The organism is Atribacterota bacterium, from assembly GCA_039638595.1.
In the GTDB taxonomy this organism is placed as follows: domain Bacteria; phylum Atribacterota; class Atribacteria; order Atribacterales; family Caldatribacteriaceae; genus Profundicultor; species Profundicultor thermophilus.
Genome location: JBDIWM010000013.1, coordinates 1 through 43,729, shown reverse-complemented (window position 1 = coordinate 43,729; position 43,729 = coordinate 1). Strand labels below are relative to the sequence as shown.

General features: G+C 47.0%; 59 protein-coding genes. All 59 read right to left on the bottom strand.

Annotated elements, in window-relative coordinates; all coding sequences use genetic code 11:
* Positions 1–284 (bottom strand): 30S ribosomal protein S4 (locus ABDK92_04860; GenBank protein MEN3185955.1); only part of this gene is annotated, 284 nt, incomplete at its 3' end.
* A gap of 15 nt (positions 285–299) precedes the next feature.
* On the bottom strand, positions 300–686 hold the full coding sequence (gene rpsK / locus ABDK92_04855; GenBank protein MEN3185954.1) for a 30S ribosomal protein S11: 387 nt from the start codon (positions 684–686) through the stop codon (positions 300–302).
* Positions 687–723: 37 nt separating this feature from the next.
* The gene (gene rpsM, locus ABDK92_04850; protein ID MEN3185953.1) at positions 724–1,092 is read right to left on the bottom strand and encodes a 30S ribosomal protein S13; all 369 of its coding nucleotides are present in this window, start codon (positions 1,090–1,092) and stop codon (positions 724–726) included.
* A gap of 10 nt (positions 1,093–1,102) precedes the next feature.
* Positions 1,103–1,216, bottom strand: a complete 114-nt coding sequence (gene rpmJ, locus ABDK92_04845; protein ID MEN3185952.1) for a 50S ribosomal protein L36 — start codon at positions 1,214–1,216, stop codon at positions 1,103–1,105.
* Between the two features lie 33 nt (positions 1,217–1,249).
* Complete coding sequence (gene infA / locus ABDK92_04840) at positions 1,250–1,468, bottom strand: translation initiation factor IF-1 (GenBank protein MEN3185951.1); 219 nt, start codon at positions 1,466–1,468, stop codon at positions 1,250–1,252.
* Positions 1,469–1,477: 9 nt separating this feature from the next.
* Positions 1,478–2,233: a type I methionyl aminopeptidase gene (map, locus tag ABDK92_04835; GenBank protein MEN3185950.1), complete on the bottom strand. Its 756-nt coding sequence runs from the start codon at positions 2,231–2,233 to the stop codon at positions 1,478–1,480.
* Positions 2,234–2,241: 8 nt separating this feature from the next.
* The gene (locus ABDK92_04830; GenBank protein ID MEN3185949.1) at positions 2,242–2,886 is read right to left on the bottom strand and encodes an adenylate kinase; all 645 of its coding nucleotides are present in this window, start codon (positions 2,884–2,886) and stop codon (positions 2,242–2,244) included.
* Between the two features lie 19 nt (positions 2,887–2,905).
* Positions 2,906–4,174, bottom strand: a complete 1,269-nt coding sequence (gene secY / locus ABDK92_04825) for a preprotein translocase subunit SecY (GenBank protein MEN3185948.1) — start codon at positions 4,172–4,174, stop codon at positions 2,906–2,908.
* Position 4,175: 1 nt separating this feature from the next.
* Positions 4,176–4,616 carry a 50S ribosomal protein L15 gene (gene rplO, locus ABDK92_04820; GenBank protein ID MEN3185947.1) on the bottom strand — a complete coding sequence of 147 codons (441 nt, stop codon included), beginning with the start codon at positions 4,614–4,616 and terminating at the stop codon, positions 4,176–4,178.
* Entirely contained in the window at positions 4,603–4,818 is a 216-nt protein-coding gene (rpmD, locus tag ABDK92_04815) for a 50S ribosomal protein L30 (protein ID MEN3185946.1), read from the bottom strand. The genes rplO and rpmD overlap by 14 nt, the downstream gene beginning before the upstream one ends.
* Positions 4,811–5,338: a 30S ribosomal protein S5 gene (gene rpsE, locus ABDK92_04810; GenBank protein ID MEN3185945.1), complete on the bottom strand. Its 528-nt coding sequence runs from the start codon at positions 5,336–5,338 to the stop codon at positions 4,811–4,813. The genes rpmD and rpsE overlap by 8 nt, the downstream gene beginning before the upstream one ends.
* A gap of 18 nt (positions 5,339–5,356) precedes the next feature.
* The gene (gene rplR / locus ABDK92_04805; GenBank protein ID MEN3185944.1) at positions 5,357–5,716 is read right to left on the bottom strand and encodes a 50S ribosomal protein L18; all 360 of its coding nucleotides are present in this window, start codon (positions 5,714–5,716) and stop codon (positions 5,357–5,359) included.
* A 15-nt stretch (positions 5,717–5,731) separates the two neighbouring features.
* Entirely contained in the window at positions 5,732–6,268 is a 537-nt protein-coding gene (gene rplF, locus ABDK92_04800) for a 50S ribosomal protein L6 (GenBank protein ID MEN3185943.1), read from the bottom strand.
* A 12-nt stretch (positions 6,269–6,280) separates the two neighbouring features.
* Positions 6,281–6,682 carry a 30S ribosomal protein S8 gene (gene rpsH / locus ABDK92_04795; protein ID MEN3185942.1) on the bottom strand — a complete coding sequence of 134 codons (402 nt, stop codon included), beginning with the start codon at positions 6,680–6,682 and terminating at the stop codon, positions 6,281–6,283.
* A 14-nt stretch (positions 6,683–6,696) separates the two neighbouring features.
* Positions 6,697–6,882, bottom strand: coding sequence for a type Z 30S ribosomal protein S14 (locus tag ABDK92_04790; GenBank protein MEN3185941.1), 186 nt, complete (start codon positions 6,880–6,882; stop codon positions 6,697–6,699).
* 12 nt (positions 6,883–6,894) lie between these two features.
* Positions 6,895–7,434: a 50S ribosomal protein L5 gene (rplE, locus tag ABDK92_04785; protein MEN3185940.1), complete on the bottom strand. Its 540-nt coding sequence runs from the start codon at positions 7,432–7,434 to the stop codon at positions 6,895–6,897.
* A 17-nt stretch (positions 7,435–7,451) separates the two neighbouring features.
* Entirely contained in the window at positions 7,452–7,796 is a 345-nt protein-coding gene (gene rplX, locus ABDK92_04780) for a 50S ribosomal protein L24 (protein ID MEN3185939.1), read from the bottom strand.
* A 15-nt stretch (positions 7,797–7,811) separates the two neighbouring features.
* Complete coding sequence (rplN, locus tag ABDK92_04775; GenBank protein MEN3185938.1) at positions 7,812–8,180, bottom strand: 50S ribosomal protein L14; 369 nt, start codon at positions 8,178–8,180, stop codon at positions 7,812–7,814.
* Positions 8,155–8,448, bottom strand: a complete 294-nt coding sequence (rpsQ, locus tag ABDK92_04770; protein MEN3185937.1) for a 30S ribosomal protein S17 — start codon at positions 8,446–8,448, stop codon at positions 8,155–8,157. The genes rplN and rpsQ overlap by 26 nt, the downstream gene beginning before the upstream one ends.
* A gap of 1 nt (position 8,449) precedes the next feature.
* Complete coding sequence (gene rpmC, locus ABDK92_04765; protein MEN3185936.1) at positions 8,450–8,662, bottom strand: 50S ribosomal protein L29; 213 nt, start codon at positions 8,660–8,662, stop codon at positions 8,450–8,452.
* A gap of 11 nt (positions 8,663–8,673) precedes the next feature.
* Positions 8,674–9,084, bottom strand: coding sequence for a 50S ribosomal protein L16 (rplP, locus tag ABDK92_04760; GenBank protein ID MEN3185935.1), 411 nt, complete (start codon positions 9,082–9,084; stop codon positions 8,674–8,676).
* Positions 9,062–9,784: a 30S ribosomal protein S3 gene (gene rpsC / locus ABDK92_04755; protein MEN3185934.1), complete on the bottom strand. Its 723-nt coding sequence runs from the start codon at positions 9,782–9,784 to the stop codon at positions 9,062–9,064. Before rpsC ends, rplP begins: the two co-directional genes overlap by 23 nt.
* Positions 9,785–10,129 (bottom strand): 50S ribosomal protein L22, encoded by a 345-nt coding sequence (rplV, locus tag ABDK92_04750; protein MEN3185933.1) that lies wholly within the window; start codon positions 10,127–10,129, stop codon positions 9,785–9,787. It abuts the gene before it with no gap.
* Positions 10,130–10,143: 14 nt separating this feature from the next.
* Positions 10,144–10,428 carry a 30S ribosomal protein S19 gene (gene rpsS, locus ABDK92_04745; protein ID MEN3185932.1) on the bottom strand — a complete coding sequence of 95 codons (285 nt, stop codon included), beginning with the start codon at positions 10,426–10,428 and terminating at the stop codon, positions 10,144–10,146.
* Positions 10,429–10,446: 18 nt separating this feature from the next.
* Positions 10,447–11,271 (bottom strand): 50S ribosomal protein L2, encoded by an 825-nt coding sequence (rplB, locus tag ABDK92_04740; protein ID MEN3185931.1) that lies wholly within the window; start codon positions 11,269–11,271, stop codon positions 10,447–10,449.
* A 20-nt stretch (positions 11,272–11,291) separates the two neighbouring features.
* Positions 11,292–11,585: a 50S ribosomal protein L23 gene (rplW, locus tag ABDK92_04735; GenBank protein ID MEN3185930.1), complete on the bottom strand. Its 294-nt coding sequence runs from the start codon at positions 11,583–11,585 to the stop codon at positions 11,292–11,294.
* The gene (gene rplD, locus ABDK92_04730; GenBank protein ID MEN3185929.1) at positions 11,569–12,204 is read right to left on the bottom strand and encodes a 50S ribosomal protein L4; all 636 of its coding nucleotides are present in this window, start codon (positions 12,202–12,204) and stop codon (positions 11,569–11,571) included. Before rplD ends, rplW begins: the two co-directional genes overlap by 17 nt.
* 11 nt (positions 12,205–12,215) lie before the next feature.
* The gene (rplC, locus tag ABDK92_04725; GenBank protein ID MEN3185928.1) at positions 12,216–12,848 is read right to left on the bottom strand and encodes a 50S ribosomal protein L3; all 633 of its coding nucleotides are present in this window, start codon (positions 12,846–12,848) and stop codon (positions 12,216–12,218) included.
* A 33-nt stretch (positions 12,849–12,881) separates the two neighbouring features.
* On the bottom strand, positions 12,882–13,187 hold the full coding sequence (gene rpsJ, locus ABDK92_04720; GenBank protein ID MEN3185927.1) for a 30S ribosomal protein S10: 306 nt from the start codon (positions 13,185–13,187) through the stop codon (positions 12,882–12,884).
* Positions 13,188–13,211: 24 nt separating this feature from the next.
* Positions 13,212–14,414: an elongation factor Tu gene (gene tuf, locus ABDK92_04715; protein ID MEN3185926.1), complete on the bottom strand. Its 1,203-nt coding sequence runs from the start codon at positions 14,412–14,414 to the stop codon at positions 13,212–13,214.
* Between the two features lie 21 nt (positions 14,415–14,435).
* Complete coding sequence (fusA, locus tag ABDK92_04710; GenBank protein MEN3185925.1) at positions 14,436–16,520, bottom strand: elongation factor G; 2,085 nt, start codon at positions 16,518–16,520, stop codon at positions 14,436–14,438.
* A gap of 36 nt (positions 16,521–16,556) precedes the next feature.
* Positions 16,557–17,030: a 30S ribosomal protein S7 gene (gene rpsG, locus ABDK92_04705; protein MEN3185924.1), complete on the bottom strand. Its 474-nt coding sequence runs from the start codon at positions 17,028–17,030 to the stop codon at positions 16,557–16,559.
* An 18-nt stretch (positions 17,031–17,048) separates the two neighbouring features.
* Positions 17,049–17,423 (bottom strand): 30S ribosomal protein S12, encoded by a 375-nt coding sequence (gene rpsL / locus ABDK92_04700; GenBank protein MEN3185923.1) that lies wholly within the window; start codon positions 17,421–17,423, stop codon positions 17,049–17,051.
* A gap of 12 nt (positions 17,424–17,435) precedes the next feature.
* Positions 17,436–17,714, bottom strand: coding sequence for a ribosomal L7Ae/L30e/S12e/Gadd45 family protein (locus tag ABDK92_04695; GenBank protein ID MEN3185922.1), 279 nt, complete (start codon positions 17,712–17,714; stop codon positions 17,436–17,438).
* An 89-nt stretch (positions 17,715–17,803) separates the two neighbouring features.
* Entirely contained in the window at positions 17,804–22,813 is a 5,010-nt protein-coding gene (rpoC, locus tag ABDK92_04690) for a DNA-directed RNA polymerase subunit beta' (GenBank protein ID MEN3185921.1), read from the bottom strand.
* Between the two features lie 21 nt (positions 22,814–22,834).
* The gene (rpoB, locus tag ABDK92_04685) at positions 22,835–26,569 is read right to left on the bottom strand and encodes a DNA-directed RNA polymerase subunit beta (protein ID MEN3185920.1); all 3,735 of its coding nucleotides are present in this window, start codon (positions 26,567–26,569) and stop codon (positions 22,835–22,837) included.
* Between the two features lie 178 nt (positions 26,570–26,747).
* Positions 26,748–27,596, bottom strand: coding sequence for an AmmeMemoRadiSam system protein B (amrB, locus tag ABDK92_04680; protein ID MEN3185919.1), 849 nt, complete (start codon positions 27,594–27,596; stop codon positions 26,748–26,750).
* Positions 27,590–28,984, bottom strand: coding sequence for an NHL repeat-containing protein (locus ABDK92_04675; protein MEN3185918.1), 1,395 nt, complete (start codon positions 28,982–28,984; stop codon positions 27,590–27,592). Before ABDK92_04675 ends, amrB begins: the two co-directional genes overlap by 7 nt.
* Entirely contained in the window at positions 28,962–29,552 is a 591-nt protein-coding gene (locus tag ABDK92_04670; protein MEN3185917.1) for a lysophospholipid acyltransferase family protein, read from the bottom strand. Before ABDK92_04670 ends, ABDK92_04675 begins: the two co-directional genes overlap by 23 nt.
* A 71-nt stretch (positions 29,553–29,623) precedes the next feature.
* Positions 29,624–30,046, bottom strand: coding sequence for an ATP synthase F1 subunit epsilon (gene atpC, locus ABDK92_04665; GenBank protein MEN3185916.1), 423 nt, complete (start codon positions 30,044–30,046; stop codon positions 29,624–29,626).
* On the bottom strand, positions 30,043–31,455 hold the full coding sequence (gene atpD / locus ABDK92_04660; protein ID MEN3185915.1) for a F0F1 ATP synthase subunit beta: 1,413 nt from the start codon (positions 31,453–31,455) through the stop codon (positions 30,043–30,045). The genes atpC and atpD overlap by 4 nt, the downstream gene beginning before the upstream one ends.
* 22 nt (positions 31,456–31,477) lie before the next feature.
* Positions 31,478–32,332, bottom strand: a complete 855-nt coding sequence (locus ABDK92_04655; protein ID MEN3185914.1) for a FoF1 ATP synthase subunit gamma — start codon at positions 32,330–32,332, stop codon at positions 31,478–31,480.
* Positions 32,333–32,336: 4 nt separating this feature from the next.
* Entirely contained in the window at positions 32,337–33,845 is a 1,509-nt protein-coding gene (locus ABDK92_04650; protein ID MEN3185913.1) for a F0F1 ATP synthase subunit alpha, read from the bottom strand.
* 2 nt (positions 33,846–33,847) lie between these two features.
* Entirely contained in the window at positions 33,848–34,081 is a 234-nt protein-coding gene (locus tag ABDK92_04645; GenBank protein MEN3185912.1) for a F0F1 ATP synthase subunit delta, read from the bottom strand.
* Positions 34,071–34,586: a F0F1 ATP synthase subunit B gene (gene atpF, locus ABDK92_04640; GenBank protein ID MEN3185911.1), complete on the bottom strand. Its 516-nt coding sequence runs from the start codon at positions 34,584–34,586 to the stop codon at positions 34,071–34,073. Before atpF ends, ABDK92_04645 begins: the two co-directional genes overlap by 11 nt.
* 14 nt (positions 34,587–34,600) lie before the next feature.
* A complete protein-coding gene (atpE, locus tag ABDK92_04635; GenBank protein ID MEN3185910.1) occupies positions 34,601–34,867 on the bottom strand; it encodes an ATP synthase F0 subunit C in 267 nt (88 codons plus the stop codon).
* Positions 34,868–34,911: 44 nt separating this feature from the next.
* Positions 34,912–35,577 carry a F0F1 ATP synthase subunit A gene (locus ABDK92_04630; GenBank protein ID MEN3185909.1) on the bottom strand — a complete coding sequence of 222 codons (666 nt, stop codon included), beginning with the start codon at positions 35,575–35,577 and terminating at the stop codon, positions 34,912–34,914.
* Complete coding sequence (locus ABDK92_04625) at positions 35,561–35,839, bottom strand: hypothetical protein (protein ID MEN3185908.1); 279 nt, start codon at positions 35,837–35,839, stop codon at positions 35,561–35,563. The genes ABDK92_04630 and ABDK92_04625 overlap by 17 nt, the downstream gene beginning before the upstream one ends.
* Positions 35,817–36,080: an AtpZ/AtpI family protein gene (locus ABDK92_04620; protein ID MEN3185907.1), complete on the bottom strand. Its 264-nt coding sequence runs from the start codon at positions 36,078–36,080 to the stop codon at positions 35,817–35,819. Before ABDK92_04620 ends, ABDK92_04625 begins: the two co-directional genes overlap by 23 nt.
* Positions 36,077–37,249 (bottom strand): UDP-N-acetylglucosamine 2-epimerase (non-hydrolyzing), encoded by a 1,173-nt coding sequence (wecB, locus tag ABDK92_04615; protein MEN3185906.1) that lies wholly within the window; start codon positions 37,247–37,249, stop codon positions 36,077–36,079. The genes ABDK92_04620 and wecB overlap by 4 nt, the downstream gene beginning before the upstream one ends.
* Positions 37,236–38,288, bottom strand: coding sequence for an MraY family glycosyltransferase (locus ABDK92_04610; protein MEN3185905.1), 1,053 nt, complete (start codon positions 38,286–38,288; stop codon positions 37,236–37,238). The genes wecB and ABDK92_04610 overlap by 14 nt, the downstream gene beginning before the upstream one ends.
* Positions 38,285–38,746: a dCMP deaminase family protein gene (locus tag ABDK92_04605; protein ID MEN3185904.1), complete on the bottom strand. Its 462-nt coding sequence runs from the start codon at positions 38,744–38,746 to the stop codon at positions 38,285–38,287. Before ABDK92_04605 ends, ABDK92_04610 begins: the two co-directional genes overlap by 4 nt.
* The gene (gene rpiB, locus ABDK92_04600) at positions 38,743–39,183 is read right to left on the bottom strand and encodes a ribose 5-phosphate isomerase B (protein MEN3185903.1); all 441 of its coding nucleotides are present in this window, start codon (positions 39,181–39,183) and stop codon (positions 38,743–38,745) included. Before rpiB ends, ABDK92_04605 begins: the two co-directional genes overlap by 4 nt.
* Positions 39,184–39,185: 2 nt before the next feature.
* Complete coding sequence (gene prmC / locus ABDK92_04595) at positions 39,186–40,064, bottom strand: peptide chain release factor N(5)-glutamine methyltransferase (GenBank protein ID MEN3185902.1); 879 nt, start codon at positions 40,062–40,064, stop codon at positions 39,186–39,188.
* 2 nt (positions 40,065–40,066) lie between these two features.
* Positions 40,067–41,137 (bottom strand): peptide chain release factor 1, encoded by a 1,071-nt coding sequence (gene prfA, locus ABDK92_04590; GenBank protein ID MEN3185901.1) that lies wholly within the window; start codon positions 41,135–41,137, stop codon positions 40,067–40,069.
* A complete protein-coding gene (locus ABDK92_04585; GenBank protein MEN3185900.1) occupies positions 41,118–41,960 on the bottom strand; it encodes a DUF1385 domain-containing protein in 843 nt (280 codons plus the stop codon). The genes prfA and ABDK92_04585 overlap by 20 nt, the downstream gene beginning before the upstream one ends.
* 46 nt (positions 41,961–42,006) lie before the next feature.
* Complete coding sequence (gene thyX, locus ABDK92_04580; protein ID MEN3185899.1) at positions 42,007–42,669, bottom strand: FAD-dependent thymidylate synthase; 663 nt, start codon at positions 42,667–42,669, stop codon at positions 42,007–42,009.
* Positions 42,670–42,742: 73 nt separating this feature from the next.
* A complete protein-coding gene (gene rpmE, locus ABDK92_04575; GenBank protein ID MEN3185898.1) occupies positions 42,743–42,949 on the bottom strand; it encodes a 50S ribosomal protein L31 in 207 nt (68 codons plus the stop codon).
* 82 nt (positions 42,950–43,031) lie between these two features.
* Positions 43,032–43,729 (bottom strand): transcription termination factor Rho (gene rho / locus ABDK92_04570; GenBank protein ID MEN3185897.1); only part of this gene is annotated, 698 nt, incomplete at its 5' end.

The following is a 43,729-nucleotide window of genomic DNA, read 5'->3' as shown; positions in this document are numbered from 1 at the left end:
AGCGACAACAGATTTTCACCAGTAACACCTGGCATTCTGGTAGCGCGCTCAAAGTAATTTTCAAACTGTTTCTCAGTAATACTGTAAATGAAACGAACTCGCTGTTTTTCTCGAAGCTGCAAGCCATAACCAGAAAGTTTACGGCGCCCACCCTTATGAATACCTGGAGCAAACGGCCTTCTTTCGAAAGCGCATTTATCCGTGTAACAACGTGGTCCCTTCAAAAAGAGTTTGACTCCCTGCCTCCGACACAAACGACATCTTGACCCAGTATATTTCGACATGACTTTTCGCCCCCTTTATACCCTTCGTTGCTTCGGCGGTCTGCAACCGTTGTGTGGAATAGGCGTGACATCTTTGATCGAATTAATAATCAACCCTGCCGCCTGAAGTGCTCGAATGGCTGTTTCTCGCCCCGGACCAGGACCTTTTACCAGAACCTCAACCTCTCGAACGCCCTGATCCATAGCCTTCTTCGCTGCCTGTTCCGCGGCAAGCTGAGCTGCAAAAGGAGTACCCTTTTTGGTTCCCTTAAATCCGGACGTACCAGCACTGGCCCACGAAAGCACGTTTCCCTGACGATCAGTGATGGAAACAAGGGTGTTATTGAAGGTTGACTTTATGTGCGCAACGCCCTCTCGCACAATCCTCTTCTCTCTTTTCTTTTTCTTCCCTGGTTTAGCCAAATTGATCAAAACCTCCTTATCCTATATTCAAAATCGCCTACTTCTTTCTCCTCACACCAACGGTCCGTCTTGGACCTTTCCGGGTTCGCGCATTGGTTCGAGTTCTCTGCCCTCTTACCGGTAATCCCCGACGATGCCTCAAGCCCCGGTAACAGCCAATGGCAATCAGACGCTTGATGTTCTGAGAAACCTGTGCCCGCAGTTCCCCCTCAACCGGGTACTTTTCCACTGCCTTCTGAACCCGGCTGATTTCATCATCAGTTAAATCCTTCACTCGAACCTCAGGGCTCACCTTCGCCTCTTCAAGGACCACCTTTGCCAAACTCTTGCCGATACCATAAATGTAAGTCAGAGCAATATCAATCCTCTTATTTGCCGGTAAATCAACACCCGCGATCCTGGCCATATCCGTCCTCCTAACCCTGTCTTTGCTTGTGTCGCGGATCAGAGCACACTACCACCACCCGACCCCTGCGACGAATTACTTTGCACTTTTCACATCTCGGTTTCACAGACGCACGAACTTTCATTCTAATACCTCCTCTTCAATAATTCAACCCCTCTTACTTGTGTCGATACACAATCCGTCCTTTGGTGGGGTCATACTTAGAAATCTGAACCACAACCGTGTCCCCCGGAAGTATCCGGATGTAATGCATGCGCATTTTACCAGAGATATGCGCCAGTATGGTTTTTCCAGTTTCCAACTCCACTCTAAACATCGCATTGGGCAACGGCTCGAGAACCGTTCCCTTTACCTCGATAATGTCCTCCTTAGGCATTCGCAAAAATCATCCCCTCTCCCACAAAGTTAAAATCTCCGGCACACCATCGGTCACCAGTACGGTATGCTCAAAATGGGCCGATAATCCACCATCTTCAGTTACAATCGTCCAGCCATCTTTCATGACCCGTACTCGATATCCTTTCTCGTTAACCATTGGTTCAATCGCCAGAACCATGCCTCTCTCTAAAAGAACGCCCTGCCCTCTTTTGCCGAAATTGGGCACCTGCGGTTCTTCATGTAAAGCTCGACCAATACCATGTCCCACAAGATCCCGTACCACCGAAAAACCGTTACGTTCAGCCACCGTCTGGATGGCGTATGAAATATCTCCAATCCGATTTCCAGGGATTGCTGCCCTAATACCAGCGTACAGTGCCTCCTTCGTTATTTCCACCAACCGGTGAGCCAGAGTATTTCCATTTCCAACTACCACACTGAACGCCGCATCAGTATAAAAACCTTCAAATTCAACCCCCAGATCAATACTTACCAGGTCCCCCTCTTTCACCACCTGCTTCCTGGGAATCCCATGCACAACCTCGTCATTGAACGAAACACAGACCGAAGCAGGGAAGCCCCGATACCCTAAAAAGGCAGGGCGAGCCCCTAATCGGCGAATTTCTTTTTCAGCGATCTGGTCTATTGAAGACGCCTGGATGCCCGGAATAATTACACTCTTAACTTTCTTTAATACTTCACCCAAAATCTGACCACTGCGTCTCAGGGCTTCGACTTCTTCTTTGGTTAAAAATTGGCCCATAAAGACACTTACCCTTTCAGGATCTCCTTAACCCGCTCATAGACATCCTCGATAGAACCATCTGCAGAAACGACCTTCAAAAGGCCTTTACGAGCGTAAAATTCCACAAGGGGTCTCGTTTGCTCTTCGTAGACCCTGAGTCGTTCCCGGATGACCTCCGGGCGGTCATCCGGTCTCTGGACTACCTTCCCCCCACAGTTATCGCAGATTTCGTCATTCCGTGGAGGCTTCGAAAGAAGATTATAGGGAGTTTGGCACTTTTCACAGACTCGGCGCGCAGAGAGACGTTTCACAATTTCATCGCTATCCATTTTGAAATAGAGGACTGCGTCAATCCGTATCCCTAACTCTTGAAGCATTTTTTCCAGTACTTCAGCTTGGGGGAGGGTCCGAGGGAAACCGTCCAGAATGAAACCACTGTCAAGTTCCCTACCCGAAAGTTTTTCCCTCACAATTCCAATGACAACTTCATCAGGGACTAACTTCCCTGCTTTTACAAATTCCTCAGCCCGTTTCCCCCATTCAGTCTGATTTTGAATAGCCAGACGAATGATATCCCCGGTGGAAAGTTGGGGAATTCCAAAATCTTTCTCAATCATTTTGGCCTGCGTTCCTTTGCCTGCTCCTGGTGGTCCTAAAAGAATGATGCGCATTGTTTCACTCCTTATCGCACTATTTTTTGAGGAATCCTTCATAATGCCTCATTAAAAGTTGCGCCTCCAACTGATTGACTGTCTCAATGGCCACACCAACCATAATGAGAATCGCCGTTCCACCAAAATAAAACGTGGTGATCCTGGTGAGATTTTCCACCGCGTTGGGAACCACTGCAATAAAGACTAAAGCCAGAGCACCCCACAAAGTAATCCGGGAAAGGCACCGGTCAATATACTCAACCGTGGGTTTCCCAGGTCTAATACCCGGCACAAAACCACCGTATTTTTTCATATTCTCAGCCAGCTCCATGGGATTAAAGGTTACCGCAGTGTAAAAATAGGTGAAGAATAAAATTAGCGCTGCGTAAAGCAAAATATAGAGAGCAGAATTTGGAGAGAGCGCGTCGGCAATTGCTTTCATGAAACTCGAACCCTGGAAAAACTGGGCCAGCGTTGCCGGGAAAAGGAGAATCGAGGAAGCGAAAATAATGGGGATAACTCCTCCCTGAATGACCCGAATGGGAATATGCGTGCTCTGCCCGCCATATACTCTCCTCCCAACCACCCTCTTCGCATACTGCACGGGAATTTTCCGCTGTGCTTCTTGAAAAGCAACCACGAAGGCAATAATGAAAACTGCAACCACCAGGGTGATGGCAAAAAGCAACACGTTGATTTCGCCCACCCGAATGAGGGAAATGGTTCGTACAAACTGGGGAAGGAGACGGGCCACAATTCCTCCAAAGATGATAAGCGAGATGCCATTCCCAATTCCAAAGTCAGATACAATTTCTCCCAACCACATCAGGAACATGCTCCCCGCGGTAAGAGTGAAGATTACCGCTATTCGGTATCCCCATCCTCCTATCGCCAACACTCCCAGATTTTCCATCCACACCGTGATTCCAAAACCCTGAACGATGGCAAGCAATATCGCACCCCACCGGGTATACTGAGCGATTTTATCCCGACCCTCTTCTCCACTTTTGGCTAACTCCTCAAGTTGCGGCACCACCGAAGTGAGAAGCTGAATAATGATGGAAGCGTTGATGTACGGCATAACCCCCAGAGCCAGTACTGAGAAATTGCTCAGAGCACCCCCAGCAAACATGTCCAGGAAACCCAGAATCCCTCCCTGAGAAAAGACATTGGACAGAGCCTTGGGGTCAATTCCTGGAACAGGAATATGAGCACCGATTCGGAACACAACCAGCATGGAGACGGTAAAAAGAATGCGCCGCTTTAAGTCTGGAACCCTGAATAACTTGAGTAGCGATTCCCACATCTCATGCCACCTCGGCTTTCCCGCCCTTTTCTTCAATCATGAGCCTTGCCTTCTCCGAAAAGGCGTCTGCTCTGACTACCAGTTTCCTCTCCAACACTCCTTTTGCCAGCACTTTCAACTTTGCCGTCTCATCTTTAACAATTCCTGCCTCTTTCAGAACCTTTTTATCAACCTGAGTACCATCAGCAAAAACATTAAAGGCCTGGAGATTCACGATTTCCCACTTTTCAGAAGGAACCCGACGAAAACCCCTTTTCGGTATCCGGCGTACTAAAGGCATCTGCCCACCCTCAAATCTGGGGTGAATCTGACCTCCCGAACGAGCTTTTTGCCCTTTGTGGCCCCGACAAGAAGTCTTACCGTGTCCAGAACCGACGCCCCGTCCTACCCTTTTGGAAGGATGAAAAGAACCCCGAGCTGGTTTCAAATCATTGATTTGCATTGACCTCATACTCCTTCCCAATCTCTTCGACTCGTAAGAGATACCCAACCTTGTGGATCATACCCCGCAGAGAGGGAGAATCCTCTTTAACCATCGTCTGATAGAGCTTCCGGAAACCAAGCGCCTTTACGGTTTTCTTATGCGACTCAGGTCTTCCAATGGGACTGCGTACAAGAGTAATCCTCAAAAGCTTTTCACTCATGCACCACGACCTCCCTCTCTCTGGCGAACATCTCCTTCACGTTCTTCCCTCTCATCAGAGCCACTTCCTCAGGATTTTTAAGATTCAGCAAGCCCTTTATGGTAGCCTGTGCCAGATTAACAGGGTTATTGCTACCCAGAGACTTCGTTAAGATGTCTTTCACTCCTGCAACCTCGAGGATGGCCCGCACAGCACCACCAGCAATAACTCCAGTCCCTGGAGCAGCCGGCTTGAGAAAAACACTGCTGGAACCAAACTGACCCATAACTTCATGGGTAATGGTAGACTTTCTCATCGGAAACCGGAAAAGAGATTTTTTAGCTTTTTCAACCGCTTTCCGAACAGCGTCGGGAACTTCTTTCGCCTTGCCGATGCCAATACCCACAATCCCGTCCCCATTTCCTACCGCAACGAGCGCTCTAAAGCGAAAACGCTTACCACCTTTTACCACCTTGCTGACCCTGCTTACAGCAATGAGGCGTTCCTTAAGTTCCAATCCTTCAGGGTTTATTTTACCCATCGTTTTACCTCCGTCCTCTCAAAATACCAGTCCTGCTTCTCTGGCACCATCAGCTAAAGCCTTGACTCGACCATGATACTCATATCCTCCCCGATCAAATACCACGGCTTTGATCCCTTTTTCCACAGCCTTTTTACCGAGGAGAACACCCACAGCCCTGGCAACCTCAGTCTTGGTCCCCGTGAGACCCTTCAACTCTAGAGCAAGAGAAGAAACCCCAAGAAGCGTATGCCCCCGATCATCATCGATAAGCTGAGCATAAATATGTCGCAGGCTTCGAAAAACACACAGGCGAGGACGTTCTGCAGTGCCTCGTATTTTCTTCCGAATCCTCCTATGTCTTCTATCTCGCAACGCTTTTCTCTCTTTCACTAACATAACAGGACTCTCCCTTCACTTCGCGGTTGCTTTTCCTTGTTTCCGTCTCACAATCTCACCAACATATTTGATACCGGTCCCCTTATATGGTTCCACCTTTCGCAGTTTACGAATATCCGCCGCGACCTGTCCTACCCGCTCTTTATCAGCACCTTTCACCTTTATGACCTGTCCTTCTACCTCAAAACTGATTCCAGCAGGTGGTTCAATTTCGACCGGATGCGTAAAACCAAGGTTAAGTAGAAGATTATTTCCCTTTTTCTGAACACGATAACCAAGACCGTTAACCTCCAGAGCCCTTTCAAAGCCCTTTGAAACTCCCTGAATCATGTTGGCAACCAGGGTTCTGGTTAGGCCGTGAAGAGATTTGTCCAGTTTATTCTCTCCCTCACGCAAAACTCTGACCATTTGCCCTTCTCTTTCAATTTTCATCCGGGGATGAAATTCTCTCTCCAGCTTTCCCAAGGGACCTTCGACCACCACCTTGGAACCAGTTATAGTTACATCCACTCCCTTGGGAATCTCTATTGGCTTTTTCCCAATCCGAGACATACGAATCCTCCTTCACCAGACAAAACAGATAATCTCGCCACCTACGCCCAGGTGTCGGGCTTCTTTCCCAGTCATGACTCCCTGCGAAGTGGAAACAATGACTGTACCCATCCCACCAAGCAAAATCGGTATTTCATTCTTTCCAGCATAAATTCTCAAACCAGGCTTACTGACTCTTCGTAAGCCATTAATCAACCGTTCCCGATTCGGGCCATACTTGAGCTCAATAACCAGGTTTTTTTTGTTTCCTTCCTGGACAATCACCTGGTAATCCTTAATATATCCTTCTTCCTTCAGGATTCTTGCCACTTCCATCTTTAGCCTGGATGCAGCCATCTTCACCACGGTTTCACGAGCTTTCAAGGCATTCCGAATTCGAGTTAACATATCAGCAATAGGATCCGTATGGGCCATTTCCATTCCCCTTCCTACCAGCTCGATTTAACCACGCCTGGTATTTCACCTCGACCTGCTAACATCCGGAAACACAGCCTGCAGATTCCAAATTTTCGCAAATATCCTCGCGGTCTCCCACATAACCGACATCGATTCCTTCGTCGTACTTCAAACCGATACGTTTTATTCAGTCTCTCGACCTTGGCCTTACGAGCCATGAGCAGTCCTCCTCATTTTCGGAAAGGTAATCCCAAACTCTCTAACAACGCTTTTGCTTCTTCATCTGTTCTTGCCGTAGTTACGAAGGTAATATTCATCCCTCGTACCCGCTCCACCTTATCATAACTGATCTCTGGAAAAATCAGCTGTTCCTCAATACCAATCGTGCAATTGCCCCTACCGTCGAAAGAACCAGCAGGAAAACCCTTAAAATCTCGAATACGAGCAATAGCAATATTCAAGAAACGATCCAGGAACTCGTACATTCTCGCTCCTCTCAGGGTAACCTTACAACCAATGGGCATTCCTTTACGTAATTTAAAATTGGAGATTGACTTCCGGGCTCTGGTAACAAGCGGTTTCTGACCAGTGATCGCAGCTAATTCCTCCACCGCCAGGTCGAGATAACGAGCATTCTGCGTTGCGTCTCCAATTCCCAGATTGATGACCACTTTTTCTAACCTTGGAACCTGCATGACATTTCGGTATCCAAAACGCTTGAGAAGTTTGGGAACAGATTCTTGCACATATTTCTCTCTGGTAACCGACACTTCCGAAGACCTCCTTGCTATACTTTATCAATAATTTCGCCACACTTCTTGCATACCCGGACTCTGAACCTGGCATCAGCCACCTTTTTTCGCCCTATCCGGGTAACCTGGCTACAACGACTACATACCAGACGCAGATTGGAAACCCTGACCGGATTTTCCTGGTCAATGATTCCCCCCTGAGGGTTTTTCTGAGTGGGGCGAGTATGTTTTTTCACCATGTTAACTCCTTCGACCACTGCTTTGCCATCCTGCAGGAGAACCGTTAAAACCTTCCCCCGCTTGCCACGATCCTTTCCGTGTATGACTTCAACCAGATCACCCTTTTTAATAGGTAACTTAAATTTCTTTTTCGTTTCCAAAATCGATCACGCTCCTTATACAACTTCAGGCGCTAAGGAAATAATTCGCATGAAATTTTTTTCCCGCAACTCCCGACCTACCGGACCGAAAATACGGGTTCCCCTGGGAACATCTTGGTTATTAACGAGCACTGCTGCATTATCATCAAATCTGACGAATGTCCCGTCAGGCCGGCCCAGCTCCTTTCGAACCCGGACTACCACCGCTCTCACCACTTCCCCTTTCTTCACCCCTGAATGGGGTTCAGCTTCTTTAACCGAAGCGATAATAATATCTCCAATTGTCGCATAACGGCGATTCGAGCCACCCATCACCCGAATGCACATGATTTTCTTTGCACCGGTATTATCGGCCACTTCAAGCATTGTTCTCGGCTGAATCAACGAACTCTCCTCCTTCCTCAACCCTCGCCCTCTCTAACACTTCCACAACCCGAAAACGCTTCGTCTTGCTCAGGGGCCTAGTCTCTTCAATGAGCACTTTATCGCCTTTTCCACAGATTTTATTCTCATCATGAGCTTTAAACTTCGCATTCCTTTTGATCTTTTTTCTGTAAAGCGGATGTTCTGTAACCCTGGTTACTTTAACCACTACAGTTTTATCCATGGCGTTACTGACCACTTCTCCAACAAACTGTTTGCGAGCGCCCATTTTACTTTACCCCCTGTTTCTGCAATCCCAGTTCCCGCTCTTTGAGGATAGTCTTAATTCGAGCAACGTCCCTCTTTACCGTACGGATCCTCTGGGGATTCGCTAATTGGCCAGTGATGGTCTGAAAACGCAAATTAAAGAGCTCAGTCCGCAAATCTTTTAATTTCTGATTTAACTCTTCATTTGTCAAATTACGCAATTCGGAAGCCCTCATTATGGTCACCTCTACTCAACACTTCTCTCGACAACTCTCGTTTTGATGGGCAATTTATGAGAAGCCAGACGCAAGGCTTCCATAGCGGTTTCCCTGTCTACACCCCCGATTTCAAAAAGGACCTTCCCCGGTCTTACTACCGCTACCCATCCTTCTACTGGACCTTTTCCTTTACCCATTCGGGATTCAGTAGGTTTCTTCGTATAGGGCTTGTCTGGAAAAACTCTCACCCAGATCCTTCCCTTTTTAATATGTCTTGAAATGGCAACTCGCGCCGCCTCAATCTGAGGATTGGTAATCCAGGCCGGCTCCAGAGCCTGCAGACCAAAGTCACCGAAATCAACCTCACACCCTCGGTGGGCAATACCCGTCATTCTCCCACGTTGCTGTTTTCTATATTTAACTCTCTTGGGTATCAGCATAGTCTACCAATTCCTCCTCGTATTTCCCTTCTTTTACTTCTCCGAAGCCCCCTTCTTCCAGAACTTCACCCGGAGAGATTACTTCACCCTTAAAAATCCAAACTTTGACACCAATTTTACCGTACGTGGTGATCGCTTCGGCAAATCCATAGTCTATATCAGCACGTAAAGTCTGTAAAGGCAAGCGACCTTCACGATACCACTCTTCACGAGCAATCTCTGCTCCTGCCAGTCTTCCAGAACAGGCTACCTTGATTCCTTTGGCTCCAGCTTTGAGTGCGCGAACAATGGCCTGTTTCATAGCTCTCCGGTAAGAAACACGTCGCTCGATCTGCAAAGCGATGTTTTCAGCAACAAGCTGTGCATCGGTTTCGGGGGATTGAACCTCTTCGACCGAAATTTGGACATTTTGGTTCCCAATCATGGCCTGCAAATCTTGTTTCAATTTTTCAACTTCGCTTCCCTTACGACCGATGACAATTCCTGGACGAGCCGTTTTGATAACCACTTTAACCTGGTTTGCTAAACGTTCCACCTCAACCCTGGAAACTCCAGAGCGATAGAGCCTTTCTTTGATGTATTGCCGAACCTTCAAATCCTCTAAAAGATGATCCTGAAACTTTTTCTCAGCATACCAGCGAGATTGCCAATCTTTAATAATACCCAAACGTAAACCGACTGGATTGACTTTCTGCCCCAATTACCTTCCCTCCCCCGCTTCGGAAACAACCACAGTGATATGAGAACTTCTTTTGCGAATCAGATACGCCCTCCCCATGGCTCTGGGCCTTATCCTCTTCATGGTAGGCCCTGGATTTACAAAAGCCTGGGATACCACCAATTTATCCACATCCAAACCCCGATTGTTTTCAGCATTCGCAATAGCAGACTGTAATACCTTATAAACCAGCCGAGCAGACTTCTTAGGAACAAACTTAAGGAGCGCAAGCGCCTCCTGAGCCTTTTTACCCCGAATGAGATCCACGGCCTGTCTGGCTTTGCGAGGTGAAATACGCAAATACTTCGCGGTTGCTCTGGCTTCCACCAAGGCACACCTCCTTATTTCAGAGCGGTAGAACGCTCAGTGGGATTTCCGTGTCCCTTAAACGTCCGGGTCGGAGCAAACTCCCCTAAACGATGTCCAACCATCTGTTCCGTGATGTAAACTGGCACATGCTTCTTTCCGTTATGCACCGCAATGGTGTGTCCAACCATTTCGGGAATAATCACGCAGGCCCGGCACCAGCTCTTGATGACTCTCTTTTCACCGCGCCTATTCATCTCGTCAATCTTCTTTCGTAATTTCGGGTCCACATAGGGACCTTTTTTAGACGACCTACCCAATGCAATGCCTCCTTCCGCTTACTTTCTCCTCTTTACAATCCACTTATCAGTATTTTTGTTTTTCCTGGTCTTGAATCCCTTGGTCAACACACCCCAAGGGCTGACCGGATGCCTTCCACCATGGGATCGCCCCTCACCACCACCATGAGGATGATCAATGGGGTTCATGGCTACACCTCTTACCGTTGGGCGTATTCCTAACCAACGGCTTCTACCAGCTTTTCCAATGGTCACGTTCTCGTGGTCGACATTCCCAACCTGTCCAACTGTAGCCATACAGTCAAGATGGATAAGACGTACTTCTCCAGACGGCATCCTTACCTGAGCGTAGTCGCCTTCTTTAGCCATAAGCTGTGCATACCCACCTGCAGATCGAACCAACTGTCCTCCTTTACCCTTTCGAAGTTCAACATTATGAATAAAGGTTCCCACCGGTATCGAACGAAGAGGGAGAGCATTCCCTGGCCGGATATCGGCATCAGGTCCGCTTATCACGGTATCTCCCACCACCAGTCCCAGGGGAGCAATGATGTACCGCTTTTCACCATCAACATATTTCAAAAGAGCAATACGGGCTGAACGATTTGGGTCGTACTCAATCCTCTCCACTTTGGCAGGAACACCAATCTTGTCTCTTTTAAAATCGATGATCCGATACTTTCTCTTGTTTCCTCCACCCTGATGACGAACCGCAATCCTTCCCTGGTTATCCCTCCCTGCTTTACTCTTGAGGGTCTCAAGCAGTGACTTCTCAGGCCCCCCTGGAGTGATTTCCTCAAAGGCATATCCACTCATATGGCGCCGACTCGGAGTAACAGGTTTATATTCTTTGATGTTTGCCATCCCGATTCTCTCCTTTATCACTACGAAATATCAAAGGCCTTAATCCGCTCACCGGGCTTCACAAAAACGATAGCCTTTTTCCAACTACTGGTTTCTCCTTCGAAACGACCCAGTCTTTTCTTTTTTCCTCCTACTCTTACGGTGTGTACCTTAAGAACCGTCACACCAAACATGTTCTGAACAGCCTTTTTAATTTCAGGTTTGGTCGCCCGAAGGTCTACTCTGAAAACGTACTTATTCTCTTTCTGAAGCCCAACCGTTTTCTCCGTCATGATTGGGTGAATAAGAACTTCATGCTCACCGTTCACCACCATACACCTCCACCAATTTCAGAAAAGCCTCTTTCTCCATAATCACCGCGTTAGACCAGAGAAGAAGATAAGTATGCACTTCATTGATCGGCTTTACGACCACAAGGGGGAGATTTGCAAACGCTCGTACCACTCCCTCTTTCTTCATCACGGTAATCAGCAAAACTTTCTTTCCCTCGGAAACGCCAAAATCCCTCAAAAAAGACACTGCTTCCTTGGTCTTGGGCATCTGAAAATCAAGATTATCAACAATGATAAGAGCTTTTTGCCCAATTTTCTCACTTAAAGCTAAAATAAAAGACTTCTTCTGTTCTCCCTTGGGAAGCGAATGATAGAAAGAACGTGGCAAAGGACCAAAAACAACTCCTCCACCTCTCCAGATTGGTGAACGGATGCTTCCATGACGTGCCCGACCCGTTCCCTTTTGACGCCAGGGTTTTTTCCCACCACCACGCACTTCACCCCGAGTTTTGGCTTTGGCAGTCCCCAGGCGTTGATTATCAAGAAAACTTTTCACCGAAAGATAAAGCAGGTGGGCATTCCTTTCCATCGGTAGAATATTCTCTCGCACGCTGACACTTCCTACCACTTTTCCACTTCTATCTTTCACTTCGAGTTCCATCTGTGTTCCTCCTACAATACTCTCTTTTTCACCAAGACCTTGCTCCCTGCTGGCCCCGGTACCGCTCCTTTAATGAGGAGAAGATCTCGTTCGGGATTTACACCTACCACTTCTAGATTCCTAACTGTCACCGTATCCCGTCCCATTCTTCCTGGAAGACCTTTGCCCTTAAACACCCTCTCGGCATCGGTACCACCAATCGAACCGGGCTCTCGATAAAACATCGAACCGTGCGTTGCTGGGCCACCTCCATACCCATATCGACGCACCACACCCTGAAAACCTTTGCCCTTTGAGACACCGGTCACGTCAACCTTATCACCAACTTGAAACCCATCGACCTTCAAGGTTTGTCCTATCTGGTATTCACCAATGTTTTCAAAGCGAAATTCAGCCAAAAATCGTAGAGGTGGTGTTCCAGCCTTTTTGAGATGCCCAAGCTGAGGTTTATTCAACTTTTTTTCTTTAACCTCTCCGTAACCCAGTTGCAAAGACTGATATCCCTCTTTTTCCTGAAGTCGTTTCTGCACCAAGTAACAGGGGCCACATTTGATCACCGTTACCGGTATTACCAGGCCATCTTGGTTGAAAATTCGCGTCATGCCAACCTTTTCGCCAATCATCCCGTATCGTACTGTTTTCATCCCTACCTCTCTCCTTCCTTCACTGAGAGCCCACTAAAGCTTAATTTCGATGTCTACACCCGCTGGCAGATCCAAATGCATTAAAGCATCCACAGTTTTGGGATTGGGATCCAGGATGTCAATCAACCTCTTATGGGTCCTCATTTCGAACTGATCTCGAGACTTTTTATCCACGTGAGGAGAACGTAAAACTGTATATCGAGAAATTTCTACTGGCAAAGGAACTGGACCCGCCACAGTCGCTCCAGTTCGCTCCACCGCCTGAACAATTCTAACCGCAGATTGATCTAAAATTCGATGATCATACCCCTTTAACTTAATTCGGATTTTTTGAGCCACCTTTCATGCCTCCTCATCTCAAACTCACTCAATAATATCCGATACCACTCCAGCCCCTACCGTTCGTCCTCCCTCACGGATAGCAAAGCGCAAACCCTTCTCCATGGCAATGGGGTAAATGAGCTTCACTTCCAAATTGGCGTTGTCTCCAGGCATGACCATTTCCACACCCTGAGGGAGCTTAATCTCTCCAGTGACATCAGTGGTTCGGAAGTAAAACTGAGGACGATATCCATTGAAGAAGGGAGTGTGTCGGCCACCTTCCTCTTTGGTGAGCACGTAGACTTCGGCTTTGAAGTGGGTATGGGGGGTGATGGTACCTGGAGCTGCCAGAACCTGCCCTCGTTCTACCTCTTTTTTGTCGATACCCCTCAAAAGCACTCCAATGTTATCACCAGCCTGAGCTTCGTCCAGGATTTTGCGGAACATCTCGATACCGGTGACCACCGTCTTTTTGATCTCATGGGAGAGACCCACGATTTCCACCGAGTCACCCAGCTTGAGGGTGCCACGTTCTACTCTTCCAGTGACCACCGTCCCTCGACCGGTGATGGAGAAAACATCTTCAATGGACATGAGAAAGGGTTTATCCAGTTCCCGCATGGGAAGAGGAATATACTGGTCCATGGCATCGAGGAGTTTCCAGATACCGCCACACCACTCACACTCTTTCTTCCCACAGCCACACTGCAAGGCTTTGAGGGCACTACCGGGGATGATGGGAATCTCGTCACCAGGGAATTCATACTTACTCAAAAGTTCCCGGACTTCCATTTCCACCAGTTCGATGAGTTCCGGGTCATCCACCATGTCCACCTTGTTGAGGAAGACGATGATATAGGGAACACCCACCTGACGGGAGAGGAGAATGTGCTCTCGGGTCTGGGGCATGGGGCCATCAGCTGCAGAGACCACCAGCACAGCTCCATCCATCTGGGCTGCACCGGTAATCATGTTCTTCACGTAGTCAGCATGCCCTGGACAGTCAATGTGGGCATAGTGGCGGTTCTCAGTTTCATACTCCACATGAGCAATGGCAATGGTGATACCCCGCTCTCTCTCTTCAGGAGCTTTATCAATCTGCTCAAAGGGGGTGTAATTCGCCATGCCATGTTTGGAAAGGGTCAAGGTAATGGCGGCAGTGAGTGTGGTTTTACCATGATCGACGTGTCCAATGGTTCCCACGTTGACGTGCGGTTTTTTCCTCTCAAACTTTTGCTTTGCCATAGGATATCCTCCTTTTCCTTCTTATCTATTCTTCTCCACTATCTCTTTCATTAGAGAAGAAGGAACTTCTTGGTAATGAGAAAACTGCATGGTATAATTTGCTCTTCCCTGGGTTAGAGAGCGTAGAGCCGTTGCATATCCAAAAAGACTGGCCAAAGGAACCCTGGCGTTGACAATTTGAATATCCCCCTTAGCTTCCATGCCCTCAACTTTGCCTCGGCGAGCGTTGAGGTCCCCAATCACATCTCCCAGGTACTCCCGAGGAACGATAACCTGAACCTTCATGATGGGTTCCAAGATCACCGGGCTTGCCTTTTCAATAGCTTCTTTCACAGCCATAGCTCCGGCAATCTTAAAAGCAATGTCAGAAGAATCCACCGGATGATACGAACCATCTATAAGGCGTACCTTTAAATTAACCACCGGAAACCCGCTGATTACCCCGTTATCCAGAGCTTCCTTTACTCCGGCCTGGACCGCGGGAACATATTCCTGGGGTATGACTCCACCAAATATTTTATTTTCAAAGATAAACCCTTCATAGGGCTCAATTTCCAGAACTACATGCCCGTATTGACCTCTTCCTCCAGTTTGACGAATGAACCTTCCTTCGCCTTTCGCTCTTGATTTGATCGTCTCTTTATATGCCACCTGAGGTTTTCCTATGTTCGCTTCAACTTTAAATTCTCGCAATAAACGGTCAACAATAATCTCAAGGTGAAGCTCACCCATGCCAGAAATGATAGTCTGGGTGGTCTCCTCATCGGTGCGTACCTTAAAGGTGGGATCTTCTTCGGAAAGTTTATTCAAAGCCATGGTTAGTTTATCCTGGTCCGCCCTGGTCTTGGGCTCAATTGCTACCGAGATAACTGGCTCCGGAAAGGATGGGATCTCGAAAAGAATTGGATGGCGCTCTTCACAGATGGTGTCACCGGTCGTTGTCTTCCGCAGACCCACAATACCACACAAATCACCTGCCTTGACTTCTTCCACATCCTCCCTCCGACTGGCATGCATAATGAGCAGACGGCTTACCCTTTCTTTTTCGCCCTTAGTGGCGTTGTACACATAACTTCCGCTCTTCAATTTTCCAGAATAAACACGTAAAAAGGAAATTTTTCCCGCGTGAGGATCCATGACGATTTTAAAAACCAGACCAGCAAAAGGCTCATCAATAAGTGGTAAACGAAGCTCTTCCTCACCACTGCGAGGATTCATTCCTTTTAAAGAAGGAAGGTCCGCAGGGGAAGGAAGATACCATACTACAGCATCAAGAAGCAGTTGAATACATTTATTTCGCAAGGCGGAACCGGCAAGAACCGGAACAAACTTCCCTTCTATGGTTGTTTTCCTGATAGCGTAACGAATTTCAGCAGGGGTGATTTCTTCTCCGCTCAAATACTTTTCAAAAATCTCTTCATCAAGCTCAGCCAATGCTTCCAAAAGTTTTTCGCGATGAGAAAAAACTTCGGATTCCATCGCTTCAGGAATATCAGTCACCCGGTACCGTAAACCTTCTTCATCGACATCATACAAATAAGCCTTTAATTCGACCAAATCAACAACTCCCAAAAAATCAGACTCTTTCCCTACCGGTACCTGAATAGGAAAGGCATTGGCATTTAGCTTTTTTCGAATGGCTTCTACCACAGCGTAAAAATCAGCCCCAACCCGGTCCAGTTTGTTGACAAAAGCAATCCGAGGTACCCGATAACGATCCGCCTGATACCATACCGTCTCCGACTGAGGTTCGACACCTCCCACACCGCAAAAGACAGCAATGGCTCCATCGAGGACTCGCAAGCTTCTTTCTACTTCTACTGTAAAGTCCACGTGGCCTGGCGTATCAATAATATTAATCCGACAATTCTTCCAGAAACAGGTTGTAACCGCCGAGCTGATGGTGATTCCCCGCTCTTGCTCCTGAGGAAGGAAATCCATCGTCGCTGTACCTTCATGAACTTCGCCCATCCGGTGAATCCTGCCGGTATAATAAAGGATGCGCTCGGTAACTGTAGTCTTACCTGCATCTATATGGGCCATAATACCGATATTTCGAATATGGGAAATTGCGTATTCCTCAAACTTCGGCTCTACTTTATTCATGTTTTTACTCACGCGTACTGGGTGACCTCCCTTTTATCAGAACCACCGATAGTGGGCAAAAGCTTTGTTCGCTTCCGCCATGCGGTGGGTATCTTCTCGCTTTTTCACCGCTCCACCTGCACCATTGGCAGCATCGATGATCTCGCTCGCTAACCTCTCCATCATGCTTTTTCCCTGTCTTGCTCGAGCATAGTTTACCAGCCACCGCAAACCAAGGCTCCTACTCCGACCAGGACGCACTTCAATTGGAACCTGATAGTTCGCTCCACCCACCCGTCTTGGTCGTACTTCCACAAGAGGCATGACGTTATTCAATGCTTGAGAAAAAACTTCCAGGGGATCTCTTCTGGTTTTTTCCCTGACAATTTCAAAAACACCGTAAACAATTTTCTCAGCAATGCTCTTTTTGCCGTCCTTCATAACTTTATTAATCAACATCGCCACATCCACACTATTGTACACTGGATCTGGATGGACTTCCCTTTCTGAAACTGGACCTTTTCTGGGCACCTTTGCGTTCTCCTCCTTTCAGGATTTGGGTCTTTTCGCACCGTACTTGGAACGACCCTGCTTCCGTTTTTCTACACCAGCAGTATCCAGGGTTCCACGAATCACGTGGTAACGAACCCCTGGCAGATCCTTTACTCTACCACCCCGAATCAGAACGATAGAGTGTTCCTGGAGATTATGACCAATACCAGGGATATAGGCGGTCACTTCCATGCCATTTGTCAACCGTACTCGAGCAACTTTCCGCAACGCTGAGTTTGGTTTTTTGGGAGTAATGGTCCATACTCGAGTACACACTCCCCGTTTCTGAGGAGAACCCTTCAGAGCTGGAGCACCGCTCTTCTTTCTGACCTTTTTACGACCTTCACGAACTAATTGGTTAACCGTAGGCATTTCATTCCTCCTTTACTTGGAAGCGTTCTCTTGATTACTTTCTGAAAAGTCAAGCAAAGCAGCACAGGAAGAAGCAACCTCTATTCCACACACCCTTCCCAGTGTTTCCGCCAAATCAACATATTCAACTTCTACTCTTCTTTCCTTTGCCAGACTTTCTATTCTTTCCCTAATCTTTTTCTCCACATCCATAGCCAAATACACTTTTTTCGCCTTTCCTCTCTGGATTGCCTTTTCGGTAGCCCTCAATCCCACTACCTTTCTAGCATATTTCAACTCTTCAAGACCCATAACAAAACACGACCCCCAAGACAACGGAGGAATTTTACCAGCATTTTAAAGACCTGTCAACGATTGACGGACGAAGAAGAGGAGTACCATTACTCCTCTTCTTCGTCTTCATCAAGGTTATCTTCGTAATCTTCTTCGTAAGTAACAAAGTCCTCCTCTTCCTCGCCATCCTCACCCGAAGTGACAAATCCCTCCCCAAATTCTTCCTCCAGAAGGGAAGCAATGCCCTTTGCCCCCATCAAGTCCCGGATCAGGTCCTCCTGTATCTCAGGATGCTCCTGAACCATAACCTCACCTTCGGTAGAAAGACGAATTTTCCGGTAACGACTGCAACCAGTGCCCGACGGAATAACTTTTCCAATAATCACGTTCTCTTTGAGGCCAATGAGCTCATCAACCTTTCCTTTGATGGCTGAATCGGCCAGAACGTGTGTCGTCTGCTGGAACGAAGCCGCCGAGAGGAAACTTTCCACTGCCAGAGAAGCCTTGGTAATTCCAAGCACAATAGGCCTACCGGTGGCCACATTTTTTAGCCCAGGGAGATAAATGACTTCTTCAACCAAGGTTTTCACTTCTTTTTCACTTTCCAGATCCCGTAAGAAAAGGATACTAATGTTATCCTCTGCAATCCGGGCCACATCTTCTCGATCGATCACTTCTCCAGCCTTAACAAGCACAATACCGCTATTCCCCAGAATGACGTCCTGAGCAGCAACTTTTCCCACAATTTCCTGCTCGAGCATCTCAATCAATCTTCCTTCGATAGAGAAGAACCGTCCATCTCGAAGCGGTATTTCCCGAATACCCTCACTCACCAGCCTGCGTGCCGAGCCCCGGCTAATGGTCTGCCCCGAGGGAACAATCACCTCTCCAGTTTGAGGACTCACGATGTCTTTTGCCACTTCCTTCCCTAAAATCTCGTCCCGGAGCACCTTGACTAAATTCTCCTTAATGGGGAAAGATTTAATATTCTTCCATACCACTACCTGTTCCACATCGTGTTTCTGCAACACTTCAACCTGTTCATTTTCAAGACGAGTATGAGCCGGAATGAGTACTTCTTTAGTTTTGCGGCTTACCACATCCTCAGCAAGAATTAACCCCTTTAGCTTCTCCCAAGTGGTCTTTTCCCGAATTCGCAAACTCACTGGACCTATTTCGGCAATGGAATCAAGGAGGGTAAGTCTTAAGGTTTCACCAGCCTTGATGAGCGTTTTTCCCTCTTTATCTTTCATTTCCTCCACACAGACTCTATCTAGAAGTTCATGTTCCAGGTTCCGGTACCCCCGAATCACCCGCACCATGTTTCCTTCCTTTTCGATTAAGAAGGGTTTACATTCCATAGAAAGAATCTGTTGAATCGCCGATTCCTGCAGGGTTTCTCCTTTTCGCAGAATGGTTTCCCCAGAAATATCCAGAACATCTTCACCAAGTCTACGACCCTCCAAAAGAACTCTAGCATTTTCAAGAAGGGCCTGGTTTTCAGAAAGAATACGAGCGTTTTCTTTTTCGAAATCCTCCAGAAAAACCATTTCTCCAGACAAAAGACCAGTATTCCCAGCGTTTTCCACCATGATTTTGTTGAGACGGGCAATTTGCCGGATGATCACCTCAATATGCTTATCGTTGATATTCACACCCTGAGACACGTAAACAGACTGAATTTCTTCCAGGAGATATTTCTGCACGGCTCGAATCCCCTTGATTTTCAGAATGTCCCGGGGATTAATGGGCCCCAAAGTCAATCGCTCTCCCGCTCTAACCGTATCTCCTTCCACCACACAGATCCTGACATCGTGGGGCACGAAATAAGTGCGAATGGTCTGATCTTCTTCGTCTTCGCCAGGTCGGACATAAATTTTACGGCGGTTTCCGACAGTCTCAATCTTTTCCACCACTCCGTCCACCTCTGAGAGCACTGCTGCCTTTTTGGGTTTCCGAACCTCAAAGAGTTGCTCCACCCGGGGTAAACCCTGGGTAATATCTTCTCCAGCGATACGAATTCCTCCGGTGTGGAAAGTCCGCATGGTAAGCTGGGTCCCAGGTTCTCCGATAGATTGGGCCGCCACAATACCCACTGCCTCACCAATATCGACGAGACGCCCGGTGGCAAGATTCCTTCCATAACACTTCACACAAACCCCGTAGCGAGTTTTGCAGGTTAAAACCGATCGCACCCAGGCTTTTTTAATCCCGCCCTCTTTAAAGCGTTCCACCACTTTTTCATCAATTTCTTCGTTCGCTCTGACCAGCACTTCACCGGTTCTTTCGTCGATCACATCTCGGAGGGCGATTCTTCCCAGAATCCGATCTTCAAACGCTTCCACTACGTTGTCGCTCTCATCTCGCAGGTCTTCAAGAAGAACACCGTCATCGGTGCCACAATCTTCTTCACGAACAATCACATCCTGAGCCACATCCACAAGACGTCTAGTGAGATACCCGGATTTGGCCGTCCGAAGGGCTGTATCAGCCAATCCTTTCCTCGCTCCATGAGTGGAAATAAAGTATTCAAGAACACTCAGACCCTCCCGGAAATTGGCCCGGATGGGATATTCAATGATCCTTCCTGAAGGATCAGCCATAAGCCCGCGCATACCAGCGAGCTGGCTAACCTGACGGATACTCCCTCGAGCTCCGGATTTGGCCATCATGTTCACCGGGTTAAAATCACTCAGGCTTTTCAATATGGCATCAGCAATCTTGTTGGAAGCATCAGTCCAGACATCAATCACTTTTTGCTCTCGTTCCTCACTGGTAATGAGACCCTCGTTATAATGCTCGTTAATCTCCTCAACGCGTTGAGTCGCTTCTTCGATGATCTCGGTTTTTTCAACCGGAATTTCGAGATCCAGAACTCCAATGGTCGAGCCAGACTTAGTAGCATAATGAAATCCTAATTCCTTAATCCTATCAAGCAACTGCACCGTGACCAGGTTTCCAAAGTTTCGGTAACAGAGATCCACAATCTCCGAAAGTTTCTTTTTGGTAATGGACTCATTATAATAAGGCATCCCCTCAGGAAGAACCTGGTTGAAGATGATTCTTCCCACCGTGGTTTCCCGAATTTCGGGATGACGCTCAGTAATTTCCCTAACAAAAATGGGTTCATGCAAGTCAAGTTTCCGGAAAGAATATGCAAGCATTGCTTCATTAACATCGCGGAAAATTCTCCTCTTTGCACCTTTGTTACCAAGAAGCGTCAGATAGTAACAGCCTAAAACCATATCCTGGGTGGGAACCGCGATGGGCTTTCCATGAGCAGGAGATAGAATATTGTGCGATGATAGCATGATGATTTGTGCCTCGGCCTGTGCTTCCGCCGAAAGGGGCACATGCACCGCCATCTGATCACCGTCAAAGTCAGCATTAAAAGCTGGACATACCAGGGGATGGAGCTGAATGGCGTTCCCTTCCACAAGCACTGGCTGAAAGGCCTGAATACTCAGGCGGTGAAGCGTTGGAGCACGATTCAACAGTACCGGATGTTCGGCAATCACTTCTTCCAGGATACCCCAGACCTCATCGCGGACCTTCTCTACCATTCGCTTGGCACTCTTAATATTATGGGCAAATCCCTTGTCCACCAGTTTTTTCATCACAAAGGGTTTAAACAGTTCCAGAGCCATTTTTTTGGGAATCCCGCACTGATCAAACCGAAGCCGTGGTCCAGAAACAATTACCGAACGGCCAGAATAATCAACCCGTTTCCCCAGGAGATTTTGACGGAAACGACCCTTTTTACCCCGGAGCATGTCGCTCAACGACTTCAGAGGTCGATTGCCAGGACCGAGCACCGGTCGCCCTCGACGGCCGTTATCAAAAAGGGCATCAACAGCTTCCTGAAGCATCCTTTTCTCATTTTTCACGATAATTTCCGGAGCACCAAGCTGGAGAAGTCTCTTCAGACGGTTATTTCGGTTAATTACCCGCCGATAGAGGTCATTCAAGTCGGAAGCAGCAAACCTTCCCCCGTCAAGCTGGACCATGGGTCGGAGATCCGGTGGAAGCACTGGAATGACTTCAAGAATCATCCACTCCGGTCGGTTTCCAGACTTGCAGAAGGATTCCACCACTTGAAGTCTTTTGATAAGCTTTTTGGCCTTGGCTCCAGAAGATTCTTTCAGTTCTTTACGCAGTTCTCGAGCCAACTGGTGCACATCAATGTTCTTCAGAATTTCCCGTACCGCTTCAGCACCGACTCCAGCTTTGAACTCAGGATCATAATGAGAAAGAAGACGAGCTTCGGTTTCCAGAATCATTTGGGAAACCTTAAGGCCAGTTTTGCCAGGATTTACCACAATATAACATGGTTCTTCCACCGTATCAGAAAGGACATTCTCCTCAAAAAGTCCTCCAAACACTTCTCGCAGCTGGTTGACCTCGGATTCCGACAGTTCTTCATCCCGCTGGTAGGGGAAAACCTTTATATCGACCACTTCAAAGTGGTTTTCATCAACCGGCTCTGCAGTGAAACTATCCTTGTACTTAGAATGATAGCGAGTGTAATCCTTAAGAGTCAGACGGTCACCAATCGAAAAAGGAAGGCTGTGCACTTCCACAATGTGGTGAGCCGGTTCAGCCCGAAAACTTGGATCATATTTCGAGTAAATCTTGTATTCGGTCTCCCGAATGATTGCTCCGGCACCCAGATCCGTAGAACCAGGGTCAATAACTTTATAACAATCCTCCCTTTTCCGACCCGAAGCAAAATAGAGTACCTTTTCCAGATTCTTAGGAATAATCCCCAGAAGAAGGGCCATCTTACTGGGTATACTCTTAAAATACCAGATATGGGAAACCGGAGTAGCCAGCTCAATGTGCCCCAGACGTTCACGCCGGACCGAAGATTTGGTGATCTCTACTCCACATCGATCGCAGACCATTCCCTTATCTTTTACTCTTTTGTATTTACCACAGTAGCATTCCCAATCTTTGGTAGGACCGAAAATCTTCTCGCAAAAGAGACCGTCCTTTTCTGGCTTCAAAGTGCGGTAATTTATCGTCTCCGGCTTTTTGACTTCACCCCGAGACCACTTTCTGATTTCCTCGGGAGAGGCCAATCCAATTTGAATCGCGCCAAGGTCGTTCACATCCACCAAGGGTCCTTCCCCCTTTTCTCACTTTTTTTCGCGTCCCTGGAGATTTACACCCAAGTTTGTTCCCTCTTCTTCAGTGTTTTCCATTTCCTCCAGGGAAATTTCCTTTTTCTTGGCATCAAAAACCTTCACACTCAAACACAAGCTCTGCAACTCCTTAACCAGTACTTTAAAAGACTCAGGCAGAGAAGGCTTAAATACATTTTTACCTTTCACAATGGCTTCGTATGCCTTCACTCTCCCAGTGATGTCATCCGATTTTACCGTAAGCATTTCCTGCAGAGTATATGCTGCACCATACCCTTCCAGAGCCCAGACCTCCATCTCGCCAAAGCGCTGACCACCAAACTGCGCCTTACCACCGAGAGGCTGCTGGGTTACAAGCGAGTATGGACCAGTGGAACGAGCATGAATCTTGGTTTCTACCAGGTGGGCCAGTTTCATCATATAGATATATCCCACAGTAACCCGGTTATCCAGGGGTTCACCGGTTCTCCCATCATAGAGTACAGTTTTTCCATCATGGTCAATCTGTAGATCTCTCGAAACACGGTGGTCAAAAAATTCTTCAAAATCCACCCTGCCTTCAGGCGACTGCACTTTGTTAATAGCTTCCAGAATTTCCCTTTCCCTCGCGCCATCAAAGGGTGGACTGGCTACAAATTGCTTTTCTTTATTAGCAATCCATCCCAAATGGGTTTCCAAAATTTGACCGATATTCATACGTGACGGCACTCCCAGAGGATTCAGCACAATGTCAACCGGTGTACCATCGGGAAGATAAGGCATGTCTTCTTCGGCGACCACTCGAGCGATAACCCCTTTATTTCCGTGACGTCCCGCCATCTTATCGCCCACCGAGATCTTCCGCTTCTGAGCGACAAAGACTTTTACCAGCTTATTGACCCCAGGAGATAGTTCGTCGCCGCTTTCCCGGGAAAACACTTTCACGTCAATAACCTTACCATATTCACCATGAGGTACCCGGAGCGATGTATCTCGGACTTCCCGAGCTTTCTCGCCAAAAATAGCCCGCAAGAGCTTCTCTTCAGGCGTCAACTCGGTCTCTCCTTTGGGGGTTACCTTCCCCACCAGAATATCACCCGGTTTCACATCTGCTCCAATCCGGATGATTCCGCTCTCATCCAGGTTACGTAACATGTCTTCTCCCAGATTAGGAATATCTCGGGTAATTTCTTCAGGACCCAGCTTGGTTTCCCGAGCCTCTATTTCGTACTCTTCAATGTGAATAGAAGTAAAAACATCCTCTTTGACCAACCTTTCGCTGATGACGATGGCATCCTCAAAATTCTCTCCTTCCCAGGGCATAAACGCCACAAGCACATTTCTCCCCAAGGAAACCTCACCCATCGCAGTACACGGACCGTCAGCAATGACCTGCCCCTTGGAAATAAAATCTCCTTTTCTTACAATCGGCTTATGGTTAATGCAGGTACTTTGGTTGGAACGCTGAAACTTATCCAGTTCGTAAACATCGATAAAACCATCTTCCGTTTCGATTTCAATACGTAAACTATCTGCCTTCCTCACCCAGCCAGCTCTTCTGGCCACCACCGTTGCTCCGGAGTCCTGTGCCACTTTATACTCCATTCCAGTTCCAATGTAAGGGGGATGAGGAGCAAGAAGAGGAACAGCTTGTCTTTGCATGTTCGTGCCCATGAGTGCCCGGTTCGCGTCGTTGTGTTCCAAAAAGGGAATCAACGAAGCCGAAACGCTGATAATCTGCTGAGGAGAAACATCCATAAAATCGACTTTACTTTTTGGAACCTCCACGATCTTACCCCGAAAACGGACCACCACTGTTTCTTCTACAAGCACCCCATCCTGGCCAACCTTCACGTCTGAAGGCGCGATGTGATAACGATCTTCTTCATCAGCAGTTAAATATATAATCTCGTTGGTTAATCTCCCATCTACGACCCGGCGATAGGGAGTCTCAATAAACCCATATTCGTTTACTTTGGCAAAAATGCAAATCGAAGTAATAAGACCAATATTGGGTCCTTCGGGAGTCTCAATGGGGCACATTCGACCATAATGGGTATAATGAACATCTCGAACCTCAAAACCGGCTCGCTCTCTGCTCAGTCCCCCCGGCCCCAGAGCACTCAGACGCCGTTTGTGAGTAATTTCAGAAAGAGGATTAATCTGATCCATAAATTGCGATAGAGGACTACTCCCCAGGAACTCCCGCAAAGCCGCTACCACTGGACGAACGTTAATCAAACTCTGAGGAGTGGGAGATTCGGTATCAGGCTGGATGGTCATTCTTTCTCTTATGACCTTTTCCACTCGGAGTAGGCCGGTGCGAAATTGATTTTGCAAGAGTTCCCCTACAAGTCTTGCTCGACGGTTCCCAAGATGGTCAATATCATCATCATATCCGATACCATCAATAAGGTTCAAAAGATACCGGATACTCCCCACCACGTCCTCGGGAGCAAGGGTTCTACTCTTTTTAACCCGTACCTTCTCGATACCCAGCCCTCGAAGTTCTCGGATCAGATCAAGCGTCAACTCTTTTCCTTTTTCTAAAAGCACTGTTCCCGTATCGATATCCTTGACGTCCTCGGTTAACACCCGACCCTCCAGATTTTCGGAGAGCACCTCCCAGGTATCTTCTCGCTCCACGTAGACTTTGACTTCAAAGTCTTCTTCGTTAAACACTTTAACGTACTCTATGGGATATTCCTGGCTTAGCCATTCAATTTCCTGAGCAAGCTGCCGGTTCAGGCGGTCATTCCTTTTCAAAACCACCTGATAGCGGGAGAAATCGCTTTCCATTTCCGGAGAAAATTCCCGCAAAACCTTCCGTTCCGCAAGGTCAATGACCAGATCTTCAGCCACCATCGGTTCTTCTATGCGCACAATCCGTTCTTCCAATCTTAATTTATTGTTGATTTTGTAGCGCCCCACTTCTCCCAGATCGTAATGTCGAGGATCACTAAAGAGATACCGGATAAAATCACGGGTATTCTCCTCAGTAGGCGGTTCGCTGGGTCTCAAGCGCCGAAACATTTCTGTAACTGCTTCTCTGGCATTGCTGGAAGGGTCTTTTTCCAGAGTTTTGCGAATTAAGGGATGACGATCGAAAAGAGACAGGATATCTTCATTACTGTCAAATCCAAAAGCTCTCACCAAAGTACAGGCGTTAATTTTACGACGTTTATCCACCCGCACAAAAAGCACATCCCCAGGATCGATACCGAACTCGAGCCAAGCCCCTCGATTCGGGATAATTTTAAATCCGTATTCCACTTTTCCAGTAGCAGTCACCTCTCTGGAAAAGAAAACTCCAGGAGAACGCACGAGCTGTGTCACCACCACTCGCTCGGCTCCATTGACCACAAAAGTACCCTTATCGGTCATAAGTGGCATATCACCCATGTAGACGTCCTGCTCTCGAATTTCATTGGTTCGTCGATCAATCAATCGTACTCGAACGTACAGCGGAGCAGCGTAGGTTCTTCCTTTTTCTTTGGCCTCTTTGATGCTCAGAGGCGGTTCTTCCAGACGGTATTCCAGAAACTCCAGAATCAAGTTACCAGTAAAATCCTGAATGGGGAACACTTCCAGAAAAACTTCCTGCAACCCCTGGCGCCTCCGCTCCTGAGGAACAACATCTGCCTGGAGAAACCACTGGAAAGAATCTCGCTGAATCTCTATGAGGTTGGGAATCTCGGCACAAGGAGGAATCTTAGCAAAACTTCGCCTTCTCACATAACCCAGACTCACGCATCACACCACCTTTGAGGGGAAGTTAAAAATGGGAGCAACACTTATCAATACCTATCAAATTCTCATACCAAAAATAGCAGAAAAAATAAACAACCCATCCTTTTCCATGAAACAATTGGGCTTTCAAACCGACAATTGGTCATTGTAAAAGATTTACGCAGGTCTGTCAAGAGATTCAGGAGGATAATTTTGGAAAAATTATCGAAGCATACCCTACAACTCGGTCCATATCACCGGTTACCTCACCACTGTGCGTATACACCAAAAGAGATCCCTTACTTCCTGAGATATTTCGGTGATATTCCATCAATACTGCAATACCCCCAGGACCACAAACACTGATTCCTCGTGTATACATTTCCCTATAAAAACCTTCGACATCCAGAGAAAGAATACGAACAATCAGGGCAGAATCTTTTTCGGTTACCACATTCGCCTCTTCATAATGGGAAAAATCGCTGCTGGCAACGATACAAAGCCTGCGACACGCACTGAGTTTTTTCAAAGCTTCGGCAATAGCGCGAGCCGTCGCTGGATCCTGTTTGACAAGCGCAATTGGCAGCACCTTAAAATCATAGGAAAGAAAACATTGCAGAAAAGGGAGCTGCACCTCCAGAGAGTGTTCTAATCGATGAGCCTCTGAATCCACCCGAAAAAAGGGGTTGTGTTCCACCAAAAAATCAATCGCTTCTCGATCCAAGGCCACAAGGCCGAGGGGAGTTTGCCAGAAATCCTCGCCTCCCAGAGCCACTTCTGCCCCGATCCCTCGGTGATTTGGTCCAATGAGCACCACAGTCTCTACAGGGGGAGAAAGAGAGAGAGCATAAGAAGAGTACGCGGCAATCTTTCCAGAATAGATATATCCAGCATGGGGGCTGACCACACCGACAACACCTTTTGCACCCTGCAGGGACCTTTGAATCACTTGCTTCGTTTCTTCGGTCAACATGGTTCTAACCATAGCGCGCAGTTCCTCTCCCTGCGAAGGATAAAAATATCCAGATACCGCTGGTTTTCTTACCATTTTGACCACCTCTTACGGTACATTTTTATTCGATAGAAAACTAAAAGAAGCAAAAGAAGCACAAGGGCGAGAACCAAAAGAAAGACATTTGACCCACCCATCAGAAGAAAAGAAAGCCAAAGGAAAGAGAGAAAAGCACGCCAGTAACCATTCCGAAAAGACCTGAGATAAAACTCTCGGGCGCTTTCCGCTTTCCCGATTTTGCGTAATTCTTTTCCCTTCAGGTAATACAGTTCACCCAAAGTCTTTCTCCACCTATCCCGATGTTCTGCGTCGTTAAGAAAGAGTTCTTCAGCCTGAGCTATCATACCTTCCAGATCGCCACGTTTTTGGAGAAAACGAAAGACCAGCCTTGCCAATTCCGGATCTTTCCTCTCCTCTGGAGAAAGGCGTTCCCACAGAGCAAAAAAATCGCCATCATTTCCACTTTCCAAAAGAGAGAGAAGGTATCGCTTAGGCTGAAGCAGGAAAACCGCGTTGATGGCCTTTACCCGGTTGTTTCCGGCATCAGCTACCCATAATATCCCTTCCTCATCCACCCATACTCCTTCAGGATATGAAAAATCTAACTCTCCAATACCTTCCTTGCCACCAATGGTAGTTACAAGATTACCTTGCCGATCATAAATTGTGATACGGTGATTACGATAATCAGAGATAAAAACAAAATCATTCTGCACAAAAATATATCGGGGATGACGGAAGTTCACATCCTCGCTTCCTTCCCGACCAAAACGGAATAAGAACCGACCACTTTTGTCAAGTACTTGAACGCAATTGTGCGCCGTGTCCACAATCCAGATGTGTCCCTCACGGTCTACTGTAATACCCCTCGGATAATAAAACTCTCCGTCACCCATTCCCTCTTTACCCAAAGAATCGATTTCTTTACCCGAAGAATCGAAAATCACGATCCGTGAATTCCCAGTATCAGCCACATATATATTTCCCTCCCCATCAACCCATATTCCCCGGGGTTCACGGAAAGACGATTTTTCGGGCTTCAGCGAAACTACTACATTTCCCGTCACCGTGTCGAAAATTTTGACCTGATTCCCTTTCTGCTCCACCACAAAAAGTTTCCCGCTGCGTAAAGCCAGCCCTACCGGTCCTTGAAGACCTGGAATAGATTTCAAAAGTTTCCCTTCTCGGGTAAAAGCCAGAACCCGGTTGTTTCCCCAATCACTCACCCAAACCACTCCCGTCCCAGAGTCCACCACCACTCCTACCGGGTAATTCATAAAAGGGGGATCCTCGGCAACTTCTTCAAAGCTTTTCTCCAGCTTCCAGGGAAATTCTACAGCCTGCACACTTCCAGAAAGAAAGAAGCAGAGATACACGACAAGGACAGCGAGCACTGTTTTTTTACGACTCCTTACCACCTTCACCTAGTAATACCTCCATCTCTTTGTGAATGCTCAATTCGAGTTCTCCCACCGTCGAAGAAAGCAGAAGATGTGAAAAAGCTACTTGAATGGGAAAGGGTCGAGGAAACCTTGCTCCCCGCGGAAAACTCTCGTAAGTTCCTCGAATCCCAGCGACGACCAGAGGAACTTTTGCTTTTAGTAGCAGCTTAATCACTCCAGGTTTAAATTCTCTGATCACGCCGTCGTTGCGTGTCCCTTCGGGAAAAAGACAAACCACCTTCCCCTGCCGCAGGAGGGTAAAAATTCTTTTCACTGCAACTTGGTCAACTTCCTTCCTTCGAAGGGGAAAAGCTCCCAGCTGATACAGAAAAAACCGTGCCAGCGGATTGCGGAAAAGTTCCTCTTTGGCGACAAAGTAGACTCGCCGCGGCGCAGCACACCCTATCACAATGGGATCAAGATAACTGGAATGATTTGAAACAATAACACAGGGTCCCTCCTTGGGAATAGAAAACTGACCTTTGACTCGGAAACGAAAAAAAAGCTTCAACAGGAAAAGAGCCAGATACTTACTCAAAAAATAAACCATACGCTTTTAACCTACAAACATTCTCGATTAATTTTCCCATACCACTGCACTACTTACAAGTCGAAACCTTTCTAACTTTTCTTCGTCCTTTGTAAGGACTCACTGACCCGAAGTCGTGCTAAAGCTCGCAAGATCGCGGCTTGAGCACGAATAAAATCTGTCTCAGCAGACTTTTCTCGCAGCCGCTTCTCCGCCCGCTTGAGCGCCTCTCTAGCTCGTTCAACATCAATTTCGTGAGCTTCCTCCACACTACCCGTTGTGATGACCACACTGCGCGGGTTCACTTCGGCAACCCCTCCCGCGATTGAGAAATAGTGTTCCTCATCAGCGTCATCTATACAACGCAAAATACCAATAGCAACTTCAAAAAGTGCAGGCACATGTCCAGGCAAAACACCCCGCTTCCCATCTGGACAATCGAGTACCAGCGACTGTACCCGAGGAAGGATTACGGTTTTCTCTGGAGTCACTATGCGTAACTCTAAATTCTTCATTTTTTTAAAGACTCCTTGACCTTCGTTTCAACCTGGGTAATAGTTCCAGTCATATAGAAGGCCTGCTCTGGCCAGGAATCACACTCTCCACTGAGAATCATTTCTACTCCGTTCAGTGTCTCTTCCAAAGGAACAAACACCCCAGGAATACCGGTAAAGTTCTCTGCAACAAAAAATGGCTGCGTCAGAAAACGCTGGATTTTACGAGCTCGATTGACGACGAGTTTGTCTTCCTCCGATAATTCCTCCATACCCAGAATAGCGATGATATCCTGAAGTTCCAGATAATGAGCAATCACCTGCCTCACTTTTTGCGCAAGACGCCAGTGTTTTTCTCCAACTATGGCCATATCCAGTGCTCGGGAAGTCGACTGAATGGGATCCACCGCAGGATAAAACCCCTGTTCAAAAAGTCTGCGAGAAAGAACCGTAATAGAGTCAAGATGGTGAAACGTGGTTGCCGGAGCAGGGTCCGTTAAGTCATCTGCTGGTACATAGATGGCCTGAACCGAGGTAATAGAACCATTAGTCGTGGAAGCAATTCGTTCCTCAATCATGCCAATTTCTTCCGCCAAGGTGGGTTGATACCCTACCGCGGAAGGAATACGACCCAGAAGAGCAGAAACTTCCGACCCTGCCTGGACATAGCGAAAAATATTATCAATGAAGAGCAGGACATCCTGAGAAAGAACATCACGGAAATACTCAGCCATAGTCAGAGCTGTCAAAGCCACTCGAAACCGAGCTCCAGGTGGTTCATTCATCTGCCCGAAAACAAGGACGGTGTGATTGAGTACCCCACTGTTCTGCATCTGAACCCATAAATCATTTCCTTCTCGACTCCGCTCGCCGACTCCTGCAAAAACCGAAACCCCCCGATGAGTGGTCGCAGTACGATGGATCAACTCCATGATGAGAATGGTTTTCCCCACCCCAGCACCACCAAAAAGCCCGGTCTTGCCCCCACGAATATAGGGACACATAAGGTCAAGGATTTTTATTCCCGTATGGAAAACCTCTCCCGAGAGTGTACGCTCTGTTAACGGCGGAGCCAAACGATGGATGGGATACCGCAAGGACGTTCTTATCGAGCCTCTCTGGTCAACTGGCTCTCCCAGAACATTAAACATTCTCCCTAAAGTTTCTTTTCCCACTGGTACCTGAATCGGCCCTCCGGTATCCTGTACCTCCACCCCTCTCTGTAAACCCATGGTATCCTGAATAGCAATGCAACGCACCAGCCCTTCCCCAAGATGTCCATGAACCTCCAAGGTCAGGGGAGGGGATGAAATGTCTCCCTCGTTTCTTTTAGGAACAAACAAAGCATTATGGATAGGAGGCACATCGTGCTGAGGAAAACGAACATCCACAACCTGTCCAAAAACCTGCTCAACCAAACCAATCCTCATACACGCCACATCCCTTCAAAAATTATAAAACTTCCGCGGCGCTCGTGACCTCATTCAATTCCTGCGTGATTCTCTCTTGACGCTTCTTGTGGTAAAAAATAGTCAGTGATTCAATAATATCCTTAGAATGGGTCGTCGCTGCATCCATGATGGTAAACCTTGCGGCGTGCTCACTGACGAAAGACTCCATCACTGTTTGATAAAGCATCCCTACAAGATACTGTTGCTCCAAGGTCCTCCGTAAGGAAATCAAATCGCCAAAAAGCAGATGTTCTACCTCTAATTTCTTTCGATCTTGTATTGGAAGCAATTTCGTGTGAAGTTGTGGCGGAAATACCTGTACAATCTGTAGAGCACGAGAGGTGATCGAAAAATAACGAGTAAAAGCAATATAGAGGTACGTATAGCGTCCTTCCTCCCTCATTTTCATAATCCGAAACGCCAGGTCCCGCACACCAGCATAGTGGGGAACATGATGTAACGATAAAGAAGAAACCAGAACTACATTTTTTTGCAGCTCTCGCAATTCCCGCTCTCCCTGTTTTCCCAAAATTGCAATTTTTACTCGGGGAAGACCTTTCAATTCCACAAAGCGGAACACGGCGTCGGCAACATTCTTATTAAAACCTCCCACCAAGCCCTTATCCGAAAATATAGCCAAAAGAAGAATTCGATCCTCTGGAAATACGAGAGAGGGCATATAAAGTTCGATGGTTTCCAAATTCTTTTTTAAATTCTCCACAAAGTGGCGAACCTGCTCTACAGTTTCTTTCCCCAGTCGCAAACGAACCGCGGAAAGAGTCTTCATCGCATGGGTCACGTGTTGAATTTGCCTGACCAGAGCAATCTGTTTTTTGATTCCCTGAATTTTAGCCATCCTTCTATATCTCCAGGAATCTTTCAGTGAACTGCATAATGGTGACCTTCAGTTCCTCCTCCAAGTCCCGAGACCAGGATACCTCTTTTTCCAAACGCTCAAGGAGCTCTGATCTCTCTGTCTCGAAGTAAGCATAAAGTTGCGCTTCCCAGTCTTTGATTCGTTCCCAGGGGACTTTATCTACCAGTCCCTGAGTAGCAGAAAAAATACAGACAATTTCCCAAGCCAATGGTAAAGGAGTGAACCGAGGCTGGGTCAAAAGTTGCAATACCCTTTTCCCACGTTCGAGTTGTTTTTTGGTTATTTCGTCGAGATCCGAACTGAAGCGAGCAAAGTCCTCCAACTCAAAGTACTGCGACAAATCCAATCGTAGCCTTTTTGCCACACTCTTCATGATGGGGGTCTGCGCTTCTCCCCCCACCCTCGAAACCGAAAGCCCTATATTTATTGCAGGCATAAAACCTCTAGCAAAGAGCCCACTCTCAAGATAAATCTGTCCATCCGTAATGGAAATAATATTAGTGGGAATATATGCCGAGATATCACCTTCCTGAGTCTCTGCAATAGGAAGCGCACTCAAGGAACCGCCACCCAAATCTTCCGACAGTTGAGCGCTCCGTTCCAGTAAACTCGAATGAATATAGAAGATATCCCCCGGATACGATTCCCTTCCCGGAGGCCGGCGCATCAAAAGAGCGATGGTTCGATAAGCATTAGCATGTTTGGTCAGGTCATCGTACACCAGAAGCACATCCTCGCCCTGATACATAAAATACTCCCCAATGGCACAGGCTACATATGGAGTAAGATAGACCAGAGCTGGAGGGTCCTCAGAAGAAGTAGCCACGACTATACTATAACTCATTGCCCCAAAAGACTTGAGGGTATCCACAACCTGAACAATACTGGAAAGTTTCTGTCCTATTCCAGCATAAATACAAATGACATTTTTCCCTTTTTGATTAATTATCACGTCGAGGGCCAGCGAAGTTTTGCCGGTACGTCGATCCCCAATAAGCAGTTCCCTCTGCCCCTTTCCCAGGGGAATCATGGCATCCACGATTTTCACCCCGGTGAGAAGTGGTCTCTGAACCGGAACCCGATCCACAATCCTGGGTGCTGGAGAAAATACTGGCCTTTTACTGTGCGCACTTAAAGGCGCACCCCCATCCAGAGGGTTTCCCAAGGGATCAATCGTTCTCCCTAAAAGCTCTTTTCCAACCGGAATTTCTAACGTTCCTTTGACCCGGAATACTGGGTCACCAGCCCGAAGTGTAGTGTAATCACCCAGGATAATGCACCGCAATCGCTCTCTCTCCAGATTAAAAACTTGCCCAGGAATTTTTCCAGCAAAAAGGAGTTGTTCCCCAACCAGAGCCTTCTTGAGACCTTTTACTAGAGCCACACCATCTTGCACTTCCAGAAGCTCTCCAACTTCGTGAATTTCCGGTCTGACCTGGTAAGAACGAACTATCTCTTTGGTTTTCCGAACAACCTCTTCCAGAACGCTCATTTTTATTCGCCCTTCAATATAAACTCTTTCATCCTTTCAAGTTGCGTCCTGATACTGCAATCAATTATTAGATCCCGCACGAAAACAACCACTCCTCCAATGAGCGACTCATCAATCTCCTCCTGAAGAGAGAAGAGACTCCCGTTTAAAAATTGTTCCATCTTCGCCCGGATGAGGGCGCGTTGCACATCAGTGAGGGGGAAAGGTGTCACCACCCGTACTACTTCATCGCTCATGAATTGTTCCCACCTGCGCCTCCAACTCTTTCAAGGCTTCTTCAAGCAACACATCAATCAGACGAGTCTGCACTTCAGGGGTAATCTGTGTGGCAAGAAATTTCTTGACCACTTCCTCGGTGAGTTCAACGATATCCTCACGCAAACCGCTGAGTAATTCTTCTACCTCTTTTCGCGCTTTTCGCCGGTACTCATTTTTAATTTTCTCGCCTTCTTCGTATGCTTCCCGAATGATGCCTTCCTTAATTTTAGAAGCTTCCAATTTTGCCTGATCCATAATTTCAAAATATTTCTCTTTCGCTCTGACCATCTCTTCCTCAAGAGCACGTTTTGTAGCTTCAAGATTTTTCTTTTCATCTTCGATCTTTTGCAACTCCCCCCGAATAAATTGAGAACGCTGGTCGAGCGCTCTAACCACAGGTCTAAAGAGAAACCGGAAAAGAAGAAAAACCAGAGCAATAAAATTAATAATCTGAAATATGATACTTCGGTCAATACGAATCATACTGGAAACACTTCCTAACGAAAGACGTAACGAAGCAAAGGATTGGCAAAAAGAAGAATAAGAGAAATAACCAGGACATAAATGGCCAGAGATTCAAGCATGGCCAGACCAACAAAAAGGGTTCTACTGATCGGACCAGTGGCTTCCGGCTGGCGAGCAATGCTCTCCAGAGCCTGAGCACATGCTTTACCCTGTCCCAAAGCAGGAAATATGACTCCCAAGGCGATAGCAAAACCAGCAGTGAAAACTGTCACGCAAAGAAAAATTATCTCTCCTTGCATAGACTTTCATCTCCTTCGTCAAAGCATTAAATGGGATTATACAACTAATGTTTTGAAACTTCAACCGCAGAACTGAGGTACACCACGGTAAGAATGGTAAAGATGTACGCCTGGATGATTCCTGTAAAAATACTGAAAAGCATCATCGGTACAGGAACAAAAAGAGGCGCCAGGAGAAATAGGATTCCAATAATGATTTCTTCCCCGAGAATGTTGCCGAAAAGTCGCAGGGCTAAAGAAAAGGTCCGGGTAATCTCACTAATAACATGGAAAGGAAGAAGAATCGGCGAGGGAGAAATATATTCCTTAAAATATTGTTTAAGCCCCTGTGTGGTAATACCATAGAAGGGGACTGCAAAAAATACCACTAATGCCAGAGCAAAAGCCGTATTAAAATCGGAAGTAGGTGCCTTAAGGCCGGGTACAAGATGGGCCAGGTTCGCTGTCCCGATAAAAAGGGCCAGAGTTCCGACCAATGACAAAAATTTCCTGCCATTACCTGGCGACATTCCTTCAATCAGGTTGATAATCGCTTCCACGAAGAGTTCCAACACATTCTGTAATCGACCAGGGATAAAAGTCATCTTTCGGGTGAGAACAAAGGACAAAAACACCAAAAATACCATCACTATCCAGGTAGAAACGATGGTTTTGGTAATCGGAATCGTAAAAAAATAAAAAAGAGTCTGAGGATTAAATATTTCTTCCATTTCTATCCCTCCAGTCCATTCCTAACCAAATAACCAAGGAAAAATAGACCACCGAGAAAGAGAGGATAAAGAGCATGATATCTCCATGAAAAAAGCGGAGAAAAACGAGAATGACTGTACCACTTAAAAGAAGACGCAAAAACATGGTAAAAGATGAAGTAGCCTTCCGCCGCACAATTTTTTGGACATCTTTCCATAGCAGCAATATCTCAAGAACTGCCAGAGTGAAACCACCAAAGCTACCTATCATTGCTCTTATCATTGGAAAGACCATTCTTACCCATTTTGCGGCTTTCTTTCATCAAAAACTCGTACAGGTTATAAAAACCCAGTATGGCACCCAAAACCAAGAGCGACAGGGTCCACGAGAAACCGAGGAAATAGTGGCGATCCAGGTACTGACCCACAAAAATTCCCAAAAGTACTGGGCTTACCGTCATCCAGGCTAAATCCCAGAGTATTCCTATATCTTTAAAAATGCTCTCTTTATCCCACCGATTCATAACCGCATACCTTGTGTTAAAGAACAAAATTCTTGAATATCCTCATAAGGAAAACCAAAGAAACGGCTCACAAATTGGAGAATCCTCCAGGAGGCTTTTCCGTCACCGAAGAGGTTTTTCCTCTGACGAAGACGACTTCTGGTGCCAAGGATGGCAAGAGCTTCCTGAGCAATTCTTTCGGCGTGACAACCCACCAAAGTCCCTAACCCCGATTCCACCACCTCAGGCCTCTCGGTCGACTCTCGAGTAATGAGAACTGGAATCCCCAAAGAAGCCGCCTCTTCCTGTACACCACCTGAATCGGTAACCACCAAAACCGAGCGAGAAAGAAGCTGCACAAAATCAGGGTATTCCAGATGGTCAAGAAGAACCACCCGAGGAGTACTGGTGAGTTCTCGCATTACCGTCTCCCGCACCAAAGGATTCGGGTGAAGAGAGAAAAAAACCTTTACATCTGGACATGTTTCAGCAATTATTTTTACCCCGAAAGCAATACTCCGCATTCCTTCTCCCCAGTTCTCCCGGCGATGGGCAGTAACCGTGACAAAACGATAAGAACCGTCAACTCGTTCAAACTCCTTTTTGAGCACCGGATGAGAAAGTGGCCGACCGTCATTCAGAATGAGCAACAAAGCATCTACAATGGTGTTCCCAGTCAAAAGGATTTGCGATTCATTGATGCCTTCCCGAAGAAGATTTCTTTTCGCCAGAAAAGTGGGAGCAAAATGAAAGTCCGCAAGACGCGAAATCAGAACTCGATTCATCTCTTCGGGAAAAGGACGCCACTTTTCCCAGGTTCGCAAGCCAGCTTCCACATGTCCCAGGGGTATGCGAAAATAAAATGCCGATAGCGCTCCGCATAGAGCAGTGGTGGTGTCTCCTTGTACAAAAACAAAGTCCGGTCTTTGTTCACGAAAAACCTGCTCCAACTCTTCTACAATTCTGGAAGTGAGATAATGCAGAGATTGTTTCTCCACCATCACCTGCAAATCATAATGAGGTGCAAGACCAAAATTGCGCAAGAACGCGGTAGACATCTCCCGATGCTGACCGGTATTAATCAACTTAATTTCAAATTCTTCCTTTTGCAGAAAAGCGAGAATCAGAGGAGCCAGTTTAATTGCTTCGGGTCGGGTCCCCAGAATAAAAAAAATCTTAGCTTTTTTCAACCGAACTCTTCCTTTCTGGAAGCTCCGTAACCCTGAGGTTCTTCCCCCATCCCAGAAAGAGCACCACAAAGAAAAAGAAAAAGAGGAGTGAATACGTGCTGTTTGCTAAGAAAAAATTAATAAGGATTGCCGTACCTCCACAAAGCGCACTGATACCATAAAAGATCACCACCACTTCTCTTTGTGAATACCCCTTCTCCAGCAATCGATGATGGAGATGACCACGATCCGGATGCAAAATGGAAAGACCATTCTTTTTTCGACGAACAATCGCAAAAAAGGTGTCAAAGATAGGAATACCGAGAATGAGAATCGGCACAGCCAGAGTAAACGCAGCAGCACTCTTTGTGGCTCCCTGCACCGAGGTCGAGGCAAGCATAGCACCCAGAAAAAGGGCGCCACCATCTCCTAAAAAAATACGAGCGGGTGGAAAATTATAGAGCAAGAAACCCAAAATACCTCCAGAAAGGAGAAAAGAAAGAATAGCCGGTTCCATACGACCCTCCTGCCAGGCAATCATTCCCAGCGTAAAAGAGGCAATAGCCCCAACGCCTCCCGAAAGACCATCAAGACCATCGATGAGATTCAGAGCGTTCGAAATACCCACAATCCACATCAAAGTCAAGGGATATCCCCAGAAACCCAAATAAAACATGCGATCCCAAGGCAGCGTAAAAAAGCGAATCAGCACCCCACCCTGGATGAGCAGCACAGCGCCAAGAACCTGTCCCAAAAGTTTAATCCAGGGCGAAAGGGAAAAAAGGTCATCCAGGAAACCTATCAAAAAGAAAATCAAAACACCCAGCACTAAGAACCAGGAAAAGGACAGGTGGAGGAAAAAATGAAGCAGGAAAAAACTCACCAAAAAGGAAATAAAAAGCGACACACCGCCCAGACGGGGAACTGGCCGTTCATGAACCTTTCGCTGGTCACCAGGCCAATCAAACCAGTTCAATCGTTGACTGGTCAGAATAACAAGTGGTGTAACCGCCCAGGCTATGATAAAGGCAAAAAAACTAAAAAGCAGAACTTCTTTCAAGGAACTCCTCCCCCTGAAAATACACACATTGCAAGTCCTGCCTCCTCAAGCATCGCATCTGCTAAAAGATCTGGATAGGGGTTTTCATACACCACCCGCACCACTCCTGCATTGATAATCATTTTAGCACAAAGAATGCAAGGTTTGTGCGTGCAGTATAAGGTGGAATTTTTGGTGCTCACTCCGTGGAGTGCAGCTTGGATGATCACATTCTGTTCAGCATGAAGTCCCCGACATAATTCCTGATTCTGCCCAGAAGGAATATTGCCTGTACTCCGCAGACATAGATCCGGAGTGCAATGAGCTATATTGCTGGGAGCCCCATTATAACCAGTAGCAAGGATTCGCTTATCCTTCACCAATACCGCTCCAACCTGACGACGCAGACAGGTTGACCGAGTGGCCACAAGATGCGCAATCGCCATAAAGTAACTGTCCCAATCGGGTCTTTCCTTCACAACCGTTCGTACCTTTCTATTTTTTCCAGGCGTCGCGCATGTCGCTCTCCCTGAAAATCTGTCTCGAGCCACACCTTCACGATCTCCCGCGCCAAGCCCTTCCCAATCACTCTTTCACCCATAGTTAAAATATTAGCGTTGTTATGTTCCCGAGAAGCCCGTGCTGAAAATACGTCGTGACAGAGTGCCGCTCTTATCCCCTTCACTTTGTTTGCCGCAATAGACATTCCCACCCCGGTACCACAGATAAGAATCCCCCTGGCACCCCTTCCTTCTGCCACATCCTTTGCCAGAGGAATGGCCACATCCGGATAATCAAAGGACTCACCGGTATGGACACCGTAATCTTCCACTTCGTGACCCAGGCTCTGAATGAATATTTTCAAGTCTTCTTTCAATTGAACCCCAGCATGATCACTTCCCAGCAACACCTTCATCATCAATCCCCCTTTCTTTTCCTAAGCATACTTGCTCTGGTTCTCCCACTATAATCTTCAATAGAACATACATACTCCAGAGATGAGTATCCCTGGACTCTCTCCTGAATCGTATCTTTCTGCCGCGGGTCATGCTCAATCAAAAAAACTCCTCGTTCCTTTAAAAAGGAAACTCCCTCTTCTATGATCCTCCATATCATTCCCAAACCATCCTGATCAGCCACGAGAGCCTCTTTTGGCTCATATTCTCGAACTTCCCGGGCAAGACTATTCCATTCCTCTTGAGACACATACGGTGGATTCGCAAGAATTGCATCAAAACAAACACCCGAATCACGAAAGACCTCAAAAAGGTTAGAACGCAAAAGGAAAACTCGGTCCGCAATACCCAATCGTTGCGCATTCCGTTGCGCAAGTATTATGGCCTTTTCAGAAATATCAACCCCAAAGACTTGAAGACCAGGAACCCAAAACGCACAGGAAATTCCAATAACCCCACTCCCACATCCCACGTCACAAACGGTAACGTTCTCTTCCCTCTGAGTGAGAAACCGTAAAACCAATATCGCCTCCTCCACCCAGGCTTCAGTATCAAATCGAGGAATAAAAACTCCCTTCTCCATCTGAAATGGTAACGATAAAAATTCCCATTCCCCCAAAATGTACTGTAAAGGAACACCTCGCAAGCGTTCTTCAAGCATGGCATAAAGCTCCCGCAAGAGTTCCCCATCCAAGTCAAAATCCCAGAAAAGGTATACCCGGCCGGGGGTGGTGCGAAGGAGTTGAGCCAACAAAAGACGAGCTTCCCGCGTTGGAGAAAGAATCCGATTCTCCCGCAAAGTGTTCACCAAGTCCTTCCAGATTTTCCTTACCAGAGCCACACCTAACCAACCTTTTCAAGCATCTTAGCCCTTTCCTCGGCAGCCAGCGCCTCAATAATTTCTTCTAAATCTCCTTCCAGAACCGACTCCAGGCGATAGAGAGTAAGATTGATACGGTGATCGGTAACCCGGTTCTGAGGAAAATTATAAGTCCGAATGCGTTCACTTCGTTCTCCAGTTCCAATCTGCGTTTTCCTTTCCCGGTCTATTTCTTCTTTTTGGGTCCTTCGTTCTAACTCTAAGAGCCTCGCCCTTAAAATCCGCAGGGCCTTAGCTTTATTTTTATGCTGCGACTTTTCATCCTGACAGGTAACCACCATCCCCGTGGGAATATGGGTAACCCGGACTGCTGAATCGGTGGTATTCACACTCTGCCCCCCATGACCGGAGGAACGATATACATCAATCCGCAGTTCCTCGGGCTTTATTTCCACTTCCACTTCATCGGCTTCTGGTAACACAGCCACAGTCGCTGTAGAAGTGTGAATACGCCCTCCCGCTTCGGTAATCGGAATTCTCTGCACACGGTGAACTCCACTTTCAAACTTAAATTTACTGTACGCCCCTTTCCCCTCCACGGCAAAAATGATTTCTTTAAACCCCCCCAGCTCTGTAGGATTCGCGCTCATCACCTCGATTTTCCATCCCTGTCGTTCAGCATAACGACTATACATCCGGAAAAGGTCAGCCACAAAAAGCGCCGCTTCTTCACCACCAGTTCCTGCTCGAACCTCTACCAGTGTATCTTTCTCATCCCGAGGATCCCGGGGAAGGAGCATAATCTTAATTTCCCCAGCGATTCTATCCATGGCATCCCGAAGACGGTCCATATCCTCCTCTAAGAGAATCCTCATTTCCGGGTCCTTTTCAACCCTGAAAAGAGCTCGTTCTTCCTCCAGCTCCTTTTCCAATCTTTGATACTCTCTGTACTTGCTGACCAGGGGTTCTATCTCAGCAAGGCTCTGAGCATAATCTCGATAACGGGTCATATCACTGATTACCGCAGGATCAACCATTTTCTGGGTCAATTCTTCGTACTGTTTGGCAATGGCTTCAACTTTCTCCCGCCACATTGTCCCTTTCCTCCCCTAAACTTCCCTTCAGCGCCGAAAAAGCGACTTCGAGTTGAGAGCGGTCTGGTTCTCGAGTCGTAATCCGTTGTAACCAGAGGCCCGGTAAACTCAGTGAATAAATTAGGCTATTACTCCGGTAGCGCGAAATAAATCGAATCACTTCATAGGCAAGGCCGGCCACCAGAGGAACGACGAGAACTCGGGTGAGCACTCTACCAACGATTCCAGGTCTTCCCAAAAGGGAAAAAACAAAAATACTCACAATCATAACCACAATCAGCCAATTTGTCCCACAGCGAGGATGCCAGGTGGTAAACTTTTCAGCATTTTCCGGTTTCAACTCTTCACCACTTTCAAAAGTAAAAATTGCTTTATGTTCAGCACCATGGTACTCAAACACCCTTCTGATATCCTTCAAACTGGCAATAACCGCAAGATACACAAGAAAAATCCCCACCCGGATACACCCTTCCACAAGATTGTACAAGAAGGTCGAGGAGATAAATCGATCCACAAAAGAGGCTAAAAAGGTAGGAAGAGCAACAAAAAGACCCACAAAAAGACCAAGCGCAATAAGAATAGCCACTCCCATATCAAAAGTGCTCAGTTTTTCCTCCTCCTCTTCAAAAGCAACCGATACCGAGTACGAAAGAGCCTGCCACCCAACTATTAAGGAATCCACTAGACCCACAATCCCTCGAATAATAGGCAAACCAAAAAAGCGGTTTCTCTTGACAAGGGGTTTGGTATTCCTCACCTCTACGGCAATATCTCCATTTCTCTTGCGCACTGCCAGAGCCACTCTGAAAGGAGTACGCATCATGACCCCTTCGATCAAAGCTTGACCCCCTACATCAAGACACGTTCTTTTATTTTCCACTCTTTCTCCACGGTTGCCCACAGCTTTTCTCCCCTTCCGGACAAATTCCATCCACACAAGGAGGACCAGCAAATTCGAAAACCGCTGGTGCCTTCCCCTGGACTATTGCCAACATCCTCAAACACAATTCCCGGATTTCCCACTGAGCTCTATTACAAAGACGTAGGCGAAAAACATGCAAAAGTTCTCGGGCGTTAGCTGTAAATACCAAATTCGTAGTCATTCCCTGCGGAATGATATAACGGGCATCCTCCTTAGGTATTCCCAAGGCTAAGAGTTTTCCATACGCTTCTTTGCAACGTTGCACCACTTCCCAATAAAGACTCTTGGCTTGTGGATTTTCCTCAACTATCGGGGGGCACACAAAATCTGACACTTCAAGAGAAACATAACGCTGGCTCTGTTGCGCATACGATGCCAAGCGATGCCGGACCAGTTGATGTGATGCCACTCGAGAAATCCCCTCTATACGAAAAGTAAACGAAGCGTGTTCAAGAATTGATTCGTGTCCTCGATGCAAAAGTTCCCGAATTAATTGTCTCGCTTTTTCTACGGCGATCTCTTGAGGAGGATTTGTGCTGTAGCAGGTCCGTGCTGCCAGAGCGATTGTTATTTCCGGTTCCGGAGTCCATGTAACCAGAGAAACATCCATAAAAACGTCCCCAAAATCAAAAAAGGAAGTAGCACATGAAGCTACTTCCTTTAAACCAGCTATACAGAACCAACTAGTACGTATCTCCGTATTTGCTGCGAAATTTCTCCACTCTCCCGGCGGTATCCACCAGCTTTTGTTGGCCAGTGAAGAAAGGATGACATTTCGCGCAAATCTCCACCTTAATTTCAGGAAACCTGGTCGAACGGGTCATAAAAGAATTTCCACAGGCACAGACCACTCGAGTTTCTTTATATTCTGGATGGATTCCCTTCTTCATGTTGTTCACCTCTACCTCACCAAAAGTGGAAGATATTATAACATGGACATTCTCAGGTGTCAAAAGAGCACAAACGAAGCCCTTAGCGGGAGGCTTTCATAACCTGGTCAATGATTTTGAGAAATTCCCGGTTGGAACGGGTGTTTTGCATACGTTCGATGACCATCTGGATGGCTTCCTGCGACTCAACATTTGCCAGAAGCCTCCGTAGAGTCCAGATTCTCTCTAGGTCTTCCTTCTTGAGGAGCAACTCCTCCTTTCGGGTACCAGAACGATGAATGTCAATCGCCGGAAAAATTCTACTCTCGGCCAGAGCTCTACTGAGATGGAGCTCCATATTCCCTGTACCCTTGAATTCCTCATAAATAACTTCGTCCATTCGAGAACCGGTATCAATGAGGGCCGTAGCAAGAATCGTCAAACTTCCACCCTCTTCAATATTGCGGGCCGCCCCAAAGAAGCGTTTCGGCCAGTGTAAAGCCGAAGAGTCAATACCTCCAGAGAGTGTTTTTCCAGTAGTTGGTACAACCAGGTTGTTGGATCGAGCCAAGCGAGTGATGCTATCGAGAAGGATAACCACGTCCTTCCCCTCTTCCACAAGCCTCTTTGCCCTTTCTAAGGTGAGTTCGGCAACCCGAAGATGGTTTTCCGGTTTCTGATCGAACGTTGAAGCAATAACATATCCTTTCACCGAACGTTCCATTTGAGTCACTTCTTCAGGCCTTTCATCAATAAGAAGGACAATCAAAACCACATTGGGATAATTCGCAGAAATTCCGT

What these genes read in the sequence shown, in the direction of transcription:
- rpmD (MEN3185946.1), bottom strand. Translation starts at nt 4,818, where the DNA reads ATGAGTGAAAAGCTTTTGAGGATTACTCTTGTACGCAGTCCCATTGGA.
- amrB (MEN3185919.1), bottom strand. Translation starts at nt 27,596, where the DNA reads ATGGTAAGAAAACCAGCGGTATCTGGATATTTTTATCCTTCGCAGGGA.
- ABDK92_04650 (MEN3185913.1), bottom strand. Translation starts at nt 33,845, where the DNA reads ATGAGCGTTCTGGAAGAGGTTGTTCGGAAAACCAAAGAGATAGTTCGT.
- tuf (MEN3185926.1), bottom strand. Translation starts at nt 14,414, where the DNA reads ATGGCAAAGCAAAAGTTTGAGAGGAAAAAACCGCACGTCAACGTGGGA.
- atpD (MEN3185915.1), bottom strand. Translation starts at nt 31,455, where the DNA reads ATGAGGATTGGTTTGGTTGAGCAGGTTTTTGGACAGGTTGTGGATGTT.
- secY (MEN3185948.1), bottom strand. Translation starts at nt 4,174, where the DNA reads ATGTGGGAATCGCTACTCAAGTTATTCAGGGTTCCAGACTTAAAGCGG.
- rpsH (MEN3185942.1), bottom strand. Translation starts at nt 6,682, where the DNA reads ATGGCCCATACGGATCCTATTGCTGATATGTTAACTCGAATTCGGAAT.
- ABDK92_04790 (MEN3185941.1), bottom strand. Translation starts at nt 6,882, where the DNA reads ATGGCTCGTAAGGCCAAGGTCGAGAGACTGAATAAAACGTATCGGTTT.
- rpsM (MEN3185953.1), bottom strand. Translation starts at nt 1,092, where the DNA reads ATGGCCAGGATCGCGGGTGTTGATTTACCGGCAAATAAGAGGATTGAT.
- rpiB (MEN3185903.1), bottom strand. Translation starts at nt 39,183, where the DNA reads ATGAAGGTGTTGCTGGGAAGTGATCATGCTGGGGTTCAATTGAAAGAA.
- rplR (MEN3185944.1), bottom strand. Translation starts at nt 5,716, where the DNA reads ATGTTAGTGAAAGAGAGAAAAGCGTTGCGAGATAGAAGACATAGGAGG.
- ABDK92_04645 (MEN3185912.1), bottom strand. Translation starts at nt 34,081, where the DNA reads ATGAGCGATGAAGTAGTACGGGTGGTGACACCTTTCCCCCTCACTGAT.
- ABDK92_04630 (MEN3185909.1), bottom strand. Translation starts at nt 35,577, where the DNA reads ATGGAAGAAATATTTAATCCTCAGACTCTTTTTTATTTTTTTACGATT.
- atpF (MEN3185911.1), bottom strand. Translation starts at nt 34,586, where the DNA reads ATGATTCGTATTGACCGAAGTATCATATTTCAGATTATTAATTTTATT.
- rplD (MEN3185929.1), bottom strand. Translation starts at nt 12,204, where the DNA reads ATGGAACTCGAAGTGAAAGATAGAAGTGGAAAAGTGGTAGGAAGTGTC.
- rplF (MEN3185943.1), bottom strand. Translation starts at nt 6,268, where the DNA reads ATGTCTCGGATTGGGAAAAAGCCAATAGAGATTCCCAAGGGAGTGGAT.
- ABDK92_04830 (MEN3185949.1), bottom strand. Translation starts at nt 2,886, where the DNA reads ATGCGCATCATTCTTTTAGGACCACCAGGAGCAGGCAAAGGAACGCAG.
- ABDK92_04655 (MEN3185914.1), bottom strand. Translation starts at nt 32,332, where the DNA reads ATGGCTAAAATTCAGGGAATCAAAAAACAGATTGCTCTGGTCAGGCAA.
- ABDK92_04625 (MEN3185908.1), bottom strand. Translation starts at nt 35,839, where the DNA reads ATGATAAGAGCAATGATAGGTAGCTTTGGTGGTTTCACTCTGGCAGTT.
- rpmE (MEN3185898.1), bottom strand. Translation starts at nt 42,949, where the DNA reads ATGAAGAAGGGAATCCATCCAGAATATAAAGAAACTCGAGTGGTCTGT.
- ABDK92_04670 (MEN3185917.1), bottom strand. Translation starts at nt 29,552, where the DNA reads ATGGTTTATTTTTTGAGTAAGTATCTGGCTCTTTTCCTGTTGAAGCTT.
- infA (MEN3185951.1), bottom strand. Translation starts at nt 1,468, where the DNA reads ATGCCTAAGGAGGACATTATCGAGGTAAAGGGAACGGTTCTCGAGCCG.
- map (MEN3185950.1), bottom strand. Translation starts at nt 2,233, where the DNA reads ATGGGCCAATTTTTAACCAAAGAAGAAGTCGAAGCCCTGAGACGCAGT.
- rplB (MEN3185931.1), bottom strand. Translation starts at nt 11,271, where the DNA reads ATGGCAAACATCAAAGAATATAAACCTGTTACTCCGAGTCGGCGCCAT.
- atpE (MEN3185910.1), bottom strand. Translation starts at nt 34,867, where the DNA reads ATGCAAGGAGAGATAATTTTTCTTTGCGTGACAGTTTTCACTGCTGGT.
- rpmJ (MEN3185952.1), bottom strand. Translation starts at nt 1,216, where the DNA reads ATGAAAGTTCGTGCGTCTGTGAAACCGAGATGTGAAAAGTGCAAAGTA.
- fusA (MEN3185925.1), bottom strand. Translation starts at nt 16,520, where the DNA reads ATGAATAAAGTAGAGCCGAAGTTTGAGGAATACGCAATTTCCCATATT.
- rplP (MEN3185935.1), bottom strand. Translation starts at nt 9,084, where the DNA reads ATGCTGATACCCAAGAGAGTTAAATATAGAAAACAGCAACGTGGGAGA.
- rplO (MEN3185947.1), bottom strand. Translation starts at nt 4,616, where the DNA reads ATGCAAATCAATGATTTGAAACCAGCTCGGGGTTCTTTTCATCCTTCC.
- ABDK92_04585 (MEN3185900.1), bottom strand. Translation starts at nt 41,960, where the DNA reads ATGATGCGTACTCCTTTCAGAGTGGCTCTGGCAGTGCGCAAGAGAAAT.
- rpsE (MEN3185945.1), bottom strand. Translation starts at nt 5,338, where the DNA reads ATGGGTAAAATAAACCCTGAAGGATTGGAACTTAAGGAACGCCTCATT.
- rpsL (MEN3185923.1), bottom strand. Translation starts at nt 17,423, where the DNA reads ATGCCTACGGTTAACCAATTAGTTCGTGAAGGTCGTAAAAAGGTCAGA.
- atpC (MEN3185916.1), bottom strand. Translation starts at nt 30,046, where the DNA reads ATGAAGAATTTAGAGTTACGCATAGTGACTCCAGAGAAAACCGTAATC.
- rpsQ (MEN3185937.1), bottom strand. Translation starts at nt 8,448, where the DNA reads ATGGGCGCTCGCAAACAGTTTGTTGGAGAAGTGGTCAGTAACGCCATG.
- prfA (MEN3185901.1), bottom strand. Translation starts at nt 41,137, where the DNA reads ATGTGGCGGGAGAAAGTTGAAGCCATTGCCAAACAGTACGAAGAATTG.
- ABDK92_04695 (MEN3185922.1), bottom strand. Translation starts at nt 17,714, where the DNA reads ATGGGTCTTGAAGAGTTGAAATATGCTAGAAAGGTAGTGGGATTGAGG.
- rplC (MEN3185928.1), bottom strand. Translation starts at nt 12,848, where the DNA reads ATGAAAACAGTACGATACGGGATGATTGGCGAAAAGGTTGGCATGACG.
- rpmC (MEN3185936.1), bottom strand. Translation starts at nt 8,662, where the DNA reads ATGAGGGCTTCCGAATTGCGTAATTTGACAAATGAAGAGTTAAATCAG.
- rplW (MEN3185930.1), bottom strand. Translation starts at nt 11,585, where the DNA reads ATGGTGGTGAACGGTGAGCATGAAGTTCTTATTCACCCAATCATGACG.
- ABDK92_04620 (MEN3185907.1), bottom strand. Translation starts at nt 36,080, where the DNA reads ATGAATCGGTGGGATAAAGAGAGCATTTTTAAAGATATAGGAATACTC.
- thyX (MEN3185899.1), bottom strand. Translation starts at nt 42,669, where the DNA reads ATGGATGTTTCTCTGGTTACATGGACTCCGGAACCGGAAATAACAATC.